The following is a 57,671-nucleotide window of genomic DNA, read 5'->3' on the forward strand; positions in this document are numbered from 1 at the left end:
GGCGGTGCCGGTCTGGGTTTGGGCTTGCTGCCGGCAGCAGGACGGGACGGGCTGCTGCTGGCAACCGTATCGCCGGCCGGAGCAATCACCCGCAGCAGCTGGCCCGCCTGGATGTCCGACGTGTCGGAGATGCGGTTCCAGCGCGCCAGGTTGGCCACGGTCTGGTTATGCACGCGGGCGATGCGATAGAGCGTGTCGCCTGGCTGCACGCGGTACTGGCCGTAACCGGCAGGAGGATAGTCGGGGGTGCTGGCGCAGGCCGCCACCAGCAACAGCGGAGCGAGCAGGACCAAACGGAACGGGATAGCCATGGCGCCCGAGTTTACCAGCCCGACCGGCAGGACGGGCAGGGCTGCGGGTACGGCCGCAGCGTTTTTGGCCGTGCCTGCCGCGCACCCGGTCAGTGGTTCATCCGGTAAGTCACCCGGCTCACCGTCCCCGTGGCCGGATCAAGCAGGCAGTCAAAGCTGAACGAATGCCAGCTGCCGCCAAGCTGGACGTGGCCTTCGCCGGTCAGGCGGGTGTTGTCGTGCAGGGCCAGCGGTCGCCCTTCTTCGCCCAGTTGCACCTCGTCCACCCACGGGTAGTGCTGCTGCAATTCACGGGCGACCACCGGCTGGCATTGCAGTACGGCAATCTGGCGTGCCGGCGGCCAGCTGGCGATGATGGCAGGATCGGTTTCAGCACCGGCTGCCGTGGCCGTCCGCAGGGCGGCAAGACGGGCTTCCTGGGCCGGGCTGAGGGGCATGGCCTGCAAGGGCAGGGCACACAGGGTCAACAGAAGGCAGGCAAGGTGGCGCATGGTCGGTCTGGAAAGCGTGGCTGACCAGACCAGCATAGCAAGCCTGCGTCAGGCAAACCGCTCCGTCAGCGCCTCAAGGCCGAATTCGGCCAGGATGGCCTGCTGGCGCTCCCGTGCGTTGCCGCGCGGCTTGCCGGTGTGACGGGCAATGATCAGCTCGTTTTTCATCGAGTGTTCCCAGCCCACCAGCTCGGTCACGGTGACCGAATAACCGTGTGCTTCCAGTTGCAGGCAGCGCAGCACATTGGTCAGCTGGCTGCCGAACTCGCGGGTATGGATCGGGTGACGGTAGATTTCTGCCAGCGGCGACTGTGCCAGCCGGCGGGCCTTGTTTTCCCGCAGCTCTGCAGCCACTTCAGCCTGGCAGCAGGGCACCAGCACGATAAAGCGCGCCTGCTTGTCGAGGGCAAATCGGATGGCGTCATCCGTGGCGGTATTGCAGGCGTGCAGGGCCGTGACGATGTCAAAGTGCTCCGGCAGTTCGGCCATCCGGCGTGATTCATCTACCGACATGTTGAGGAAATGCATGCGGGTGAAGCCGAGGCGCTCGGCCAGGGCCGCCGTGCGCTCAACCAGCTCCGGACGGGTTTCGATGCCGTAGATGTGTCCGGCCTCGCGCGCTTTCAGGAAGAGGTCGTACAGGATGAAGCCCAGATACGACTTGCCGGCGCCGTGGTCGGCCAGCGTCAGGTCATGGCCGGCGTCCAGCACTTCCTGCATCAGCGGTTCGATGAAATTGAAAAGGTGATACACCTGCTTCAGCTTGCGGCGGCTGTCCTGGTTGAGCTTGCCGTCGCGGGTGAGGATGTGCAGTTCCTTGAGAAGTTCGACCGACTGGCCGGGGCGAAGATCGGGGATGGTGCTCACGGGCGGGACTCGACGGCAAAAACAGGGCTGCGCATTCTACACCTGCGCGACTGTCCCGGCGCAGTCGCCGGCCAGCCGTTCGCGCAGGTGTTCGACCAGTACGCGCACCCGGGCCGGCAGGTGGCGGCGTGCCGGATAGACGGCGTAAACCTCGGCCTGGCGAACCGGCAACGAGTCAAACAGGAGCCGCAGGGTGCCTTGCTGCAAGTGTGTTTCCACCAGAAAACGCGGCTGGTAGATGATGCCCATGCCGGTGCAGGCTGCCTGGACCAGTACGTCACCGTTGTTGGCCGTCAGGGGGCCGCTGACCGGCACACGGCATTCGCTGCCGTCAGCCAGCCGTAAGCGCCAGTCCGTGCCTTGCGGATACAGGCTGTAGCGCAGGCAGGCATGCTGGCTGAGGTCGGCCGGCACCTGCGGCGTACCGGCCTGCTCGAGATAGGCCGGGGAAGCACACAGCAGCAGGTCGAAGCGGGCCAGTGGCCGGGCCACGATGCCGTCGGCCAGTGGCGTGGTGGTGATGCGCAGGGCGAGGTCAAAGCCCTCGTCGATCAGGTCGACCTGCCGGTCGCTGAGTTCCAGCTCCACCTCCAGCTGCGGATAGCGGGCGGCCAGACCGGCCAGCCAGCCGCCCAGCACCCGCATGCCGAACGAAATCGGTGCGCTCAGGCGCACCCGGCCGCGGATGTCCACGCTTTGCTGCATGGCAGCCGCATCAGCCTCTTCGAGCTGGGCCAGTACCAGCGCAATGCGGCGGGCGTAATCCTGTCCGGCTTCGGTCAGTGACACCCGGCGGGTCGTGCGCTGAAACAGGCGTGTTCCCAGCTGTTGCTCCAGCGCGTGTACATGCTTGCTGGCCATGGCGGCCGACAGGCCCAGACGTTCGGCGGCGGCACTGAAGCTGCCGGTTTCGCCGATGGTCTGGAACACACGCAACGATGTCAGCCGGTCCATGATTGTTTCCTGTGGGTTGATAATCCTTGTAAGGATGACGTGTTTATCTGCTGGCCGGCAAGCGCTGTAATGACGTCATGGCGACATCGGGTTCGCACTGCACTGGAGACCAACACATGACTGACAACCAAACTGACAACCGGCTGATCCCCGCAGCAGCCCTGCTGCTGCGTCTGGCACTGGGTGCCATGTTTCTGGCCCACGGCCTGACCAAACTGCTGGTCTTTACCCCGGCCGGTACGGCCGGCTATTTCGAATCACTGGGTTTGCCGGGGGCACTGGGCTACCTGACCATGGTGGCCGAAACCGCCGGTGGCGTACTGCTGCTGACCGGCGTGGCAACCCGCTGGGTGTCGCTGGCTCTGGTGCCGGTCCTGCTGGGAGCGGCGGTATTCGGGCATGGCGGCAATGGCTGGATGTTCAGCAATGCCGGTGGCGGCTGGGAGTATCCGGTGTTCCTGGCCGTGGCGGCACTGGTGCAGGCCTTGCTGGGGAACGGTGCCCTGGCCTTGCGCTGGAACCGGGCGGTCGCACACCACTAGAAAACGGATGCCGGGAATCGCCCGGCATCCGGAGGCTGGCTACGCTGGATTGCGGCCAGTGCGTGCCGGGAGCCCGAGGATCCTCGGGTTCCCGGCCCTGCCGGCAGGCTACGGCATGCCGGATCTGCCGGCCTGTCGATCATCATGCCGGGAGCTGGCACCGCTGCCGGTTGTTTTGGGACACCTGGCCCGGCGGGTCAAGGGACGGGTTGCCACCTGCCTGCAAAGGAGAATCTGATGAGTTTGCCTGCCCTGTTTATCTCGCACGGGGGGCCGGATGTGCTGATCAGCGGCTCGCCCGCCCCAGAAGCCTGGCGTACGCTGGCCCGCCAGTTGCCCTTGCCGCGCGCGATCCTGGTGATGTCGGCCCATCATCTGGCCTCCCGCCCACAGCTAGGGTCGGCCGGCCACTGGCGCACCGTGCATGATTTTGGCGGATTTCCGGCCGAACTCTACCGCTTGCAGTATCCGGCCACCTCAGGCGAGGGTCTGGCTGACGAGGTGGGGGCGGCACTGACCGCTGCGGGGATCGCTTGGCTGCCGGACCCGGAGGACGGGCTGGACCACGGCGCCTGGGTGCCGCTGCTGGCCATGTATCCGCAGGCCCGGGTGCCGGTTGTCACGCTGGCTACCTTGCCGCAGCAGGATGCCCGCACCCATTACCGGCTCGGGCAGGCGGTGGCCGGGCTGCGCGATGCCGGCTGGCTGGTGCTGGGTTCCGGCAGCCTGACCCATAACCTGTATGCACTGGGGCATCCCGGCATGCCGCCGCAGCCGTGGGCGCAGGCGTTTGCCGACTGGATGGCCGAACAGCTGGCCGCCGGGGAGGTGGAAGCCCTGCTGGACTGGCAGCATCAGGCGCCGTTTGCCCGTGAAAACCATCCGACTGACGAGCATCTGCTGCCGCTGTTCTTTGCCTTGGGAGCCGGCGGCGGGGCAGTCGGGCAGGCACTGCACCGGGGCATCGAATACGCGGCCATCGCCATGGATGCCTGGCAGTTCGGCGGAATCCGGGCATGAAAAAACCCGCCGGGACAACCGGCGGGCTGGATGCGGAAGCAAGGGGAGGGTGCTACTGCCTGATGTCGCCCGGCCCGCAACACGACGGGCGGGCAGGACATAGATAGAGAGAGCGCCTCCCTTGCCGGCCGGGATCAGCGGGTGATCGGCTTGTAACGGATGCGCTTGGGCTTGGCGCCTTCTTCGCCCAGACGCTTCTTCTTGTCGGCTTCGTATTCCTGATAGTTGCCGTCAAAGAAGGTCCACTGCGATTCGCCTTCGGCGGCGAGGATGTGCGTGGCGATCCGGTCGAGGAACCAGCGGTCGTGCGAGATCACGAACACAGTGCCGGCGTACTCCAGCAGGGCGTCTTCCAGCGCGCGCAGGGTTTCCACGTCAAGGTCGTTGGACGGTTCATCCAGCAGCAGCACGTTGCCGCCCTTGAGCAGGGTCTTGGCCAGATGCAGGCGGCCGCGTTCGCCACCGGAGAGCATGCCGACTTTCTTCTGCTGGTCGGCGCCCTTGAAGTTGAAGCGGCCCAGATAGGCGCGGCTCGACATTTCGAACTTGCCCACGGTGAGCAGGTCGGCGCCACCGGACACATCCTCGAACACGGTCTTGTCGGCTTCCAGGCTGTCGCGGTGCTGCTCGACAAAGGCCATCTGCACGGTCTGGCCGATCTTCACGGTGCCGCTGTCCGGCTGTTCCTTGCCGGCAATCATCTTGAACAGCGTGGATTTACCGGCGCCGTTCGGGCCGATGATGCCGACGATAGCGCCCGGCGGGGCCTTGAACGACAGGTTGTCGATCAGCAGACGGTCACCGAAGCCCTTGCTGACGTTTTCGAATTCGATCACTTCATTGCCCAGACGCTCGGCCACCGGAATGAAGATTTCCTGGGTTTCGTTACGCTTCTGGGTTTCGTAGCTGGACAGCTCTTCAAAGCGGGCAATACGCGCCTTGGACTTGGCCTGACGGCCCTTCGGGTTCTGGCGCACCCATTCCAGTTCCTGCTTCATCGCCTTCATGCGGGCGGCTTCGGATTTGGATTCCTGCTCCAGACGGGCTTCTTTCTGCTCCAGCCAGCTGGAGTAGTTGCCCTTCCACGGAATGCCCTCGCCACGGTCGAGTTCCAGAATCCACTCGGCGGCGTTGTCGAGGAAGTAGCGGTCGTGGGTGACGGCCACCACGGTGCCCGGGAAACGGCACAGGAACTGTTCCAGCCATTCCACCGATTCGGCATCAAGGTGGTTGGTCGGTTCGTCCAGCAGCAGCATGTCGGGCTTGGACAGCAGCAGCTTGCACAGGGCCACGCGGCGCTTTTCGCCACCGGACAGCGGGCCGATCTTGGCATCCCACGGCGGCAGGCGCAGGGCGTCGGCGGCCAGCTCCAGTTGCAGCTCGATGTTGTCGCCGGCACCGGCAGAGATGATGGCCTCGAGGCGTGCCTGCTCTTCGGCCAGTGCGTCAAAGTCGGCATCCGGCTCGGCGTAGGCGGCGTACACCTCTTCAAGGCGCTTTTGCGCGCCCATCACTTCACCCATGCCGCTTTCGACTTCTTCGCGCACGGTCTTTTCCGGATCGAGCTGCGGTTCCTGCGCCAGGTAGCCGATGTTGAGGTTCGGCTGCCACTGCACTTCGCCGTCGTATTCCTTTTCGACTCCGGCCATGATTTTCAGCACGGTGGACTTGCCCGCACCGTTGAGGCCCAGCAGGCCGATCTTGGCCCCCGGGAAGAAGGACAGGGAAATGTCCTTGATGATCTGACGCTTCGGGGGCACGACCTTGCTGACCCGCAGCATCGACATAACGTATTGCGCCATTACATTACCTACCTGTTAAATCAAAGAGTTAAAGCGGTTGTTTGTTGCTCTGTCCAGTAATTCTGTTCGCGGACCCGACGGGAATTGCACGATCACGCAGATAACGGCGGGTCATCTCCGGATCGCTATGGCCGGGCAGGGCGGCGGGGTCGAAGCCTTGCCGTTTTGCTCCGGTTCCTGCCATGGTGCGCAAAGCACGTAGCTGGGCATCGTTGATACCAGCCCGCTTGCATGCGCCAGTCCGCTGCGGCTGCAAAGTGGTGATTTTAAGTGGTTTGCCGCCTCTCTGGCTAAATAGCGTCACCATGGGTACGCCATGAGACCCGATCTTCTGCGTGCGGTCGACGATGGCGCGCAGTTCATCGCTCCACGAGACGACGGGCCTGTTGCCGGTTTTTTGCTGCTTGAACCAGATGCCCTGCCCGGTAATCTGGTAGTTGCGCATGTTCACGATGTCGCCAACCCGCTGGCCAGTCTGCCTGCATGGGTCCATGACGCGCTGAAGGCGTGGAGGGCGGGTGGAGGTGTTTCTCCGTACACGCTCACCAGCGATGCAGGTGTTGAATCTTCCTCACGTCTGCAGGGGTGTTTCCGTGCAGCGGAGCTGCTGCGGCAAGGCGCGGAAGTCTTTCCCATGCCTGCGGGAGTGTTTCCCTCATGGCCCCTGCGCGATGGCGCGCCAACATGGCTTCTCCGCCTCCGTGCTCGCGACAGGATCGAGCGTGGGCGGCAGGGTGACAACGAATTCAGGTCGCACGGTTCGCTGGACGGCGAGGTCTGCCAAAACGCCCGGCAGTTCGGGTTGCCGTGGCAGGCCGGGCGCCTACGCTCAAAGTATTTCATGCCCGTCCGGAAAGCCTGCCATGCCCTCCCGTCCGACTGTCCCTGTGCGCCTGATGCTGTGGCTGGTCGTGGCGTGGCCACTGGCGTATGTGCTGATGCAGACGCTGGCTTTTGTACAGCCGCCGCTGGCGCTGTTTGACGTGCCGCTGGGGGTGGGGTTGTCGGCCCTGCTGCTGGCGCGCGGACGGGAACGGGGCTGGGTGACGATGCTGGTCTGGCTTCTGGCGGCGGTTTTTCACGCATGGTCCGGGACCGGGGGCTGGACATCGATCTTGCTGGCGGCAGCAGAAACCGGTTTGCTGGCACTGGCTGCATGGCTGTTGACTCCGGGAGGGTGCATTTTCCGGCTGTCGACGCCGCTGGCGGCAGTGCGTTTTCTGGCGGTGCTGGTGCCGCTCGTGCTGTTGCTGGCACTGGCGCGCCTGCTAGCCGGGCCGGTGCTGTTGCCGTGGTGGCCGGAACTGCTGCTGTCCCTGGCTGACGGGATGTTGCTGGTGGTGCCGGTGTTGTTGCATGCACTGGGCAGCCGCGACTGGCTGAGTGCTGCCGATCCGCCGTTCCGGCATCTGGCCGGGATGGTTTGCCTGGGGCTGATGACGCTGGTGCTGGCTCTGGTGTTTGGCGAAGCGCGCTTTGGCGTGGCCGGCTGGGGCATGCAGCCACTGGTCTGGCTGCCGCTGGTGTTGCTGGCGCTGACAGTGATGTACTGGCCCGGCCCTGGCAGCAGTCTGGCCGTTTTCTGGCTGGCATTGCTCTCCGGCCTTGCTACCGTGGCCGGCATGGGACCGTTTGCCCGCATGGCATTGGCGATGCCGCTTTCCGTGCTGAACGTGCAGTTTTATGTGGCCGGGGCAGCGGTGCTGGTGCTGGCGCTTGGTGCGTTCGGACTGGAGTGGCGACAGCGGGTATGGCGCGGGCTGGAATGGCGCCGGCGCTGTCTCTGGGGGCTGGAGCAGCTGGGCGTGGTGGCGTTTGAGTTCGAGCCGGGACACGCACACTGGCGCTGGCAGGGTGACACGGAACGGATACTGGAAGAGGGGGCGGGAGCGCTGGCTGACCGCCGGCATGTTCTGGCGCATGTGCCGGCCGGGCAGAGGCAGGCGCTGGACGAAGCATTGACAGCGGCTTCGATGGGCGATGCCGGTCATGTGCAGGTGTGGGACTGGCATGACCGCAATGGTGCCGTCCGGCCGGTACGCTGGCGGCTGGCGGTAGAGTGGGATGACAGCGGCGAAGTGTGTCTGGTGCGCGGATTGCTGGAGCCGCTGGCAGCAGCATCCGGTGATACGGTGGTGGTGTGATGCTGAGGGAGCGGTGGGTTCGCCGGGCTGCACTGCCCGGATGGGCGAATACGGTGTGATGGCTGGAAATCCGGGCTGTCAGCCAGGTGTCCGGTGATGGCTGGCCTTCACGCTGGCCGGCATCGGGCACAGTGGACCGCTTTCAATGCGGCCCTTTTGGCGCGGAACGGGAGGCGGGCTTGCGGGTGTGCATCCGGGGTGGCAGATGCCCGGTGGCCTTGCCCGGAATGACGGTAGCGGGGATGCGGTTGCCGGTATTTAAAAAGATGTTCTTGTCGTTTGCGGACGATGAGGCATTCAGGAATGCCGGTCATCCGGTCCTGGCTGCGGGCCGCCCGGCCGGGGCCGAAGCACGCAGGCAAGGATCGGCAATGCAGCACGGACGGTCTGCGGAGGCATGGCTGCCTCCGCAGGGGGCTGTCAGCGAACGATGATTTCGGCGTCACCTGCCGTCAGGCTGCCGATTTCGCAGGCATAGTCAAAACCGGCCGCGTGGAAGCGGGCCAGCACGTCGTCGACGGCTTCCGGGGCGACGGCTGCCAGAAGGCCGCCGCTGGTTTGCGGATCGGTCAGAAGGCGCTGTTGCCAGTCCGGGATGTCGGTGGCAAACCTGATGCCGTGGCCAAAACTGGCCCGGTTGCGCTCGATGGCTCCGGGACCGATCAGCTGGCGGGCGTAAGGCTCGGCTTCGCGGATGACCGGGATGCGTGCCATGTCGACATGGGCAGTCAGGCCGGCACCCCGGCAGACTTCCAGCAGGTGGCCTGCGAGGCCGAAGCCGGTGACATCGGTCAGGGCGTGCACGCTGGCCAGCGGTGCCAGTTCGCTGCCGACCACGTTGGGTAGCGTGGTGCTGGCGATCATGGCGGCGTAGCCGGCTTCGTCGAGCAGGCCTTTTTTCATGGCCTGCGCGAGGATGCCGACACCCAGGCCTTTGCCGAGGATCAGGCGGTCACCCGGCCGGGCACCGGCATTGGTCTTGATCTGGTCCGGATGGACGACACCGATGCCGACCAGCCCGTAGATCGGTTCCGGGCTGTCGATCGAGTGTCCGCCAGCCACCGGAATGCCGGCCGCTGCACAGACGGCCTGGCCGCCTTCCAGAATCTGCCGGATGGTGTCGGGGGTCAGGACGTTGACCGGCATGCCGACGATGGCGAGTGCAAACAGCGGTTTGCCGCCCATGGCGTAGATGTCGGACAGTGCATTGGTGGCGGCGATGCGGCCAAAGTCGAACGGATCATCGACAATCGGCATGAAGAAATCAGTGGTGGCGACGATGGCCTGCTCGTCGTTGAGGCGGTAGACCGCGGCATCATCGGCGGTGTCGATGCCGACCAGCAGGTCGGGCACCGGCAGCACGGGCCGGATGCCGGCGAGGATCTTTTCCAGCACGGACGGCGCAATTTTGCAGCCGCAGCCGCCACCGTGAGACAATTGGGTCAGCTTAACTTCCGTCATCATCAAGTGCGTCCATGCGTTTTTTTCCGCCCGCGAACATAGCACAGCTCGCAGATTTCGATGAAATCGTCGATGTGCGTACACCGGCCGAGTTTGCCGAGGATCATGTCCCCGGTGCCATCAACTGCCCGGTCCTGTCTGACGAGGAGCGGGTGACCGTCGGAACGCTTTACAAGCAGGTATCGCCGTTCGAGGCCCGCCGGGTAGGGGCGGCGCTGGTGGCGCGCAACATTGCCGGGCATCTGGAAACCGGGCTGGCTGACCGGCCCAAAGGCTGGCGGCCGCTGGTGTACTGCTGGCGTGGCGGACAGCGTTCCGGCTCGATGACCCTGATCCTGCAACAGATCGGCTGGGGCGCGCGGCAGCTGGAAGGTGGCTACAAGCAGTACCGGCATCTGGTGCTGGAGGAGTTGCAGACGCTGCCCGGACGGTTTGACTATCGCGTGGTGTGCGGCCCGACCGGCTCGGGCAAGACACGGCTGCTGACCGCCCTGCGGACCCAGGGGCGGCAGGTGCTGGATCTGGAGGCGCTGGCCAACCATCGCGGTTCGGTCTTGGGGCGGGTACCCGGTGAGGGGCAGCCCACGCAAAAAGGCTTTGACAGCGCCCTGCGTGCCGCCTTGCTGGCGCTTGATCCGCAAGAGCCGGTGTTTGTCGAGGCAGAATCCAAGCGCATCGGCTTTGTTTCCCTGCCGGACGCGCTGGTGACGTCCATGCGGGCGGCCAGGTGCATTTATGTCGATGTTCCGTTTGCCGAGCGGGTGCGTTACCTCCTGGAAGACTACGACTTTTTCGTGCATTCACCCGCCATGCTGGTGCAGCAGCTGGGTTATCTGCGCGAACTGTACGGCCGCAAAAAACTGGCCGAATGGCAGGCGTGGACCGAAGCCGGTGATTTTTACCGGCTGGTGGAAGACCTGCTGGCCAATCACTACGATCCCCTGTATTTCCGTTCGATGGGCAAGCATTTCGAACACCTGGCCGAAGCGCAGAGACTGGACATAGGCAGCCTCGACTCCCAGGAGCTGGAACGGCAGGCACGGCTGCTGTAAGGCTGGCGGGTTGACCCCGGCCGGCAGGACGGGGGTTGTCCGCCGCACAGGGGACAGCCCGGGAAGCCATGCCCGGACCGACGGGCCGGCAGCCTGCCGAAGCGGAGCGTGATGCAAACTCCGGCGGAGTCCGGATTTGCAGTGCGGAGGAGTGAACGGATGTCTGCGGTACTGCAAAGGCCTTCTGTATTAGCAAAAAACTATTTACTCAATAATCAGGCACTATTACCATGTGCCCTGTCGTGCCAGCCGTAGGGCAGACAGCAGGACCCTCGGTCTCCTGTGGCTAAACCCCGCTACCGGTGCGGGCTACGGTAACCGGTCATGGCTTGTTGATGTGTTTTCCTTTTTTCAAAAAGGCATGTTCCCGTCCGCGCAGGGCGGGAATTTTTCATGTCCGCCATTCCGTTGGCAGACCGCTTCTGGCCCGGTGTACCTCAGCCCGGACCGGAAGACGCCGCAGTACGCGGCCGGATCAGCCAGGCCACCAGCCAGCCACCCGCCAGCATGACGGCAATGGTGATGAACACGCTGGGTGTCGTCTGCCAGATTTCAAGGCCAAATGCCGCCAGCACTACCAGCATCAGCAGCAACCCGGCGATGATCAGCCACAACGATCCGTTCGTCTGCCGGCGTAACCGCCAGTGGGCAATCTGCACGGCCACGTAGGTGATCAGATAGGTGGCGCTGGCAGCTTGGGCGATGGCACCCAGGTTGAAAAAAGCCGCCATGATGATGGTCGCCACGACAATGCCGCCGACCAGCATGCGGTTGTACGGGCGCTCGCCCTCTTGCAGGCTGGCCGGCAACTGGCCGCAGCGCGCCATGCGTGCCCCCATCTGTAGCTGGCTGAACAACTGGGCGTTGATGGCCGACGATGTGGACACCATCGCCGTCAGGGCCAGGATCACCACCCCGGCCGGCCCGAACAGCGGGTGTGCCACCTGTGCCATGGCCGTATCGGCATGCAGTTTCAGCTCGGCGATCGGGACCGTCCCCAGCGCCACCCACGCCAGCCCGACGTAAAACACCGCCACGATCGATACCGCCAGCAACAGTGCCAGCGGAATGGTGCGCTCGGGGCGTTCGACCGCATCGGCCGCATTGGTGATCTGGCCATAGCCCGAATACGCCAGGAAAGTCAGCCCGACCGTACCCAGCAGCGTCGTGGGAGAACTGAACCCCAGTGATTCAACCCGGCTGACTTCGGCCTGGGTCAGGCCGTAAACCAGCAGGATGGCCAGTACCGTCATCTTGATGCCGACCAGCACGATGGCCAGCCGGCCCACCAGTCTTGATCCCGCCAGGTTCACCCACATCAGCAGGATCACGATGGCGGCCGCATAGGCCGGAATCCACACGTTGCCCGGTGCCAGCGGGATGATCCGGTGCGCGTACACCCCGAACGTGCGGGCGATCATCGCCGTCGTGGTGATCAGGGTCAGCAGGAACAGCAGTGACAGCCAGCCCGTTATTACCGAATTGCCGAAAGCCAGCCGATAGAACTCGTGAATGCCGCCACCGCTCGGATACGTTGCCGACAGGCGCGCATACGAATAACCCGACAGGGCTGCCACCACGCCGCCAATCACGAAAGCCAGCGGAGCATCGGCCCGGGCGGCGACCGCAGCATGCCCGAGCAACGCAAAAATGCCGGCACCCACCATGGCACTGATGCCGAGCGAGACCGCGCCGAACAGGCCCATGCGGTGGACTGGCTTAACGGGAATGCTCATGGCGCGGCTCCGGCAAGCAGCTACGAAGTGGATGGATGCGGCGTTGTCGGACGCGTCAGCGGGGCACTGTAGGCCTCGGCCTCGGCTGGTGTGATCTCCTCCCATTCCGGGCGGCGCCAGCGGTAAAACAGGAACGGCGGCAACGCAGCCAGCACCAGCCCGCCAGCCAGCAGGCCAAAGTAGGCCAGCCCGGACAGCGGCATGGATTCCGCGCGCGGCGGCACGAAACCGATGGCAAATGCAGCCAGCGACGACAGCATGCCGATGACCGACAACGCATGCAGGCAAGGCGCCCGGTAGCCGCGTGGCAGGTCCGGTTGCAGGCGGCGCAGGCGGATCGCGGCCACGAACATCATGACGTAGAGCACCAGATAGATCTGTGCCGACAGGGTGCTGAGCATCCAGAAAGCTGCCGACACGTCCGGAATGAAAAAGTACAGCGATGCCAGCGCTGTCACCATGCCGGCCTGTGCCAGCAGTACATGCCGCGGCATGCCGGCCGGATTGGTGACCTGCCACCAGCGCGGCAAAAGCCCGGCCTTGCCGACAAACAGCATCTCCTCGGCCGGGCCGGCCGACCAGATCAGCACGCCACCCAGCGCGCCAAACACCAGCAGCAGTGCCATGACGTCGATGGCCGCGTCCCAGCCGAAAGCATGGAAAAACTGGCTGTACGCCTGCATGACCCCGGCCGTCAGGCTGGTGGCATCTGCCGGCACCACCACGGCGATGGCCAGCGTGGGCGGGATGAAGATCAGCAGGATCAGGCCGATGGCCAGCCCGATGGCCCGTGGCATGTCGCGCTGCGGGTTGGGCAGGCTCGAGGCATAGAGGGCGTTCATCTCGATGCCGGAGTAGGCGAGAAAGTTGTTGAGGATCAGCACGATGCCGGCAATGGCACCGGTAAAGAGATGCCAGACGCCAGGGTGGGTCTTGGCATGGCCGCTGAGTGTCTGGCTGCCGGAGCCGAAAATGTCCGGCAGCAGGGCCGACCAGGTCAGCGGTGCCTGTGACGGATGGCCCTGTGCCAGCCAGATGGCACCCAGCACGACCAGCACCAGCGCCGGAAACAGCGTACCGGCCAGCATGAACAGCGAGGACAGGCGCGCCAGTTGCTTGACCCCCCGCAATGCCACCAGCGTGACCAGCCAGTAGAGTCCGATGATGACAATGCCGGTATAAATCCCGTTGCCCGCCAGTGCCGGATTGATGACGAATGCCAGTGAATCGGCTGCAAACGCCAGAATGATCGGCAGCAGCGTACAGACCTGGATCCAGCCGAACCAGCTGGCAAAAATGCCGAACGGTTCACCGAATGCCTGCCGGCACCAGCCGTACACGCCACCGCTCCAGGTCGTGCCCAGTTCGGTGGTGACCAGCGCTGCCGGCAGGAAAAACAGCAGCGCCGGCAGAAGGTAAAGCATGACGGCACCCAGTCCGTAGAGTGCCATGCCCGGCAGGGCACGGATGCTGGCCACGGCTGCCACCGTCATCAGCGCGAGCAGAATCCACGACATGCTGCGAGCTTGCGCCACAACGACTCCTTGAAATTTGATGAAGCGGAAAACAACGGGTAATTCACATACCCCATTCAAAGGCTGTAGCCCCGCGATACCGGGCTGTCAACGTCGGAGGCCGCAGACGGCAACCGCAGGCAGGGCTTGCCTGCCCTGCTTGGCAGGCATGGCGGGCAGGACATATCCTTTCTGCATCAATCCTTCTTTCAGAGCCGGCCTGCGATGAATCTGTGGCGCTACCTTGCCAAACGCCTGCTGCTGATGGTGCCCACGCTGCTGGGCATCCTGCTGGTGACGTTCGTGGTGATCCAGTTCGTACCCGGCGGACCGGTGGAGCAGCTGGCGCAGGAATTGCGCCAGTCCGGCGGACAGGGAGAAACCGTTCAGGCCGCACACGGCCTGTACCGTGCCTCGGGCGGACTCAACGACGAGCGGCTGGCCGAGTTGCGTGCGCTGTACGGGTTTGACCAGCCGGCCTGGAAGCGTTTTGCCGACATGGTCCGGCGCTATGCCACTTTCGACCTGGGGCAGAGCTTCTATCACCACCAGTCGGTATGGGGGCTGGTGGTGTCCAAGCTGCCGGTTTCGATGAGCCTCGGACTCTGGACCTTTTTCCTGACCTACCTGATTTCCGTCCCTCTGGGCATCCGCAAGGCCGTGCGAGACGGTTCGGCTTTCGACGTGGCCAGCAGCACGCTGCTGCTGGTCGGCTATGCGATTCCCGGTTTCGTGCTCGGGGTGGTGTTGCTGGTGCTGTTCGGCGGCGGCAGCTTTTTCGAGCTTTTTCCGCTGCGCGGGCTGGTCAGCGACAACTGGGCCGAGCTGTCGTGGCCGGCTCGCATCCTTGACTACCTCTGGCACATGGTGCTGCCGATCACGGCCTCGGTGGTCGGCAGCCTCGCCGTCACCACCTTGCTGACCAAGAACACCTTTCTGGAACAGATCCGCGCCCAGTACGTGCTGACGGCCCGTGCCAAAGGCGTGGGCGAAACACGCATCCTGTACCGGCACGTATTCCGCAACGCGATGATCCCGCTGGTTACCGGCTTTCCGGCTGCCTTCATCGGCGCTTTCTTTGCCGGCAGCCTGCTGATCGAAACACTGTTTTCACTGGACGGGCTGGGGCTGCTGGCATTCGATGCAGTGGTCAAGCGCGACTATCCGGTGGTGATGGGCACGCTGTACCTGTTTACCCTGATCGGCCTGCTGGCCCGGCTGGCTTCCGATCTTTGCTATGTCTGGGTCGATCCGCGCCTGCGGTTTGACGCAGTTGGCCACTGAAAGCCCTGCATGAGCCTGACGCTTGACTCCCTGCTGGAACACGCCCTGCGTAACGAAAACCTGCACCGCCGCTATCAGGCGCTCGAACTGTCACTGATCGGCGCACCGGATTTCGCCGGGTTTCTGGCCGTGCTGCGCGACGAATTGCCCGCAGTGCTGGCTCCGCGCGAAACCCTGCTGGTGGTGGCCGATCCCGATGGCGACATTGCCACCATCCTGGGGCTGGACGAGACACTGCCGCCCGGACTGGTCCTGCTGCGCGATGCTGGCGCACTGGAACAGGTATTTCCTGCCGGGTGCCGCGATCCGCTCCTGGGGCGGATCGGCCATGAAGTGCAGATCGGCCTGCCGTGGCAGGGTCCGGTGCTGAGTGCTGCCGTGCTGCCGCTGGTACGCCAGAACAGTCTGCTGGGCCTGCTGGCCATCGGCTGCCACGATGCAGCCCACTATGAACCGGGGCAGGGGACGGATTTCCTCGAGCGGTTTGCCGCCATCGTGACCCTGTGCCTTGAAAACGTGTTGAACCGCGAACGGCTGAAATGGCTGGGGCTGACCGACCCGCTGACCGGTCTCTACAACCGCCGGTATTTCGAGCAGCGCTTGCAGGAAGAAGCGCAGCGTACCCGGCGTCATGGCGACCCGCTGGCCTGCCTGATGCTGGATGCCGACCACTTCAAGCGCATCAACGATACTTGGGGTCACCAGGCCGGTGACGTGGTGCTGAAGGTGCTGGCCCGACGGGTACGCCAGCAGCTGCGGGGGTGTGACGTGGCGGCACGCATCGGTGGAGAGGAATTTGCCGTGTTGCTGCCGTCCACGCCCGTGCGTCACGTGCAGCTGGTGGCTGAGCGCATCCGTCTTGCGATTGCCGGCGAGCCGGTGCATGTCTCGCCGGACTGCGTACTGCAAGTCAGCGTGTCACTGGGGGCCGCCATGCTGGCTCCCGGTGCTGCCGATATCTCGCCCGAGCGCCTGATGGCCCGGGCAGATGCGGCGCTGTACCAGGCCAAACGCAACGGGCGCAACCGCACCATGCTGGCGGCCGCCGGAGTGTCCGCATGAGCGGGGTGGCGGCCTACCAGTCGCCACGTGTGCGGGCATGGCAGCGTTTCCGGGCCCACCGGCGCGGCTGGTGGAGCCTGTGGCTGTTTGGCTGCCTGTTTGCCGTCAGCCTGTTCGCCGAAGTCCTGAGCAACGACCGCCCGCTGCTGGTGCACTATCAGGGCGACTGGTATTTCCCGCTGCTGGTGGATTATCCGGAAACCACGTTTGGCGGCGACTTTGCCACGCCGGCGGATTACCACGATCCGTTCGTGGTGGAAAAACTCACCCGGGACGGCAACTTTGCCCTGTATCCGCCCAATCCGCACCGCTTTGACAGCATCAACTATTACGCTGCCGACCCGTTTCCTGCGCCACCCGGTCACGACAACTGGCTGGGCACCGATGACCGCGGGCGCGACATTCTGGCGCGCCTCCTGTACGGCTTTCGCCTCAGCGTGCTGTTTGCCCTCGCCCTGACCGCTGTCGGCACCCTGATCGGTGTGGCCGTCGGGGCCGTACAAGGGTATTTCGGCGGGCGGACCGACCTGTTCCTGCAACGCTTTATCGAAATCTGGGGCTCGATGCCCGAGCTGTACCTGCTGATCATTTTTGCGTCGCTGTTCACGCCCAGCCTGTGGCTGCTGCTGGTGTTGCTGGCACTGTTCGGCTGGATGGGACTGGCTGATTACGTGCGGGCGGAATTCCTGAAAAACCGGCAGATGGAATACGTGCTGGCCGCGCGGGCGCTGGGACTGGGGCCGCTGGCGATCATGTGGCGGCATGTGCTGCCCAACAGCCTGACGCCGGTGATCACCTTTCTGCCGTTCCGCATTTCCGGCGCCATCCTCGCGCTGACTTCGCTGGATTTCCTCGGGCTGGGAGTGCCGCCCGACACGCCAAGCCTTGGCGAGATGCTGGCGCAGGGCAAGGACAACCTGGACGCCTGGTGGATCGGGCTTGCCACCTTTCTGGTGCTGACCGGTACGCTGACCCTGCTGATCTTCATCGGTGAAGGGCTGCGCGAGGCGCTGGACCCGCGCACGGAGGGACGGGCATGAGTGCGCTGTTGCAGATCGAGCGCCTGAGCGTGCGCTTTGGCAGCCACGAAGTCGTGCGCAACCTGAGCCTGACGCTGGCAGCCGGCGAGAAGCTGGCGCTGGTGGGGGAATCCGGCTCGGGCAAGACGCAGGCGGCCAGTGCCCTGCTGCGGCTTTATCCCGAGGCAGTGCTGGGCGGCCGGGCCGACTGGCAGGGGCGCGACCTCTTGCAGTTGCCCGAAGCCGGGCTGGCGCGTGTGCGCGGGCGCGAGATCGCCATGATTTTCCAGGAGCCGATGACGGCGCTCAATCCGCTGCACCGCATCGGCGAGCAGATTGGTGAGGCGCTGTGGCTGCACCGCAAGCTGCGCGGCGCGGCGGCCAGGGCCGAGGCGATCGCCCTGCTGGCGCGTACCGGCATTGCCGAAGCGGAAGAAAAGGTGGACCGCTATCCGTTCGAGCTGTCGGGCGGGCAGCGCCAGCGTGCCATGATTGCCATGGCGCTGGCGTGCAGTCCGAAACTGCTGATTGCCGACGAGCCGACCACGGCACTGGACGTTACCGTGCAGGCGCAGATTCTCGACCTGCTGTCGGACTTGCAGCGCGAGCACGGCATGGCCGTGCTGTTCATCACCCATGACCTCAACCTGGTGCGGCGCTTTGCCGACCGGGTGGCGGTCATGCGCGCGGGCGAGGTGGTGGAAAGCGGGCCGGTGGCCGAAGTGTTCTCCCGGCCGCAGCACGACTACACCCGTGCGCTGCTGGCCAGCCGGCCGCAACCCTTGCCGCCGGTAGCGGCAGGTGACGCGCCGCCGGTCCTGGCAGCGCACGGCCTGAGCGTGACCTTCCGCCGGCGGCAGGGCTGGTTTGGCCATCACGATACCCGGGCCGTGCGTGAAGTCAGTGCCCGGCTGCTGCCGGGACGGACGCTGGGGCTGGTGGGTGAATCCGGCTCGGGCAAGACCACGTTCGGGCTGGCGCTGCTGCGCCTGCTGGCCGGAACCGGTGAAGTGGTGTTTGGCGGGCACAATCTGCTGACCTTGCCCGAGCGGGCCATGCGGCCTTTGCGGCGCGATTTGCAGGTGGTGTTCCAGGATCCGTATTCATCGCTGTCGCCGCGCCTGACGGTGGAAGAAATCGTCGGCGAAGGGTTGCGCCTGCACCGGCCCGAACTGGACGCGGTTGCCCGGCGCGAGCGGGTGATTGCCATGCTGGCCGAGGTCGGGCTGGATTCCGGCGCCTTGCCGCGTTATCCGCATGCGTTTTCCGGCGGACAGCGGCAGCGCATCGCCATTGCCCGGGCGCTGGTGCTGGAGCCCAAAGTGTTGCTGCTGGACGAGCCGACCAGTGCGCTGGACGTGTCGATCCAGAAACAGGTGCTGGATCTGCTGTTGCGGCTACAGGCGAAGTACGGACTGGCGTATCTGTTCATCTCGCACGATCTGGCGGTGATCCGCGCCATTGCCCACGAAGTGCTGGTGCTGCGCAACGGCCGGATGGTGGAGCAGGGGCCGACCGAAGCGCTGTTTGCCAGCCCGCAGGCCGATTACACCCGCCGGCTGCTGGCTGCCGCGCTGGGGCACGAACCGGAGGTACTGACGGCCATGACCCCGGACAGCAACGGGCAATCAGCCGTGGCCTGAGTACGTGTTGCCGGCGCAATGCCGGCAAGCGTGACGAAACCGCTGGCCGGTATTGCTCCGTTGCTGTTTTCTGCTGCCACGCCGGAGTGCCCTTTGTTCATGAAGTACAACAGGCGTGCGGTCAGACCGGCAGCTCGCCCTGCTGTGGCGGACGGTCAATGCGGGCGCCGGTGTTACCCAGTGCCAGCCGCAGGGTGACGCGTTCGTTTTGTGCCAGTGCTGCCGGGTCCAGCACGGCTTGCCCCCGGGCGTTTTCGACAATGGCGTAGCCACGGGCGAGTACGGCTTGCGGGTCGAGGGCATCAAGCCGGGCAGACAGGGATGCCAGCCGGTGGTGCTGGCGTTCCAGTTGCGTGCTGATGGCACGGGCAAGCTGCTGGCGGTTGCTGGCCAGCAGGGCTTGCTGGCGCTCTTGTGAGGGGCGGGCGCGCAGCAGCCGGGTTTGCAGATGGACGACCTGCAGGCGGGCGAGCTCTTGCCGCCGGGCCCAGTGCTGGTGCAGCCGGTATTCGGCCTGAGCCAGCCGTTCGCGCTGGCGGGCAATCCGCTCGCCGGGGTGCGTCAGTCGCAGGGCCAGCCGGTCGAGTTGCTGGCTGGCGCGGTCAAGCCGGTGGTGCATGGCCCGGCCCAGCCGGAAATCCAGTTCGGCCAGCCGGGAGAGCAGGGCGTCGCGGTCCGGGCTGACCAGCTCGGCCGCCGCCGTCGGCGTCGGGGCGCGTACGTCGGCGGCAAAGTCGGCAATGGTGAAATCGGTTTCGTGCCCGACACCGCTGATGACCGGCAGGCGGCAAGCCCGGATGGCGCGGGCAACCTGTTCATCGTTGAATGCCCACAAATCTTCGATGCTGCCGCCTCCGCGGCAGACAATCAGGACATCGGCATCCTGCCGGCGGCTGGCCGCTTCGATGGCGGCCACGATCTGGGCCGGTGCCGTGTCGCCCTGTACCTGGGTGGGGTAGAGCACGACCGGAATCTGCGGAGCCCGGCGGCGCAGGGTGGTCAGTACGTCACGCAGGGCCGCGGCTTGCAGCGAGGTGACGATGCCGATGACTTTCGGGTGCGCTGGCAGCGGACGCTTGAGCTGATTGTCGAACAGTCCTTCGGCGGCCAGCCGGGTCTTGAGCGCTTCGAATGCTGCGTACAGGGCGCCGAGACCGGCCTCCTGCATCTGGCTGACATTGATCTGGTAGTCACCGCGTGCTTCGTAGAGCGATACGGTGCCGCGCACTTCGACCCGCAGGCCTTCTTTCGGGCGAAAACCCAGCTGGGACAGACGGTTGCGGAACATGACGGCACGGATCTGGGCACGCTCGTCCTTGAGGGAAAAGTAGGCATGGCCAGAGGCGGCGAGGGTCAGGTTGGAGATTTCCCCGCTGATCCAGACCGGTGGAATGGCCGTTTCCAGTAATTCACGTGCGATACGGTTGAGTTCGCTAACACTTATGATGTTGTTCTGGATGGTCATGTGGGAGCGGTTTTCCTGATGTTTGTCAAGCCATCCACAGATTTGTCTTGCTGGCGTGGAGGGGAATGTTGCGGCGTCATGACGTGACAAAAAACCGCTTGATAATTTCAAGTTGTTGATTTTTTTGAATAAAAAATATTTGCCTACAAAACAGGCAACCCAGTAAAACCCTCGTCTGTCGAGGCTTTGGCCGGAGCGGGCGACTTTTCCCCACAGGGTTATCCACAGGATTTGTGGATGACCGGAAAAAAGCCTTGCCGGATAAGCGTTTGCCGGTTTTTGTACCGGCCGGCGTTCCGGGCCTGCTTGGCTGTCCCGGAACCGCTCGCGTAAAGTGTAGCGTTTGCCCGTTGCCGGAGTCATGCCCCGTGTCGTTTTCCCTGCTGTGCCCTGCGCAATGGTCGCATCAAGAGGATTGGCAATGAGCCTGGCCCGCCTGATCGAGTCGCACTGGTATGCGCCGCGCCGCTGGCTCCTGTGCCTGCTGGCACCGCTGTCGGGGCTTTTTGTCGTCCTGTCGGCGCTGCGGCGCCTGCTGTATCGCACGGGAGTACTGCGGGCCGGTCATGTGCCGGTGCCGGTCGTGGTGGTTGGCAACATCAATGTCGGTGGTGTCGGCAAGACGCCGCTGACCCGTTATCTGGTCAGCGAGTTGCAGGTACGGGGCTGGCAGGTGGGGCTGATCAGTCGCGGTTATGGCGGCCGGCACCGCCAGCCGACGCCTGTGCTGCCGGACAGTGACCCGGCGGAGGTTGGAGACGAGCCACTGCTATTGGTCCGGGCGGGGTGCCCGCTGTGGGTGGGACGGGACCGCGTGGCGACGGCCCGGGCTTTGCTGGCGGCGCATCCGGAGGTGGATGTCATCCTGTCGGATGACGGTTTGCAGCATTACCGGCTGGGGCGCGATGTTGAAATCGCCGTACTGGACGCGGCGCGCGGACTGGGCAATGGCTGGCGCTTGCCGGCCGGACCCTTGCGGGAGGGCCCTCGCCGGCTGGCTTCGGTGAATGCGGTGGTGCTGAACGGGGAGGGCAGCCTGCCTGCCGGCTTGCCGGATCATGTGCCTGTTTTCCGGATGCGTTTGCAGCCCGGCATGTTCTGGCAGCTCAGTGCACCGGCAGAACAGCGGGCTGCGGAGGAATTCAAAGAGCTGGATTGCGTGGCGCTGGCCGGCATCGGGCATCCCGAGCGGTTTTTTGACACGGTGCGCCAGCTCGGGATTCCGTTGCGGCAAACGCTGGCTTTTCCGGATCATCATGCCTTTGTGCCGGCCGACGTGCCTGTGGCCGGGGCAGTTCTGGTGACCGAGAAGGATGCGGTGAAACTTGTCGCTTGCAACAATGTTACACTCTGGGCTTTGCCAGTGTCGGCGGGGCTTGAGCCCGATTTGGCCGACTGGCTGGTGCATACGCTCGAAGGACTTCCGCATGGACGCCAAGCTGCTTGAAATTCTGGTTTGCCCGATCTGCAAGGGGCCGCTGGTCTACAAAAAGGAGGCCGGCGAACTGGTCTGCAAGGGAGACCGGCTGGCTTTCCCGGTGCGTGACGACATTCCCGTCATGCTGGAAAGCGATGCCCGCGAACTGGCCGCTGACGAGGACGCATGATGGCTGGCGGTTTTGTCGTCGTCATCCCGGCGCGCCTCAAGTCCACGCGTCTGCCTGACAAGCCGCTGGCCGACATTGCCGGCAAGCCGATGGTGGTGCGCGTGGCCGAGCGGGCCTTGCAGTGCGGCGCATCCCGCGTGGTGGTGGCGACCGATCATGCCAGCATCGTCGATGCATGTGCCGCTCATGGTGTCGAGGCCCTGCTGACGCGCGCGGATCATCCGAGCGGCACCGACCGTCTGGCCGAAGTGGCTGACCTGCTGGCTCTGCCGGATGACCAGGTGGTCGTGAACGTGCAGGGCGACGAGCCGTTGATCGAGCCGGCCGTCATTGACCGGCTGGCAGCCACGCTGGCCGGCAGTAGTGCCCCGATGGCCACGGTGGCCCATCCGGTGCACGATGCCGACGATTTTTTTAACCCCAATGTTGTCAAGGTCGTTCTTGACCGGCATGGCGAGGCTCTTTACTTTAGCCGGGCCCCGCTGCCTTGGGCCCGCGATGCGTTCGCTGCCCGGCCGGACGTACTGCCGCCAGACATGGCGGCATTGCGTCACGTCGGATTGTACGCCTATCGCGCTGCATTCCTGCGGCAATACCGCTCGCTGGAAGCTTCCCCGCTGGAATCCTTGGAGGCGCTTGAGCAATTGCGCGTGCTCTGGCACGGATTCCGGATCGCGGTCACCGTGCTTGACGCTACACCGGCTGCTGGCGTGGATACGCCCGCAGACCTTGAGCGCGTGCGCCAGAGTTTTGCAGCACCCTGAAAACGACGACAACAATACTTATCTACATTGGAGCCACACCATGAAGTTGATCCTGTTGGGCGCACCGGGCGCCGGCAAAGGCACGCAAGCCCAGTTCATTTGCCAGAAATTCGGCATTCCGCAGATTTCCACCGGCGACATGCTGCGTGCTGCCGTAAAGGCTGGAACCCCGCTGGGGCTGGAAGCCAAAAAAGTCATGGATGCCGGTGGTCTGGTATCTGACGACATAATCATCGGGCTGGTGAAAGAGCGCATTGCCCAGGCCGACTGTGCCAACGGTTTCCTGTTCGACGGCTTTCCGCGCACCATTCCGCAAGCCGAAGCCATGAAAGCAGCCGGTGTGAATCTGGATTTCGTGGTGGAAATCGACGTGCCGGACAGCGCGATTGTCGAGCGCATGAGCGGGCGTCGTGTGCACGTCGCCTCGGGCCGGACCTATCACGTCAAGTTCAACCCGCCGAAAGTGGCAGGCAAGGACGATGAGACCGGTGAAGACCTGATCCAGCGCGCTGACGACAACGAGGAAACCGTTCTCAAGCGGCTGGCGGTTTACCATGAGCAGACCGAAGTGCTGGTGGGCTATTACTCCAACATGGCGGCATCCGGCGACAAGACGGCTCCGACCTATGTCAAGATTCCGGGGGTCGGCTCGGTTGACGGTATCCGTGATGCCATTTTCCGCGCATTGGGTGCCTGAAAACGCCCGTAACCTGATGGCAGGCGTCCTGCTGAGGTTTGTCCTGAACTGCTGACATGCGCTTGCTGCCACAACAGCCCGGCCAGGCTTTGCCTGCCGGGCTGTCTGTTTTTCTGGCATGGCCGACATGTCCTTGCGGAGCAGGCCGGAGAGTGTGCGTATAGACTGAAACATCGCCTTTCCAGTCGAGACGCATATGGATGCCACGCTTTATACGCCTCGCCCTCCGGCCAAGGCAGGAGCCTCAGTTCGTATCCTGCGCTTTGCTTACCTGCTGGGAGGGACGGAAGGAGATGACCCGTACGCAGAGCGGGAGGTTTGCGAGCTTGGGCGACTGGGACATCAGGTCTTTCCCGTGTCACTGGATGCCGCCCCGGACCCGCTGGCGACAGGGCAGGAACAGGTTCACCGGGGCAACAAGGTACATGTCCGGAGACTGGGGCTTGGCAAGTCGGGCTTTGCGGCAGTCATCCGGTTGTTGCAGCAGCATCCCCGGAATGGATGGCGTGCCTTTGGGCTGGCATGGCGTTCTGCTCGCACTGGTCAGGCATGCGGCCACCACCTGCTGGCAGCGTGCAAGGCTTTTCTCCTGGTGCAGTTCATGCGCCAGAACCAGCTTGAACACTTGCATGTGCGCATCAGTGAACAGACTGCTGACCTTGTGCCTGTACTGGCAAACCTGGGTATTGCACATTCCCTTCACATCAGCCAGTCGGGTGTAATTGCATCCTTGCCTGCCGCGTATTGGCACTCATTGCCTGAAAGCTGTCGCTTTGTCCTGGCATCTAGCCGGCATGTACGTGGCCAGATGTGGTGGCAGGCCGGGCAACAGGCTTTCGAGTGCTCTGATGTATGCCTTGCCGGCATTGACCTGCTGCGTTTTGACTGGCAGCCCCCTCCTGGACGCAAGGATGAGTTCCGTCTGGTGTCCATTGCCGGTTTGCAACCAGTGCACGGGCATGGGCTGCTGTTGCAGGCTGTTGCCGGGCTTGTCCGGGAGGGACGGCGTGTTTCCCTGACAATAGTGGGTAGCGGCCCGGATTTACCAGATCTGCAAGCGGAGGCATGCCGGCTGGGAATCAGTGAACGGGTTGTCTGGCACCCCGAAGCCACTCTGGCAGAACGCTATTACCACTTGCGCCAGGCCGATGCGTATGTCCATGGATGTCTCGGAGAACAGGTGCCTTGCACATTGCTGGAAGCCATGGCCATGGGAGTGCCCTGCATTGCAACCCGTGTTGCCAGCGTGCCGGAACTGGTACGGGAGGGCATTGACGGATTGCTGGTTACGCCAGGTGAGGTGAAGGCATTGTCCCTTTCCATTATCCGCTTGCTGGATTCTCCAGAGTTGTCTCTGGCAATTAGCTGTACGGCCAGGAGACGTATCGAGGAGCGGCATGAGCTTGGTCAGACAGTTGCCGGCCTGACTCAAATAATGGAAAAAAACATGACGTGATTTGAAACGTCATGCGAAGCATTACGGTCGTTTGAAAGCCATAACGAAAGCATTGTCATCCAGACTGGTTTGAATAATTGACGTTAAAAATGATTCATCTGAAAGCTGGGCGTGTGGCGAGCGTGTGCTATATCCCAATTGAGACCACAAAATGTTTTGCTTCAGTCAAAAAATTGAATGACAGGAGAGCACATCATGTCAGCTGATGTTTTTGAACGATTCGCTTCACGCTATGACCGTATCCGGGAAGAAGAATATTCGCTCAAGGAATATCTCGAACTTTGCCGGCAGAATCCTCTGACTTATGCCTCAGCCGCAGAGCGGATGCTGATGGCAATCGGAGAACCGGCAATCGTGGACACACGCAACGATTCACGTTTGTCCCGCATCTTCATGAACAAGATGATCAAGGTTTATCCGGCATTCCGGGAGTTTTACGGGATGGAGGAAGCAATTGAACAAGTTGTTGCCTATTTTCGTCATGCAGCTCAGGGGCTCGAGGAGAGAAAACAGATTTTGTATCTTCTGGGACCTGTTGGAGGTGGTAAATCTTCCATTGCTGAAAAACTGAAGGAACTGATGGAAAAAATACCGTTCTACTGCATCAAGGGTAGTCCGGTAAACGAGTCTCCACTTGGTTTGTTCAGCCATGATGAAGATGGCGCAATCTTGGAGGATGAATATGGTATTCCTCGGCGTTATCTCAAGACCATTCCCAGCCCATGGGCTGTCAAGCGATTGCATGAATTCAATGGTGACATCAATCAGTTCAGGGTTGTACGTCGTTACCCTTCAGTTTTGCGCCAGATTGCCATTTCAAAAACAGAACCTGGTGATGAAAACAATCAGGATATCAGCTCTTTGGTTGGTAAAGTGGATATCCGGAAACTCGAGAAATATTCACAAGATGATCCGGATGCGTACAGCTACTCTGGAGGGCTGTGTTTATCCAACCAAGGGTTGCTCGAGTTTGTAGAGATGTTCAAGGCACCGATAAAGGTGTTGCATCCGCTCTTGACCGCAACACAGGAAGGAAACTTCAAAGGCACAGAGGGATTTGGTGCCATGCCGTTTGATGGGATCATTCTGGCTCATTCTAATGAATCAGAATGGAAACAGTTTAAAAATAATAAAAATAACGAGGCATTTTTGGACCGCATATATATTGTCAAGGTTCCATATTGTGTGCGCGTATCTGAGGAAATAAAAATATATGAAAAGCTTATAAAAAATTCATCTCTTTCTGATGCTCCTTGTGCGCCAGGTACTTTGAAAATGATGGCGCAATTTGCAGTCCTTTCAAGAATGAAAGAGGTGGAAAACTCAAATCTTTATAGCAAGATGCAGGTCTATGATGGTGATAACCTGAAAGATACTGATCCCAAAGCAAAATCAATACAGGAATATCGGGATTTTGCCGGAGTGGACGAAGGCATGGCAGGGCTCTCCACCCGTTTTTCGTACAAAATACTATCCAGGGTTTTTAACTTCGACAACGTGGAGGTGGCAGCAAACCCCGTGCATTTACTGTATGTACTTGAACAGCAGATAGAAAGAGAACAGTTTCCTCAAGAACTGGAACAAAGATACATGGGTTTTGTAAAAGAATATCTGGCACCAAAATACGTTGAATTTATTGGTAAGGAAATACAGACGGCTTATCTGGAAAGCTATTCTGAATACGGTCAAAATATATTTGATCGCTATGTGACTTTTGCAGATTTCTGGATACAGGATCAAGAGTACAGGGATCCTGATACAGGTGAATCCTTTGATCGTGGGTCACTTAATAGTGAGCTTGAGAAAATAGAGAAGCCGGCTGGGATATCTAACCCAAAAGATTTCAGAAATGAAATCGTAAATTTCGTTTTACGATCAAAGGCTAATAATTCTGGTAAAAACCCACTGTGGACCAGTTATGAAAAGCTGCGCATGGTAATTGAGAAAAAAATGTTTTCCAATACCGAGGAGTTGTTGCCGGTTATTAGCTTTAATACGAAATCAAGTTTTGATGATGCTAAAAAGCATGAGGATTTTGTCAATAGAATGGTTGATAAGGGATATACGGCCAAGCAAGTGCGCTTATTGTGTGAATGGTACTTGAGGGTCAGGAAATCAAGTTGATTCTACTTATGGCTAATCATTGTGCATGCATATCATGTTTGGGTGATTTATTATGTCACGAATCATTGATAGACGATTAAATGGCAAGAATAAATCTGCTGTAAATCGTGAGAGGTTTTTGAGAAGGTTCAAGACTCAAATAAAAGAATCTGTCTCTCGTGCAATCAAGGGAAGATCTATTACTGATATAGACAATGGGGAGTTGGTTACGATTCCAGCGAAAGATTTGTCTGAACCTGCCTTCCATCATGGCAATGGTGGAGTGAGAGAAGTTGTACACCCGGGAAATGAAGAGTTTGTCAAAGGAGATAAAATTCCCAGGCCACAAAATGATGTAAAAAAAGGGACGGGTGACAAGGCTGGAAATGGGGGGGGGGGTACTGATGATTTTATATTTCAACTAAACCGTGATGAGTTTCTTAATGTTTTTTTTGAAGATTTAGCTTTGCCGAATTTGGTAAAAACTCAATTGATGGGTATTGATGAGTTCAAGACTGTAAGAGCTGGGATTACTCTGGATGGGACACCTTCAAATATTAATATTATCAGATCTTTGCGTAGCGCTTTGTCTAGAAGAGTTGCAGTTGGGTCTCCGGCTTTATCAAGATTAAGGGATTTGCAAGAACAGCTAGATCAAGCTTTGACTTGCGACATCATGAATGATGATGCAATTGAGATTTTGAGAATGGAATTACATGATTTAAGAAGAAAGGTTCACAAAATTCCATTTCTGGATCCTCTGGATTTACGATTTAATAACCGTGTCAAACTGCCTATGCCTACTAGCCAAGCGGTCATGTTCTGTGTGATGGATGTTTCAGGCTCTATGGATGAGTCAAAAAAAGATATTGCCAAAAGATTTTTTATAATTTTGTACCTTTTTTTGAGGCGCCAGTATCAAAAGATAGAATTGGTTTTTGTGCGTCATCATACTAGTGCCGTAGAAGTTAACGAACATGATTTCTTTCATTCCAGAGAATCTGGTGGCACCGTTGTAAGTTCAGCATTACAACTTGTTGGAAAGATAATTGCGAACAGGTTCCCTACTCAAAATTGGAATATCTATTGTGCCCAAGCATCAGATGGAGATAACTGGGATAGCGATTCTGCTAGTTGTGGACAAATACTTGGAGGTCAGATTTTACCATTGGTTCAATATTATGCATATATTGAGATAACAGATGGTGAGCCACAAAATCTTTGGTATGAATATCTTCGTATCAAAGATAATAGCAGTAATTTTGCAATGGAAAAAATAAGGTCCCCAACTGATATTTATCCAGTATTTCGAGAGCTTTTTAAAAAACAATCTGTGGGATTTGTTAAATAAGATTGTAAGGGACTGATCATGGACCATCCATCAAGATTGATTACTTCTTGCTCTGATTGGAATTTTTCTTTGATAGAGAAGTTCGATCTTGAGATAAAAAAAATAGCCTGCGATGAGTTTATGCTTGATGTTTACCCTGTTCAGCTTGAAATTATTACGGCTGAGCAGATGATGGATGCTTACTCTTCTGTCGGTATGCCTATTAGTTATCCGCATTGGAGTTTTGGGAAGCATTTTGTTTCAACAGAAAAAAATTACAGGCGTGGCCATATGGGGCTTGCGTATGAAATCGTTATAAACTCTAATCCATGTATTGCGTACCTGATGGAAGAGAATTCCATGCCAATGCAGGTGTTGGTTATTGCGCATGCTGCATATGGTCATAATAGTTTTTTTAAAAATAATTATCTTTTCAAGTCATGGACCGATGCAGATTCAATTATTGATTATCTCGTTTTTGCAAGAAAATATATCGTGGATTGTGAGGAGAGATATGGTGTTGATGCAGTTGAAGAACTGTTGGATTCATGTCATGCCATTATGAATTATGGTGTGGACAGGTATAAAAGACCTGCCAAATTGTCTTTGGAGAAGGAACGTATCAGGCAAAAGGAGCGTGAGAGGTATTTGCAATCACAGATAGATGATATTTGGAGGACTATTCCTAAGTATTCTCGTGACCAAGATGGTGGTGAGGCGGAAATATTCCCATCTGAGCCACAGGAAAATTTATTGTATTTTATTGAGAAATATGCTCCTTTATTAGAACCATGGCAGAGGGAAATTGTCAGAATTGTGCGGAAAATGGCTCAATATTTTTATCCGCAGAGACAGACTCAGGTAATGAATGAAGGGTGGGCTACGTTTTGGCATTATTGCATTTTTAATAGGTTACATGAAAAAGGATTAGTTAGTGATGGCTTCGTGATGGAGTTTTTGCAATCTCACACAAATGTAATTTATCAACCTTCTGTAATGAGTGGTCATTACAACGGTATCAATCCATATGCTTTGGGGTTTGCAATTTTTCAAGATATGCGTAGAGTATGCGAATCTCCTACTGACGAAGATAAAAATTGGTTTCCAGATATTGCTGGTTCTAATTGGATTGATTCTCTGGATTTTGCGATGAGAAACTTTAAAGATGAAAGCTTTATTGCTCAGTACTTGTCGCCGAAAGTAATTCGTGATTTCAGGTTTTTTTCGATAAAAGATGATGATTGTGAAGATAGTCTATATGTACCGGCGATTCATGATGATGAAGGATATCAGGCCATTAGAAGTTCTTTGAGGGATCAATATGATTTAAGTCTCAAAGAGCCTAATATTCAGATATGGTCTGTTAATGTAAGAGGGGATAGAAGCTTGACTATGAGGCACTATGAGCATAACAGAAGGCCTGTTGATGTTGAAAGTGCTCGTGAAGTATTAAAACATATGGCTAGGCTCTGGGGGTTTGAAGTTCGACTTGAAAGTGTCGATAAAAATGGTTGTGTTTGCAGAGTGATTTAATGTGATTCCAAATGGGTAATAATAAAATGCAAGCCATGCAAAAAAGCATGGCTTGCATTTATGGTAACTACATCATGTGTTGTCCACCATTAATTGCATAATCTGCTCCTGTAATAAAACCTGCGTGTTCAGAAGCCAAGTAACTTACCAAGTGTGCAATTTCTTCCGGTTTGCCTAGGCGACCAACGGGAATCTGGTCGATTATTTTTTGTCTGATGGAGTCGTCAATGGATAAAACCATATCTGTTGCTATGTAGCCTGGACTGATGGTATTGACGGTAATGCCTTTTTTTGCAACTTCCTGAGCCAAGGACATTGTGAAGCCATGCATGCCTGCTTTCGCTGCAGAGTAATTGACTTGGCCGAATTGACCTTTTTGGCCGTTTATTGAAGATATGCTGATGATGCGTCCAAATTTATGCTCAATCATACAATCGATAACTGGTTTGGTCATGTTAAACAAACTGTCCAGGTTGGTTCTGATTACACTATCCCAATCCGTCTTGTTCATTTTTTTGAAAACACTATCTTTTGTTATGCCGGCATTGTTTACCAAAATATCTATTTTGTCGAATTTTTGTATTATTTGTTTTACTACTGCGGTGCAAGATTCGTAATTTGTTACGTCGCATTGATAAGCATGGATCGTATATCCTTGCTCTTTCATGTCAGATAACCATTGTATTTCTTTTCCTGGCTTCGAATAAGTTGTTGCAATGATACATCCTGAGTCGGCAAGGGTTTTGCAGATCGCAGTGCCGATCCCTCCCATTCCACCGGTAATCAAAGCGATACGTTGCTGGATCATAATGTTTCCTCCTTTTTGCTTTTGTGACAAAAATTCTATTTGTCATTTATTGTAGTAAACAAAATGTTTATGTCAAGATCATTGTTTGCGTTCTAATTTATAGATTATTCATTTAATGTACATGTTTTTTGATAGTGCATGTCAAAAAAATTGACTATGGTCAAGTTTTCATCAATCGATGATGATGTGTGGATAAATTGAATTAATATGTATGTTGTTGTAAAAATTTATGCATTAAGGTAATAGTGTATTTGATTTGTTTATCGTTTTATGCCTTGTTGGTGGAGTGATTGCTGGGATTGAAACTAAAGAATAATTGGTTTGTAAATGTCAGGATCTGATTGACAGATTTAAAAAAGGAGATAATCTTGAATAATGAACAAGCCGGCACTGAATTGTTGCAAAAATTTTTCTCTAGTCTTACTGAAAACAATGCAAATATTTTGCAGCAGCTTGTCAATAATATGAGTCAAATTGCTTTGCCTGAAGATCCATTGAATCCGTTTGCTTCGTTGTGGAAGGGGGTCGCAGAACAGTCTGGAAATTGGCTCGCTTTTCAGCAATCTTTCTACCAACAGCAAATAAATTTATGGCTGGATTTTTTAGGACGTACACCTCAAGTTACTGTTGATCAAGCAGCAAAGGACAAGCGGTTTTTATCTCCCGAATGGGATGGTCATCCATTTTATAAGTTCATCAAGCAAAACTATTTGTTGACGTCGAAGTGGCTGACTGAAATGGTTGATGGTGCCATGGTTGATGATGAACAAAAAGAAAAAATGGTATTTTTTACCAAGCAATATATTGATGCCATGAGTCCGGCCAACTTTGCCGTTACCAATCCTGATGTTATAAAACAGGCTATTGAGACCAAAGGTGAAAGTCTGGTCGAAGGTATGCGCCACATGCTTGAAGATATGCAAAAAGGGCATATCAGCATGACTGATGAGTCCCTTTTTGAAGTCGGGAAAAATGTGGCTGTAACTCCGGGCAAGGTTGTTTTCGAGAACAAGCTGTTTCAGCTTTTACAGTATGAGCCGACAACTGAGCAGGTGCATGAACGTCCAGTGTTGGTTATTCCACCATGCATCAATAAATATTATTTGATGGATTTGCAGCCTGATAATTCCATGATGCGCCATTTTGTGAGCCGGGGTTATACAGTATTCATGGTTTCGTGGAAATCAGCGGATGAATCCATCAAAACCTACACATGGGACCATTACATAGAGGATGGTGTCTTGGTCGCTGCAGATGTGGTGCGCAAGATCAGCAAACAGGACAAGCTGAATTTCTTGGGCTTCTGCGTTGGCGGGGTTATCTTGACCACGGCTTTGTGCGTAATGAAGGCCCGCAAGCTGGACTGGGTCGAGTCCGCTACGTTCATGACCTCCCTGATTGACCACGATGAGCCTGGTGACATCAAGATGTACATTGATGAAAACCTGATCCGGGCACGCGAAGCCAAAGTGGCGAGCGGACAGGGTGGAATCGTCTCTGGCAAGGAAATCGGTCGAACCTTTTCAAGCCTGCGTGCGAATGATCTGGTCTGGAACTATGTTGTCAACAACTACCTCTTGGGCAAGACGCCACCTCCGTTCGATTTGCTGTACTGGAATAACGATGCGGCCAATTTGCCGCTTCCGATGCATACCTTTTTGCTCAAAGAGTTGTATACCAACAACAAGTTGGTCCAGCCTAATGCATTGACTTTATGCGGGGTCAAGATCGATGTAGGTACCATTGATGTACCGATTTACATCTTTGCCGCCCGCGAAGACCACATCGTATTGTGGAAATCGGCGTACTCCGGTGTGAAGTACCTGACAGGTGCATCTTCGCGGCGCTACGTGCTGGGTGCTTCCGGCCACATTGCCGGATCAATCAATCCGGTGACCAAAGACAAGCGTAATTATTGGGTCAACGAGGATTTGACCCTGAGTGCTGAGGACTGGCTGGCCGCGGCGGAGTCTCGCCCCGGGAGCTGGTGGAAAGACTGGGATGCATGGCTGGAGCCGCGCTCAGGTAAAATGGTTGCAGCTCCAAAAACAGCGGGCAATCGGGAATACAAACCGATCGAAGATGCACCAGGGCGCTATGTCCAGGAAAAAGTGCACGAGTTGATGACTGCCTGATTCCGGCCAGGAAGCCAGTCTTGGCAAGATGCTTTCAGACTGGTTTTTCACACCATTCAAACATCCAGATTCAGAGAAATCTGCAGGAGAAATTCATGCAACAAGAAGTCGTTATCGTCGCGGCCAAACGTACTGCCGTTGGCTCGTTTTGCGGATCGCTGGCCAAAATTGCTTCACCGGATCTTGGCTCTGCCGTAATCAAGGCTTTGCTGGCTGAAACTGGCGTGGCTGCCGAAGCGGTCAGTGAAGTGATTCTGGGACAGATCCTGACCGCAGGGACCGGGCAAAACCCGGCGCGGCAGGCCTTGATCAAGGCCGGTCTTCCGATCACGACTCCGGCCAGTTCGCTTAACGTATTGTGCGGTTCCGGCTTGCGTGCAACCCATCTGGCTACCCAGGCCATCGCGCTGGGTGACGCAGAAATTGTCATTGCGGGTGGCCAGGAAAACATGTCGTTGGCTCCTCATCTGCTGCCTGGCGCGCGCGATGGTTTCCGTATGGGATCGGCCCAGTTGCTCGATCACATGATCAACGATGCCTTGACAGATGCGTACAACCACTATCACATGGGCATTACGGCAGAGAACATCGCCGAAAAGTACGGCATTACCCGTGAAGAGCAAGACCAGTTTGCGGTCCTGTCGCAAAATCGTGCCGAAGCTGCCCAGAAGGCTGGCAAGTTCGAAGCTGAAATCACCCCGATCATGCTTCCGCAGCGCAAGGGCGATCCTGTTGCTTTCGCCACTGACGAATTTGTCCGTCACGGTGTCACGATGGATGTTCTGGCCAAAATGCGGCCGGCCTTCAAGAAGGACGGAACCGTCACGGCCGGCAATGCCTCGGGCATCAATGACGGTGCCGCTGCCGTCATGCTGATGTCGGCTCGCAAGGCCGCTGAACTGGGGCTCAAGCCGATGGCCGCCGTGCGCGGTTATGCCCTGACCGGATGTGCTCCGGAGATCATGGGCATGGGGCCAGTTTCGGCTACCCGCAAGGCGTTGGCCCAGGCCGGCTGGACGTTGCAGGATCTGGACCTGATCGAAGCCAACGAAGCTTTTGCCGCACAGTCGCTGGGGGTTGCCCGTGAACTGGAATGGGACATGAGCAAAGTCAACGTCAATGGCGGTGCAATTGCCATCGGCCACCCGGTCGGAGCTTCGGGAGCACGCGTGCTGGTGACCCTGCTGCATGAAATGCAGCGTCGCGAGTCGCGTAAGGGCCTGGCTACCCTGTGCATCGGCGGCGGCATGGGTGTGGCCCTGGCTGTTGAGGCGTGCTAAACAAGTCCTGAGCTCTGGCTCTTGCTTAAACGGGTTGGCGGTTGCCAGCCCGTTTTGTTTTGCCGGTTTCCGGCCATGTCACGGTTTGCTCCGGCTGGATACCTGCGCGACATTCTCGTTGCAAGGTTCGGCTTTCCGGGACTGCCGGCAGCAAGAGAGCCGGCTTTTTGGTTACAATCGATCCATTTTTCACGCTTTCGCGCCATAGAATTCACATGATGGAACTTGCCAAGAGCTTTGAACCCGGCAATATCGAAAACCGCTGGTACGACCGTTGGGAAGCTGCCGGCTATTTCAAGCCGAGCATGGATACGGACCGCCCGTCCTTCTGCATCCAGCTGCCGCCGCCGAACGTCACCGGCACCCTGCACATGGGCCACGCCTTCAATCAGACCATCATGGATGGCCTGACCCGCTACTACCGCATGAAGGGCGACAACACGCTGTGGGTGCCGGGTGCGGACCACGCCGGTATTGCCACCCAGATCGTTGTCGAGCGTCAGCTGGCCGAGCAGGGTGTCAGCCGCCACGACCTGGGGCGTGACGCATTCATCGGCAAGGTGTGGGAGTGGAAGGAGAAGTCCGGCGGTACCATCACCAGCCAGATGCGCCGCGTCGGCTGCTCGGTTGACTGGGACAAGGAATACTTCACCATGGACGACAAGATGTCGACCGCGGTGACCGAAGTCTTCGTGCGCCTGTACGAGCAGGGCCTGATCTACCGCGGCAAGCGCCTGGTGAACTGGGACCCGAAACTAGGTACTGCCGTCTCCGACCTCGAGGTGATCTCGGAAGAGGAAGACGGCAAGATGTGGCACATCCGCTACCCGGTCGTCGGTTCCGACGACGTGGTGGTGGTTGCCACTACCCGCCCGGAGACACTGCTGGGCGACGTGGCCGTTGCCGTCAACCCGGACGACGAACGCTACCGGCACCTGGTCGGCAAGCAGCTTGAACTGCCACTGACCGGTCGCACCATTCCGGTGATCGCAGACGATTACGTCGATGCTGCCTTCGGTACCGGCTTCGTGAAGATCACCCCGGCGCACGACTTCAATGACTACCAGGTCGGCAAGCGCCACAATACCGCGCTGATCAACGTGATGAGCCTCGATGCCACCATGCTGGCCAAGGCGCAGGTATTCGGCTTTGACGGCAGCGCGCAAGGCAGCATCGACTTGCCGGCGGCCTACGCCGGCCTGTCTACTGCCGACGCACGCAAGGCCATGCTGGCCGATCTGGATGCCGCCGGCCTGCTGGTGGATACCAAGCCGCACAAGCTGATGGTGCCGCGCGGCGACCGTACCGGTTCGGTTATCGAACCGTTGCTGACCGACCAGTGGTTTGTCGCCATGACCAAGGTGGGCGAAGGCGACGCCACCGGCAAGAGCATTACCCAGAAAGCGATCGACGCAGTCGAGTCGGGCGAAGTGCGCTTCGTGCCGGAGAACTGGGTCAATACCTACAACCAGTGGATGAACAACATCCAGGACTGGTGCATCAGCCGCCAGCTGTGGTGGGGCCACCAGATTCCGGCCTGGTACGACGAAGACGGCAAGGCTTACGTCGGCCGCACGCTGGAAGAAGTGCAGGCCAAGGCACCGGGCAAGACGCTGCGCCGCGACGAAGACGTGCTCGACACCTGGTTCAGCTCGGCGCTGGTACCGTTCTCCAGCCTGGGCTGGCCGAACGAGACGCCGGAACTCAAGGCTTTCGTGCCGTCGCAGGTGCTGGTGACCGGTTACGAGATCATCTTCTTCTGGGTCGCGCGCATGATCATGATGACGACCCATTTCCTCGGCAAGGTGCCGTTCAAGGACGTGTACATCCACGGCATCGTGCGCGATCACGAAGGCAAGAAGATGTCCAAGTCCGAAGGCAATGTGATCGACCCGGTCGACCTGATCGACGGCATCGCGCTGCCCGAACTGATCGCCAAGCGCACCACCGGCCTGCGTCGCCCGGAAAAGGCACCGCAGATCGTCAAGGCGACCGAAAAGCTGTTTCCCGAGGGTATTCCGGCCTACGGCACCGACGCGCTGCGCTTCACCATGGCCAGCTACGCGTCGCTCGGTCGCTCGGTCAACTTCGATTTCAAGCGTGCCGAGGGCTACCGCAACTTCTGCAACAAGCTGTGGAACGCTACCCGCTTCGTAATGATGAACGTCGAGGGCAAGGACTGCGGTCAGGACGAATCCTTGCCGCTGGAATACAGCTTTGTCGACAAATGGATCATCAGCCGCCTGCAGGAACTGGAAGCCGCGGTGACCGAGGCGCTGGATACCTACCGCTTCGACATGGCTTCGCAGCTGATCTACGAATTCGTCTGGAACGAATACTGCGACTGGTATGTGGAACTGGCCAAAGTGCAGCTGGCCAATGGCAATGAAGCCCAGCAGCGTGCTACCCGCCGCACGCTGGTGCGGGTGCTGGAGGTGGCGCTGCGGCTGACGCATCCGGTCATGCCGTTCATCACCGAAGAGCTGTGGCAGACCGTTGCTCCGCTGGCCAATGCCAAAAAGACCGACTCCATCATGGTGGCAGCATGGCCGGTGGCCGACATGTCGAAGGTGGATGCCGAAGCCTGCGGGCGCATGACGGTGTTCAAGGAGCTGGTCAATGCCATCCGTAACCTGCGTGGCGAGATGAACCTCGGTCCGTCGGTTAAGGCACCGCTGTTTGTCGAAGGGCCGGCTGCCTATGCTGACTTCCTGCCCTACGCCAGACTGTTGGGCCGGTTGTCGGATGCGGCGGTGGTGGAGAAGCTGCCTGATGCTGATGCTCCGGTCGCCATTGCCGGCGAAGCACGGCTGATGCTGAAAGTTGAAATCGACAAGGCCGCCGAAACGGCGCGTCTGACCAAGGAAATCGGGAAGGCTGAATCCGATGTCGAAAAACTGACGGCCAAGCTGGAAAAACCCGGCTATGTCGACAAGGCACCGGCACAACTGGTGGAACGTGACCGCGTCCAACTGGCTGACCTGACTGACAAGCTGGCCAAGCTCAAGGCCCAGTTGCTCAAGCTGGCCTGAGGCCGGCGTACGGAAAAACACCCCGCATATTGCGGGGTGTTTTTTCATGGTTGCTCAGGCCAGAGTGACGCGATTGCGGCCGTCGCGCTTTGACTGGTACATGGCGTGGTCCACCCGGACGAACAGGGTCTTGGCCGTATCTCCTGCGTGCCAGACGGCAATGCCGAAACTGGCGGTCTGTGGGCCGACGGAGCCGAAATTGTGTCCGGCGATGGTCCGGCGCAGTTTGTCCGCCACCTTGCGGGCTGATTCAACGGGGGTCTGCGGCAGGACGATCAGGAATTCTTCGCCACCCCAGCGGCCGGCCGTGTCGGAGTTGCGCAGGGTCTGGCGCAACAGGGCGGCGATTTCGATCAGGACCCGGTCACCGACCTGATGCCCGTGCTGGTCGTTGACCAGCTTGAAATGGTCCAGGTCCAGCAGGATCAGGGAGAACTCCTGTGCATGTCGCTGTGCCAGCGATATCTGGCGCGCAACCTCTTCATCCAGACGCAGGCGGTTGGCAAGGCCGGTCAGGCGGTCGGTGGAGGACAGCTTTTCCAGTTCGCGGTTGCTGGAGACCAGCTCGTTGATCAGGACATTGTTGAAATACACCAGCCGTTGCAGGATGCGGCTGTGCTGTCTGGAGATGGCATCGAATGTCTTGAGGGGGCCTTCGATCCGGGTGTGGCCGGTTTGCCCGTAAGGGCGTTCCCCCTCGCGCAGGCCGACAGCCACCAGGGTGGCATTGAGCAGCTGGTAATCGCCCTGCTGGCCGGCGAATTCGCCATAGGTATAAAAGCCGCTGGCCGGCGCGATGGCATGGAAGGCACTGATTTCGAGCTGCACGTCTTCCTGCATCAGCGAATGCCGGGTGGAGCAAGAGTAGAGGAACAGGCCCTCGGGGGCAAAAGCCGCCACCTGTTCAAGGGTCTTGCCGGTCTGTTCCAGAATGACCGGTATGCTGCCATAGCCGAAATGTACGGTTTCGCCGGTTTGCAGGTCGGCGATGAAGCTCAGGCTCAGGTCGTCGTTGACGGCAATGGGGATGCGCGCGAGCTGTGCGCCGTTGCGGTCAAGCAGGACGGGAAATTCGAGCGAATTCAGGAAAAAATTCTCGTCCGCCTCGATGCCAAGATAGTGGCGGTAGGCTTCAAAGGCCGGGCGGTTGTCGATGGTGCGGACATTGAATCCTTCGACATCGGTCAGGCGCATGCTGCGACCGACCGGCTGCCAGCCCAGATGGGTCCAGATGCCCACTTCGAGATCCGGTCCGCAGAGGGCCACCGCCACGGCAGCACATGAAAACGTCCGGCCGTTGCACATGACCCACGACTGGCTGAATCCGTGCAGGTCTGCCGCACCGCCGCCAAAGACCGGCAGGTCGCTCCTGACTTCGCGCAGGCCTTGCAGCAGGCAGTCGGCCCGAAGCGTGATCGGCGTGGCCAGCAGCAACAGCCCGCGCAGGAACGGCAGGGCACCGGCCTGTTCTGCCAGGTGCCGGCCGGCGGAAACTTCGCTTTCCGTGGCAACCGGCAGGACAAAGGGGTGAAGTTCCGCTGCATCGAAAAACGCGACGGACAGCATGGTGTTGCCGGTTTCGAGCTGACCGTCACAGATTTCGCCGACCGATGTCGAACCGACCACCACGGCCCCGGGCCAGACCTGCCGCAACGTGTCCGCAAGGCCGCCAAGCCACTCCGGATCACTGTGCACGGTGTAGATCTGGACCAGAATGGAGTGGGCCTGCTCCGCACGGGAGCGGAGATCTCCATCGTTCAGTAACGGGATCAGCTCGCTTTGATGGTGAATAACGAACGAAGCGTGGTTCACGAAATGTAGTCATTCAATTGAGGTTGCTGATTTTCTCCTTTTATTACTCGTAAATGCAATTTTGTTATGCGAAATAGTTCACTGGTGGTGAAAAATCCACTTTTGCGAGTGATCCCGCCAAATTCGGTTTGACGAACTGATGGATGTCTGTATCGGGATATGTCTGCTTTGCAGACGGGTTGTTTCATACAGAGGCAAAGAATGCACTTGGAGTCACGTTACAGGCATGCATCAATATGCATTTAGGGTAATTGTTTGTTATGAATTTTTATTTGCGCTGGTTGCATGAAAGGCATGCAGTATTGGGGGTGGTTGCATCAAAATGCAAAAGTCATTCGGTTGGGGAGGTTTATGGATTCCCCTGTAACATCGGGATGGGCATGCCATGCATGTTCGGCCTGCCTGCCAAGCAGGCATGGTCAATGAAGTAAAGAGTGAAAGCTTGCAATAAAAAACCAGTATCCGGTGGACGGATACTGGCAAGTCAGGTACTGACAAAGACTGTCTTTTACAGCCCGACTATATGGCTGAAGTTGATGTCTGCCTCGAAAACGCCGAGCAACCTGCCTTTTGAATCAAACAAGGGTGATGACACGGTAAAACAATATTCGCCGGTATCTACCGAACGGTACAGGTCTGATACCACAAGCTCTTTGGATTTGATTGCCTCCAGAAACCACCGGCGATTGGACCAGTTGTTTTTCCGGCCACCTTCGTCGAAGTGCCCTGGTGCGACATCCGCAGTGACTTGTATGCCTCGCGTGTCGGTAATGCAGATCATTTCAAATGCTGATTCCTGTTTGCACAATGCCACCAGCTTTCTGTCGAGGTCTGCTCCATCCAGCTTTTCCAGATTCCATCCCGAAATGACCTTGGCAATCATGTCCCGGCTTTGCTGGTGACCTTCAAAGCGGAAATTGCCAACAGCAGCCAACAGCAGGTCACTCTTGTCCCGGACCTGGTTTGCTGTCACGGCCAATTGATGAGCATCATCAAGTTGCTGGTGCGTACCTTCGGCCACTTTGCCAATCTGGCTGACAATGTCGTTGACTTTGTCGGTCTGCTCGGCACTGGTGGTCGCAATGGCATGTACATGCTCAATCAGTGTCGAAATGTCTTGTGATGCGGCCTTAATGGATTCTCCTGCCGCAGATGACAAGGCCACTCCTTTTTTCACCAGCCCATCCATTGCTTCCATTGTTGTGCTGGAGTCATCGACTTGTTGCTGAATGGTGGCCAGCAACGATTCGACGTCCTGCGTTGCCTGCATGGTCTGATCAGCCAGTTTGCGAACTTCGTCTGCCACTACCGCAAACCCCCGACCCTGTTCGCCGGCGCGGGCGGCTTCAATTGCTGCATTGAGTGACAGTAACCGGGTACGGTCCGCAATGTTCTTGATCAATTCCACTACTTCACCGATCGACAGAGAACTTTGCTTCAGCGCGTGGATCTGCTCTCCCAGTGCTTCGGTGCTTTTTCCTATGGACTGGATCTGGCGGCGGTTTTCTTCATCGTTGGCATTTGCACTGGTGACAGCTGCGGCGACCTGTCCTGAAAAACCGGATGCTTCGGCGGCACTGACTGCAATCGAATGAACAGTTTCAGACAGGATCTGGCTGGCCGCTGCAATGTCTGCTGCGCTGTGCTGCTGTTCTCTTGCGCGGTCTTCCAGTCGTTTTGACAGGTCTGCCAGACCGGGAGCCAATCTGGACATCTGGATCGCGTTGCCGACGACCTTGTAGATGGATTCACGAAAGCCCTGCAACCACATGTTGAGCAAACGGCTGCTCCACTCGAAGGTTCCCTGGCTATCTGGCAGCTTCACGGTCAGGTCAAACCCGTTACGGGTAGCCTGCTCAAGTGGCTGAAGGAATTTTTTCAGACTGCGCGCACAAATAAACATTGTTACGTCTCACGGTGAAACCAGAGAAAGGCTGATTTCAGAGGATCATCCGGTAGAAGCCGGGCTTCCTCTTGGCAGACAAGTCATGGCAAGCAGTGTTTCAGGCTTTGCTGTCATCGCGCCGGTTTTTGAATCAACCAAGTTTGCTACATTATAATAATCTAATTAAGAATGTGTATAAATAGATGTCGCAAAATCCATTCTGGAATGCGTCAGATATGGTCTTTTTTGGTGCTGATGTCGAGTAGTAAATTTGATTGCGCAAGTGACTGGTTATGCTAATGTGCTTTTTGGTTTTTCATGAATGTTATTGGCATTATTAAGTTCAAAAGAGATTGCCAGTTTCGTGCAAGATGGTTTCTGATGGATTTTTGTATTTCATAAATCAAATCCACGAAAAACTCAGTCAAATTTTTTGACATTAAATTTTTCTGTGGATCGAGTCGCCTGTTTTTTATCAGTGAATCATAGCGGTTGTTTTGTTCTTTTTTGTTGAAAAATCTGTATACATTTGTTTTTTTGAATTGTTGTGCTGTTTTTTTGTTTGTTTTTGTTTTGCTTGAATGTTCCTCTTGTTATTTTGGGAAAATATATTGACTTTATTTATTGTTTTTGGATTTTTTATATGCTTTTTGAATTATTTGATAATTATCAAAAATTGTTTATTGCCCATTGGCATGTTGTTTGTTTGTGATAAAAACATTTCGCGACTGAATGTCAAGCAGGATTGGCTGGTCGGCATAAAAACAAACAAATAGATTTGCAAAGGTGTAAAAACAATGTCTGTTGCGCAACAAGCTATTACTGAAACCAGAATCATTCATTCTGATCCGACCGCATTAGGTGTATTCGGGCTTTCGATGGTGACCTTTGTTGCTGCATCCCAAAAAATGGGATGGACAACCGGGTCTGCATACATCATTCCCTGGGCCCTGTTTCTGGGGGCCGCTGCCCAGATTTGGGCTGCTACTGTTGACTTCAAGAAAAACAATTATTTCGGTTCCATCGTCCTGGGGGTATTTGGCCTGTTCTGGGCTGCCGTCGCCATGCACTGGGCAATCAGTCAAGGCATGTTCGGAGAGGCAGTATTGCAGCATGCTGATCCACGGCAGCTGGCATTTGCCTGTTTTGGCTATATGTTTTTTTCAGTGTTCATCATGATTGCGGCTTTTGAGGCCAACAAGGTATTTGCTGTCATACTGGTGCTGATCAACGTATTGTTGCCGTCCCTCGGACTTTCCATTTTGGGAGTGAACCCGCCATTGTTTTCCAGTCTGGCAGCCTGGTCAGAACTGTTGATATCTCTTCTGGGATTCTATGCAGCGGGTGCCTTGTTTCTGAACAGCTTTTTCGGCCGGATGATCCTGCCTCTGGGCAAACCTCTGGGCTTGATCAAGAAAGCGTGATCAGCAGGCCATGAAAATCGCGCTGTACCATGAAAGGTGCAGCGCGATCTGTTTTTTGTTTCAGGACCGGAATGGGTCTTATGCAGCATTCCATTCTGCAACTGGCCATAACGGGATGCCGCCGCGCGGAGTAAAGCGTCCTTCTACACGAATCCACTTTGGGTGCAAAAGATTTACCAGGTCATTGCAAATCCGGCAAATGCATGCTTCATGAAATTCACCATGCATGCGGAATGAGCCCAGATACAGCTTGAGTGATTTTGATTCTACGCACCATTCTGCTGGTTCCATGTCAATGACGATGATGGCGAAATCAGGCTGTCCTGTAATCGGGCACAGGCTGGTAAATTCAGGGCAGGTAATGTTGAGTTTGCCAGAGACCTGGTTTGGATTGATTTCTGGCCGGTTATAAGGGTTGGGGAAGCGCTCAAGCAAGGCTGCATCGGGTTGATCGTAGCGGTATTCGGTTTTCCCGGAACCAAGGGATTTGAGTTCGTCGTGCAGGTTCATGTTCATTCTCTTTTTTAAAATTCAGCGGATGCCTGCCAGCTTGTGATTTTGCAAAGACAGGTGCCAGTCCGGATGAAGCAGGCAAAAGCCGATGGCAGCCTTGATATGCATCGTTTGTTCAGGTCCATCCATCGGCTGTAGCCAGTAACGGGAAAAACCGGTCAACTCCACCGTTTCAGGCAGTAATCCGGGTTGCGGATAGACCAGTTTGAGCTCATCGCCTTGTTTCTGTACCCACCCGGAGCCGGCTTTGGGGCTGACGCACAGCCAGTCAATTCCGGGTGGGGCAGGAATGGTGCCGTTGGTTTCCACTCCTACTTCAAATCCTCGGGCATGCATGGCTTCGATCAGTTCTTCATCGAGCTGCAACAGGGGTTCGCCGCCGGTAAAGACCACGTAGGGGGTGCCGCCTGTTCCTGCCCAGCTGTCCGCGATGCGCCCGGCCAGTTCCCGGGCGCAGGCGAATTTGCCTCCGTCCGGTCCTGTGCCGACAAAATCGGTATCACAGAACTGGCATGTCGCTTGTGCCCGGTCGGTTTCGCGGCCGCTCCACAGATTGCAGCCGGTAAAACGGCAAAACACGGCAGCACGTCCGCTATGTACGCCTTCGCCTTGCAGGGTATGAAAGATTTCCTTGACGGTGTAGGTCATGACTGTTGCCCCTTGGGTGCCGGCAGGAAAAGCACGGCACCTTCGTCAGGATTTTCAAGCAGGTCGATCCGGCACAGCTCTGGTACGGATTCGGCAAACTCACGGGCAATCCACCGGGCAATACCGGCACAGTCAGTTGCATCAATGGCGGGCAGACGATCCAGGGGATGATGATCCAGCTGTGCATACACGGGCTTGAAGCGTGCCTTGATCTCGCCGAAATCACGTACCCAGCCTGTGTGGTTACTCATGATCCCTGTTAGTACCAAGCGTACAAGGTAGCTGTGACCGGTGTAGCGCCCCGCATGATCGAATGGCACGGCAGCCTCGAAACGCTGCTCTTTCCAGATCCGGAATCCTTGCCCGTCATAGCGGCTGCCGGCCGAAGCCGTTTCGAACACTTCCACAGCCTGCAAGCCGGACAGGGATGGCTGTAGTTGCTGCCAGATCCAGCAGGCCAGCATTTCACTGGTGGGATTGGACAGACCGGCAATGTCGTTCAGCAAGCGGTGGTGCAGGGTGACATGCAGTGGCTGCCAGGCAGAGTACAGCGCAGCTGCATCATGCTGGCCTGCATCGGCGACAAGGCGTACGCCAAAACCGTGTCCGTGCAGACGGCCGCACTGGTGTCCGGCCGGGACATGGGGCAGCCAGTGAGCTGCGTCAAAGTGGCCGAAGATGCAGATGCGTCGCTGACCGTCAGGGTCCAGTTCCGATTCCAGCCCGGGGGCCGAGCGCAACGACAGGGCGGCAGGTGTAGGCAGTTGACTCGCAAACCATTTCAGCAGGGACTGGTCATCCGCATGGCTGAGGTAATGATCCAGATCGGCGTAATTCAGCGGAGCAGCGATACGGGCCAGCTGTTCGCGCAGATCCGGCAAAGGCATGTCGGCCCGGGCATGCAGGCGAAAGCTGTGGCCGTGCCGCTGGTTTGTTCCATTGGTCAGCGGCAGGCTGCGGGCGGCTTCAAAACCGCAACAGGCTTGATGCAGACAAGGCATGTCAGACTCCTGCCAGCCGGTTCAGCAAGGGGTCAGGAATGCCTGCTTCTGCAAAACCCTTGGCACGCAATACGCAGGCCGCACATTGCCCGCAGGGAGGTACGGCACCGGCGTAGCAGGTATGACTGAAAGCCAGTGCCGGCATGGCTCCGACGGTCCGGGCCAGCGTAACGGTGTCGGCTTTGGACAGGAACATCAGTGGCATGTGCAACCGCATGCGTGATTCCATGCCCAGGTTGATGGCCAGTTCCAGCGCACGCAGGGTGTTTTCGCGGCAATCGGGATAACCGGAGTAGTCGGTCTGTGCAACACCGGTGACTATGTGGCGAATACCGCGAGGCCAGGCCCAGGCTGCTGCAAATGTCAGGAAAACCAGGTTTCGGCCCGGCACAAAGGTATTGGGCAGCAAGGTCTCTGCATCAGGCCCCGTATCCGGTGACATCTGCTGGTCTGTCAGGGCATTACCCCCCAGGGCAGAGAAGGTATTGATCGGGATGATCGTGTGTCCGACCCCGGCCATTGCGGCAATGGTTCGTGCGGCATCAAGCTCGACCCGGTGTCGTTGGCCATAATCAAAGGAAATGGCGCTGACCTGTGCAAAGCGGGACAGAGCCCAATAGAGGCAGGTGGTCGAATCCTGACCTCCGGATAGCACGACAAGCGCGTGCTCGGGATCGCGTAGGGAGTCCATGTTGTGACTTTCGAGTAACAGTCGAAGCAAAAGACGCCACCGATCGGTCTCACGGGGCGCGGAAGCGGCATTCTACGCTAAATCATGAAGATCATTGCGACCGTTCGTTTTATGTGAAAAGCATTTTGACGTGACTGTGGCTTCAGCGGTTTCGTGAAAATCACGATGGCTTTATTGTGCCGTTTCGCAATGCTGAACTGAAAGCATCTTCCGGAATGGGTCTGGAAAAATAATAGCCTTGTGCAATATGGCAGCCGCTTTTTTGCATCAGCTCGACGTCATCCGCTGTTTCCACTCCTTCTACCACAATGGATAAGCCAAGGCTGTTTGCCATTTTGGCAATGCCGGTGAAGATAATGTCTCTTTTGGTGTTATCCGCCGAGCTGCTTAAAAATTCTTTGTCTATTTTTAGTATGTCAATGGGCATGTTTTTGAGCATGTTTAATGATGAATATCCGGAGCCAAAATCATCCATTGCTACCAAAAATCCATGCTCTTGCAACTGCCTTGCGAACCTGCACATGATGTCAAAGTCGCTGAACAATGCGCTTTCTGTTAGTTCTATTTCAACGAGTTTTGGTGGTATTTCATATTTGTTCAGCTTTTCTTTTATTTTCTGGAAGAAATTTTCACTGGCCAAATGCAGTTTTGAGAAATTGATGGAAACAGGGACGCACGGGATATTGTTGTCTAGGTTGTTTCTCGGAAATTTCAGTGATTTTTCGTAGATGATCATGTCCAGTTCTATGATCATGCCGGTTTGTTCGCATAATGGGATAAATTCACCTGGTGATATGAATTTCCCGTCTGGTTTTTTTCAGCGAGCCAAAGCTTCGCAGCCGGTTATTTTGTTGCTTGAAATATCAACTTTAGGCTGATGGAAAGCCACGAATTCATCGGCAGCAAAAGCTGTTTTTATGCTTGATTTCAGTTTTTCATTATGAATTGATGCGGCTTCCATCTGCTCTGTATAAAAAGCATAATGTTTGTTGATCAAACCCTTGACCTTCTTGGCTGCAATTGCAGCCTTGTCAAGCATGGTGTTTATGTTTTCCTGGGATCATTTACTTGATAGATGCCGGCAGAGAAATAGATGCTGGCGTCTTTGTGTGACGTCGGGTCAAACAGGTTTGAAAGCCTTTCCGGGGAGATGTCCTCCAGCAGTAATGCGTAGTTGTCGTCAGATATTCTTGCAATATGTTCGTGTTGCCTTAATTGATTGGCAAATTTTTGATATGTGTATTTCAGAACAGTGTTTCCGAAATCAAAGCCATGAAATTTGTTTATATACTTGAAATTGTCAATGTCGACCTTGATTATCGAGCGTGTTTTGTTGTCTGGCTCTTTTATTGAATTTTCTGCGTTTATGAGAAATTTGCTATAAGTATTTCCATCTGTAACCGGATCAACGAATGCTATTTTTTCCAGTTGCATTTGCTGCCTGTTTTTGTAAATCAAAAAATAAACCATGCTTATTGCTGATATTAATGTTACAAAAAACAATATTGCATAAAACAGGTGTATGACAATATTGGCGTTGGGAGATACGGTCAATACTGGGACACTGACAACCAAATACCAGCCGCGTGCCTTGTCAATTGGAGTATAGGAGGTAAATATCTTTACGCCGGAAACAGTAGTCTCAATGAGGCCACTTTTTTTTGCGGTGATGTCTGACCGGATTTTCTCTGCCTGCTCAGGGTTGCCGCTTGCGTGCAGGTCCCTGAAGTAATTGTCAGATTTTTTCTGGCAACTATTGTGCGATGTATGTATGACTACATATCCCTTTTCGTCAACAATGTAGATATAACCATTTGCTGAAAACAATGGTAGGGATGCCATTTGGTACATTTCACTTTTTGTCAGTATTTTTTGTACTGATCCGATAGGGGTGTTTTTTATCATTATGGGGGCTGATATGATGAATATATCTTCTCCGTCGAGTCGCGAAATTATTTGGTCTGATATGTTTGATCTGCCGGTCATGGATGTCCTGAAATATTTCCTGCTGGTGATGTATATGGGTTGCCTGTTTTTTCTGAATACAGTCCCTGCTGCATTGGCAATGAAAACATTGTTGCTGTTTGTCCTTATGTCAAATTCATTTATGGCTTCTTGGATGTCCAGATTTTTATCCAGAAGTTGTTTGTATTTTATTTCGTCTGATAACTGGCTGGCCAAAACTTCGACAGACTGGATGTTCAGGGTCAGCCTGTTTGTGATGGATTCTTTGTTCTGAGAGACAATCTCTGTCAGGTTGATTTTTGTGTCCAGCTCAAGGAGGCTTTGAACATGTCTCATTAGCAGGATGATGAAGACAACCAGTATTGATATGACGACCCCCAAGAAAATCAATGAGGTATTGAATTTTTTCTGGTTTTTCATGTCACTGTCTTTTGTTGTGTTTTTTTGTATGTATTCGCTGTTTTGGTTATCTGTTAGTGTTTTTTGTCAGTCATCTTTCATTAACATTTTTCTTTGATTTTTGTCAATTGCTGCAATTTGTCTTTGGTGTTGTTTTTTGAATGTGTTTTGAAATCCTGGGGCAGGATTATATGATGCGAGACATGGTGTTTGTTGACTTGATTTTGATTAGTATTGGCTTTGCTGTGGCGGTGTATTGCTGTATGAGCCAGAAATGGTTTCCAACACATCTTTAGTGGTCCAGAAATGAAACGCTCAAGTCTTGCTCGTGTTTTTGTTTGTTGGCTGATGTCTGTATTTTTGTGGGGATGTTCTGAAAATACTGCAAAAGAAAAAGTAGGTATTTCATTCGGCGTTGGAGAAGCTAAGCGTTGGCCGTATGAAATGGAAATGATGAAGGGCCATGCGAAAGAACTGGGGCTGGAGGTTGATGCGCGGTTAAACAAGAATGAAAAAGAAAAATCGCAAAAGAGTGATTGTGAAGATTTGGAGCTTCTGTTCTGGTTGTTGTGCCAAGAAATACTGACGATGCATCAGGTATTCTGGATCTGGCACATTCCCGGAACGTGAAAGTAATCATGTATGCCCGACCAGTCCCGATGGGAGGGTTTGATTTCTTTGTTGGTTATGATACGTACAAGATCGGAAAATCTCTGGGGGATTTTGCTGCTGAACGGATATTAAGAGGTAATGTTGCAATGTTGAAAGGGGATGAAGGAGATATTAATACCATGCCTCTTTCTAATGGAGTAAATGACTCCATCAGGCCATATGTCGAAAGTGGAAATATTAATGTTGTTGCAGATGAGTATGTTGATGGATGGTCTCCGGTTCAGGCAAAAAATTTGATGACTAAAATACTCAAGCAAAGTGACGGTAAAATTGATGGTGTGCTGGCTCATAATGATGTCTTGGCAGAAGCTGCCATAGAGGCGATCAAGGATTACGGTATCAAAAACAAAGTAATGGTTGTTGGCATGGATGCCGAGTTGCCTGCCTTGAAGAGACTGGTTCGTGGTGAGCAGGATGCAACTGTTTACATGGATTCGAAAGTTCTGGCTGCCAGCGCCATGGATGTGGCATATGTGATGGTTAAAAACAAGCCGTTTACAGTCAACGGACGTTTTGAAACCCGCTCAGGAGAGCAAATAGATGCTTATTTTATCAATGGCCAGATTGTGACAAAAGAAAACCTGCATAGACTGATCGTTGATACCGGAGTGTATAGGGAGGAAGATCTTCAGTGGTTTTTGAGTAAGTCAGGCAATGAGATTGCAGTAGTTTGTTCATTGCCCAAACAGTCCAAAAGTTGACAATAGTAGTCATATGCCGGTGACGCATATCGTCATGGTGGCTCCTTCGGTATGATCGCCCATCTCATGGTCAAGAAGTGATACCCCCTGAAAATGACGGATCCTTTGCTGCTGCTGGAAGATGAGCTGGAGCTGCAGGATGAGCTGTCATGCTTTCTGCTCGCCCGGGGCTGGAATGTACTAGCTGCATCGACCATTGCCGAAGCCATGAGCCTGATTGATCGTGTACAGATGGCTATTTGTGATGTCATGTTGCCGGACGGATCGGGTTTTGATTTTGTTTCCAGCCTGCGTGAACACTCCGCCCGGTGCGGTATCGTCATGCTGACTGCCCGTAGCGGCACGCATGATATTGTCACTGGCCTGCATGGCGGGGCGGACCATTACCTGGTCAAGCCGGTCAATCTTTTGCAGCTGGACGCCACATTACATGCACTGGCGCGCAGGGCGCTCCGTCATTGCTGGGTTCTTGAAAAGGCGGCCCTTGCATTGCGTTCGCCAGATGGCGTGATACTGGAGCTTTCAACCGGTGAATGGCAGTTGCTGTCCGTTTTGGCCGCAGCCAGGGGAAATGCGGTCAGCCGCAAAGACATTGTGCAGGCACAAGGCCATGAGTGGCTGGAGTTTGACCAGCGACGGCTCGACACCCAGGTCAGCCGGTTGCGTCAGCGCTGGAGACTCGTTGCCGGTCATGAACTACCGCTGAAAACCGCCCATCGTTCAGGTTATGTACTGACTGTTGCAGTGGAACTGGCCTGATGCTGCAAGACAGGCAGCCTGAGGGTAGCCTGGCAGCCTCCCTGCAACCGTGTTTCCATGTCGAGCGTACCGCCTTGCCAGAGAAGCATCTGGCGTGCAAGAGCCAGCCCCTGTCCTGTGCCGGCATGACCATCGGCATTTTTCCCGCGAAAGCCGTAATCAAAAACATGCGGCAGCTCGTCAGGAGGAATGCCTGGTCCGTTGTCGATGACTTCGAGTACCAGTATCTTGCCTTCCATGCGTCCGGTCAGTATCACCTCGCACCCCGGGGGGCTGTACTTGACTGCATTGTCCGCCAGGGTGCGCAAGGCAAGAGTGGTCAGGGCCGGATCACACCAGCATGTATCGGGCAGCTGGGCTCCGTCGACACGGACTAGATGATCGTCCGACACGATGCGGGCAGAGCGTGCTGCATCTTCAAGCAGTGCGCGCGGTGAACAGGCCGAAGGCTCGAACCGGCTGCGCTGGAGGTCAAAGCGGGGTTCGCTCAGCGCATCCTGAAGCAACAGGGTCAGCCGCTGGCTGGCATTCAGTATCTTTTGATAGCGGCGGCGTGTTTGTGCATCAGCAGTGCTGGTCATATCGGTGCCCAGCACCAGATTCTGGGCCGCGCTGTCAATGACCGACAGCGGGGTGCGCAATTCGTGCGATACCGTGGCCAGAAACTGCTGCTGCTGCTGCTGGGCCCGGCGTTCGAGCAGCAGGGCCGATTCGACCTGTTCCATGGCGCTTTTCAGCGTCTGGGTCCGCTCGGCCACTTCACGCTCCAGCCTGGTTTCGGCTTCCAGTGCCACCCGCAAGGCTTCGGCCTGTGCAGCTTCTTTTTCAGCCCGCAGATCGGTATAGCGCCAGGTAATGGCAGAGTTCATGACGAGATAGAACGACATCATGCCGAGATAATGGGCATTGTCGGCCAGCAGGCCAGGCTCGATCAGTCCGAGGTTGCGGGCCAGCCGCATGCTGGAGCCAGCCAGCAGTACTGTCATCATGAAGGCGAGCGTGCGTGCCAGACGGTTTCCCGCGGCCATGAGTCCCAGAGAGACCGCAAGCAGGGCAATATTGACTGCCAATGCCCAGAAGAAATACAGCGGGCGCAGCCAGGGAACATTGCTGAAAATCAGCCAGGGCGCCGAGGCGACGGCCACCAGAACGGCAAAGACGCTGGCCGATCGGGCAAGCGCAGACCAGCGACCGTCATAAAGACCGAGGTACTGGCAGGCAAATATCAGCCCCAGTGGAGTCAGCCCGAACCAGCTGAGGACATACAGCGCCTCGACCAGTATCGGATACCCGGAAAACAGGTATTGATAGGCATGGCCCTCGGCGCACATCGTACAGACAAGGTTGGTGAATACGCAGGCGCTGAACAGGGCATAAGCCCGGTTGCGGGTCCGCCACCAGAACCAGCTGCTGGTGGCCAGCAATACGAGATGGATGGCATAGAACACGCCGAACATCAGCTGTTCGCGTGCAAGTCGGGAGACAAATCCGGAAGGGGTGTGCAATACCAAAGGAAAACTCAATGTACTGGTACCGCGCAGTCTGAGGTAGACCGTAACAGGCTGCCCATCTTCCCGGCTGATCCGGAATACCGGATGTCGGTAATCCAGTGGCCGAAGCGTAAAAGGCAGCCGGTCTCCTGCCTGCTGGATTGTCCATTCGCCTCCGCGCTGGCGCTGGAACAGGGCTGCGTCATCCAGTACCGCCGAACGTAACTCCAGCCAGGCGTAATCGGGCGGACCCGCCGGGGCCGGAATATCCAGGCGCAGCCAGGTCGTACCCTGCCGGTAACCCAGGGCCGGCATGCCGTGCCCCGGACTGAAATGTCGACCGGGCAGGGTTTCGATGGTTAGCGCATTTTCGGGGTCGCTCGCAACAGCCCACGTAAAAGGTATTCCGGATGCTGATGCGTGTACTGGCTGCATCAGGCAGAAAAAGGACAGTAACGACAGCATCCATGCAAAAAACATGGACATGGGGCGTGACAGGCAAAAAAAAGGCGTCATGTAAGGTTTGGTAAGTTCTGCGGTCGATTCCGGTTGTTACGATGATGTCATTTATGGCTTTGTTTTGCACTAGAAGGCAGGTCATGAAGCAACCAAGCCATCTTCCATTCGCAAGGACACATCACATGACCAAAATCTGTCGAAAGAAATGACTGGTCCGCTGTCCTGGTTGCGTTGCATCGCCAGCGGATTTTTCTCTGTCAGACATCAACGCAGTCTTCCTTGTTTTTACATAATCCAAATTGCCATGATTGTTGTGAGGATCCAATAAACCCTGATAACGGATTTGCCTCATTGTTTTTGATGGCCCAATGGGTCGTCGTCTTTTTTACCTGATTTTTTAAAGCTTCAGCCTGAGAAATGCATGACACAAGACGTTTTTTGTCATCGGTTGGCAGGGAGATTCTTTTGTCCATGAAATTGACTGGCTGATTTTAACTGGAGTTTATTGTGCGTCGATCTTCATTGAATCACGTGTTTCGGGTTGTGTGGAATGCCACCATTGGCTGCTGGGTGGCTGTTTCCGAATTGACAAAGGCAAAGGGCAAGGCCAGTCGTTCAAAATCAGTGTTGGGTGTTTCTGCCGGATTGATGTTTTTATCAAGCGCCATGGCATATGCCACAGCTCCGGTTGCCATAGATCTGGACATGTATTTCAATGGGCAGGGAATTACGGTTCTTTCCGGAGGAGGGGGAACTGGCTGCATGATCGGAGTCGGTATTGCAGGCTGTAATGCTGCCCCGAAAACCGACAAGGTTACCTACACCGATTTCCATACACAGGGCGGAGACGGCAGTGGAGGTGGAGCTGGTTTGGGTGGTGTATTTTTTGTCAATGCTGGTGCGGCACTTAATTTGAGTAATGTGCAATTCACAGGCAATGTTGTTGAAGGCGGAAATGGAGGTGGTACTCCTGATGTCCGTCTGCAAAGTGCAAATATTGCCTTGGTTCAGCGCCAAGCCAATGTTGTTGCGTTCTCTGCATTCAATGTTGTTCCGGTTATTGGAGGCGATGGAAAATCCATCAGCACGATCGATATTGGCAGCAATACCACTCCGCTTAAAGTAGGGCAGCAGGTTTCTCTGGATGGAACAACCGGAACAGCCCGGATCAGCGCCATTAATGGCTCCATTGTTACGCTTGATTCTGCGCTGACTCTTGGCAATACATCAGTCAAGACATTGACCGGATCCATGTCAGTCAGTGCCAGCTCGTCGACTTCCGTCATTACCGGCTAGGCCCTGACCGATCTGGGGCAGGGAGGGCGGATCGAGATGGGGGCCGTGGTTCAAGGGGCGGGCATTCCATACGGAACGGTGGTCACGGATGTCCAGCGGGACAGCAGCAACAACATTACGTCGGTTGTTTTGAGCAAGGCAGTGACCGGCACCATTTCTCCTGCCAGCCTGACTTTTGTCAGTACGCCAAAACTCAATGCGTCCCAGTTTGTTGTTGGGTCCGGCAATACCATCCAGTTGTCTGCGGCTTCACTTGGCTTGTCGGTCGGCATGACCCTGACCGGGACCGGTATTGCCTCCGGTACCGTGGTAACGGCCATTAATGGTGACCAGGTCACCCTTAGCAAACCGTTGCCCCAGAATGTCTTGGGTTTTTCCAGTGTTGCCCAGATCGGTCAAGCAGGCGGCAATACCATTCTGCTGGCCTCGCCGGATGCCCGGATCCAGATTGGCAGTACGATCAGTGGCGACGGCATTCCCGCCGGTACCACCATCCAGAACTACAATCCGGCAACCGGCCTGATCACTCTGAGCAATACCCTGACTGCCGATATGCAGGACAAGGCCAGCATTGTGACGTCGGCCATACAGTCCCAGTCCGGCAGCAGCATCACGCTGGCTTCTGTCAGCGGCCTCCAGGTCGGCATGACCGTAACGGGCAGCGGCATTCCGGATGGCGCCAAAATCGTTGCGATCAATGGTAACCAGGTGACCTTCGATCAGGCCCTGACCGGTACCGTGCAGGGGTTTGTTGCCAACTCACCGCTCAACGTCGGTGGCTCGCTGAACGGGCTGAAACCAGCTGGCATACCGGGCACCAATGGCAAGAACGGCAACGATGCCAATTCGGTATTGCCCTATCTCACCGACGGCGAAGGCTTGGCGGGTTTCAGTGGCCAGGATGCCAATAACTAGGGGCACATGACCCCGGTCAACGCCGCTGGCGGGCGTGGCGGCAACGGGGGCGACGGCAGTCGTGGCGTACCGTTCAACTATCAGCTGATCAAGGATACGGCACAAGCCGGCATTGATCTGGCTGATGCGGTGACTGAAGCTTCTGCGGCATTTTCCAATGCACCGTTTCCCTCGTTTGCAAGCGGTGCCGCACTGGTTGCCAAATCGGTTGTTGCCGGCGTCGAACTGGCCACCCAGATTGCCAACTCTGCCGAATGGGTCAAAGGCCTGAATGACGGTACCCGCGCCCGGGGCGGTGGTGATGGTGGCAAGGGGGCCGAATTCTTCGGTGGCGGCAATGGCGGCGGTGGCGGCAATGGCGGTGATGGCGGCCTGTCCTTTACCGAAGGTGGTACGGGGGGCGCCGGTGGTGATGGCGGCAAAGGAGGCTTCGGCGCCGGTGGCGGATCCGGCGGAGCCGGTGGCAAAGGGGGATCGACCGGTTACGCCAAGAATGGCGATGCAGGTTCCGGTGGTGATGGTGGTTTTGGCGCCGGGGCTGGCAGCAGTGGCGACAACACCGGCGGTGGTGGCGGATCGGGCTATGGCGGCGCCATCTTCGTGCGTGCCGGCGGCAGCCTGACCATCTCCGGCAATGCCCTGTTCCGTGACAACACCGCACTGGCAGGCTCCAGTAACAACAACGGGGCGGCCGGCGATGCCTCCGGAGCCGACATTTTCGTCATGAAAGGCGGCAGCGTGACCCTGAGCCCGGGGGCTGGCAACACGATCCGCATAGAAGGCGGCATCGCCGACGATAGCGCCGCCAGTATCGGCAGCGCCTCTTATGCATCCGGAAGGGGAGCCGACGTGCAGATTGCCGGTGGCGGGCTGGTGCAGTTTGCCGGTACGAATACCTATACCGGCAAGACCATGATTTCCGGTGCCACGCTGGAAGCCACGCTGGGAGAAGGCATCCATGACGACAGCAGCATCGTCTTTAACGGCATCGGCAGCATCAGCGGCGGCATCAGCCCTCATTTCAACGCCGGTGTCCTGTTGCTGTCGGAAAACGTGACGCGGAAAGCCGGCTCCGTTGTTCCTGGGCAAATTTCTTGGAATGGTGCCGGTGGTTTTGCCGCTGGCACGACCGATGGCATCCAGCTGAACTTTGGCCGGACCTCCAACTCGCCCAACAGCGGGCAAACCCTGGTATGGGGCAGCAGCTACCTGAGTTCGAATTCCACCCTGGTATTCGGCTCCGAATACGGACTGGGTTCGGTGGAGTGGATGAACGCCATCAACCTCAACGGCCAGACCGGCAATGTGGTCGTGTTCGACAGCCAGCAGGAAGTCAACGGCCAGCCCGTCAACGACGTGGCCTACATGCGCGGCAATATCTACGGTGGCGCCTTGAATATTGGTGCTGCCGGCTACAGCGGCACCCTGTATCTGACCGGGCAGAACAGCCTGACCGGCATTACCGTCAACCAGGGCAGTGTCCTGACCGGCGACGGCAATACCACCGGCCGCCTGTTTGATCCTGCTGCTGCCGGCCCGGTCACGGTCGGCAATGGCGGCAGCCTGCTGCTGGCAGGAGCCGAAAGCCTCGGCAGTGTCAGCGTTGCCAGTGGCGGCAGTCTGGGTACGGCGGCCGGCGCAAAAATCAGCGCAGCCGATGTCAGCAACAGCGGCACCCTGCTGCTGGGGGATGATGCCAGCCTGTCCAGCCTGACCAACCAGGGTAATGCCTTGCTGGCCAACATGGGCAAGGTCAGTGTGACCGGTGCCATCGTCAATGCCCATGCCGGCAGGTGGCAGCAAGGTTTCATGACCGTTGCCGGCAACGGCATCGTTGCCAGTGACAATGCCGACATTACCGCCGCGACGGTGGAGAACGACGGTGACTGGGTTGTCGTCGGCACGCAGCAGGTGCACACCGGCCAGCTGACCGGCGCCGGTCAGTTCGAACTGACGAACCTGAATGTCAACGGGACAACCAGGCAGGCTGCGCTCACGCTTGACCAGACCGGGGATTCAACCTTTGCCGGCCGGTTCACCGGCACGGGAAGCCTGACCAAAACAGGTGCCGGCGCCCTGACGCTGACCGGTGCCAATACCGCAACCGGCGGGCTGACCGTCAACGCCGGTACGGTTGATACCACTGGTGGCGGCACGCTGGCCGATACCGGTGCCATCACCATCCAGTCCGGTGCCACCTTCATTGCCGGTACGGCCGATACCGTCGGGGTTGTCAGCAACGCCGGCAGCTATCAGGTCAATGCCGTACAGACCGTCGCTTCGCTGGACAACATGGTTACCGGCACCACCAGCCTGAATGCCGATCTGGTGGCCTCCGGCCCGGTCCGCAACAACGGCATCATCATGGTATCCGGCAGCCGCCAGATCACCACACAGGGCCTGACCGGCAGCAGTACCGGCCGGATCATGCTGACGAATGCAACCGATGCACTGACCCTGAACCAGATCAATGGCACCGGCCCGGTAACCAAGACCGGTAACGGCGTCCTGCACCTGACGGATGCCAATGGCTTTGGCGGTGGCTTGCAGGTCAATGCCGGCACCATTGACACCACAGGGGGCGGTACGCTGTCCGACAGCGGCACCATTACCATCCAGTCCGGTGCCGGTTTCATTGCCGGAACAGCCGACACCACGGGCGCAGTCACCAATAACGGCATTTATCAGGTCAATGCCGTCCAGTAGGTTGCCTCGCTGCACAACACCGCTACCGGTACCAGTACCCTACAAGATGCCCTGTTGAGTGCCGGCAGCGTGCACAACGATGCGGGAGGCACGATCAACCAACAAGCCGACATCCTTGCTGCCGGCCTGGTCGATAACGAAGGCCTCATCGAAGTGACCGGTAACCACGCCACCTCGAGCGGGGGCTATACCGGCGCCGGCACGACCGACCTGAACGCCGGCGCCCTGCTGACGGTCTGGCAGAATGCCGGTTCCGTCTACAGTGGCCGCTTTACCGGCGCCGGTGCGCTGGCCAAGGGCGGCTCCGGCACCCTGACGCTGACCGGTGCCAATACTGCAACCGGCGGGCTGACCGTCAGCGCCGGCACGGTTGATACCACTGGTGGCGGTACGCTGGCTGATACCGGCGCCATCACCATCCGCTCCGGTGCCACCTTCATTGCCGGTACGACCGATACCGTGGGGGCTGTCAGCAATGCCGGCAACTATCTGGTCAACACCGCGCAGACTGTCGCCTCCCTTGGCAACGCCGGCAGCGGCACCACCCGCCTCAATGCCGACCTGACCGCTACCGGTCCGGTGGGCAACGACGGCCGCATTGTCGTGTCCGGTGCCCGCCAGATCACCATGACCGGCCTGACCGGGGGCAGCAGCGGCCAGATCACGCTGGCCAATGCAAGTGATGCACTGGCATTGAAGCAGAGCGGCAATTCCACTTATTCCGGCCAGCTCAGCGGAGCCGGATCAGTGACCAAATCCGGTGACGGAACGCTGACCCTGAACAAGCCGGGCGGCTTTGACGTGACCAGCCTGATCATCGACCAAGGGACCGTGGCACTGGACGGTGCATACATTCTGGCCGAACGGGTTGGCGTAACCGTCAACAGCACGCAGGACCATACCGGCACCCTGAGCCTGCTCAATGGCGACCAACGCATCACCAACCTGTCCGGTGCCGGCAATGTTGCGCTGGGCAGCAACCGGCTGACGGTCCTGGGTGACAGCTCGTTTACCGGCCATGTCAGCGGCACCGGTGTGCTGGATATCCATCAGGGCTCGTTCCAGGTCAACGACTCGCTGACTTCCACGGATCCGAACAGCATTTTCAATGTCGGCTCCCAGCCGAATGCCGGCGGTCCGGCCAGCAATCCGTCGGTGACGGTCAACAGCAATTCCACCTTGGCCTTCCCGCGGGTTGACCTTCAGCCCGGCTCGACGCTGGT

General features: G+C 57.1%; 47 protein-coding genes and 1 pseudogene (2 of these 48 only partly in view). 27 read left to right on the forward strand and 21 right to left on the reverse strand.

Features of this window, described 5'->3' with window-relative positions:
• The 4 genes from G542_RS0106600 to G542_RS0106615 form a co-directional block, all read right to left on the reverse strand.
• Positions 1-311, reverse strand: the 5' end (the start) of a protein-coding gene (locus G542_RS0106600) for a peptidoglycan DD-metalloendopeptidase family protein (protein WP_012696564.1). It extends 391 nt beyond the left edge of the window; the window shows 311 of its 702 coding nt (coding positions 1-311); its start codon is at positions 309-311; its stop codon lies off the left edge, out of view.
• Positions 312-400: 89 nt separating this feature from the next.
• Positions 401-838, reverse strand: a complete 438-nt coding sequence (locus tag G542_RS0106605) for a hypothetical protein (RefSeq protein WP_027823712.1) — start codon at positions 836-838, stop codon at positions 401-403.
• 12 nt (positions 839-850) lie between these two features.
• Positions 851-1,669 (reverse strand): class I SAM-dependent methyltransferase, encoded by an 819-nt coding sequence (locus tag G542_RS0106610; RefSeq protein ID WP_012696566.1) that lies wholly within the window; start codon positions 1,667-1,669, stop codon positions 851-853.
• A gap of 36 nt (positions 1,670-1,705) precedes the next feature.
• A complete protein-coding gene (locus G542_RS0106615; RefSeq protein WP_012696567.1) occupies positions 1,706-2,623 on the reverse strand; it encodes a LysR family transcriptional regulator in 918 nt (305 codons plus the stop codon).
• Between the two features lie 116 nt (positions 2,624-2,739).
• On the opposite strand from G542_RS0106615, the gene G542_RS0106620 reads away from it, so the two are divergent.
• Positions 2,740-3,165, forward strand: a complete 426-nt coding sequence (locus G542_RS0106620; RefSeq protein WP_012696568.1) for a DoxX family protein — start codon at positions 2,740-2,742, stop codon at positions 3,163-3,165.
• Between the two features lie 237 nt (positions 3,166-3,402).
• The gene (locus tag G542_RS0106625; RefSeq protein ID WP_027823714.1) at positions 3,403-4,185 is read left to right on the forward strand and encodes a DODA-type extradiol aromatic ring-opening family dioxygenase; all 783 of its coding nucleotides are present in this window, start codon (positions 3,403-3,405) and stop codon (positions 4,183-4,185) included.
• Positions 4,186-4,319: 134 nt separating this feature from the next.
• Here G542_RS0106625 and ettA read toward each other — a convergent pair whose 3' ends face one another.
• Both ettA and G542_RS16190 read right to left on the reverse strand, forming a co-directional pair.
• Positions 4,320-5,987 carry an energy-dependent translational throttle protein EttA gene (ettA, locus tag G542_RS0106630; protein ID WP_027823715.1) on the reverse strand — a complete coding sequence of 556 codons (1,668 nt, stop codon included), beginning with the start codon at positions 5,985-5,987 and terminating at the stop codon, positions 4,320-4,322.
• A gap of 28 nt (positions 5,988-6,015) precedes the next feature.
• Positions 6,016-6,540: a tyrosine-type recombinase/integrase gene (locus G542_RS16190; RefSeq protein WP_373279778.1), complete on the reverse strand. Its 525-nt coding sequence runs from the start codon at positions 6,538-6,540 to the stop codon at positions 6,016-6,018.
• Between the two features lie 310 nt (positions 6,541-6,850).
• On the opposite strand from G542_RS16190, the gene G542_RS0106640 reads away from it, so the two are divergent.
• Positions 6,851-8,131, forward strand: a complete 1,281-nt coding sequence (locus G542_RS0106640) for a hypothetical protein (protein ID WP_012696573.1) — start codon at positions 6,851-6,853, stop codon at positions 8,129-8,131.
• Positions 8,132-8,551: 420 nt separating this feature from the next.
• Here G542_RS0106640 and selD read toward each other — a convergent pair whose 3' ends face one another.
• Complete coding sequence (selD, locus tag G542_RS0106645) at positions 8,552-9,595, reverse strand: selenide, water dikinase SelD (RefSeq protein ID WP_012696575.1); 1,044 nt, start codon at positions 9,593-9,595, stop codon at positions 8,552-8,554.
• Between the two features lie 11 nt (positions 9,596-9,606).
• Between selD and mnmH the strand changes: the two genes are divergently transcribed.
• Complete coding sequence (gene mnmH, locus G542_RS0106650) at positions 9,607-10,644, forward strand: tRNA 2-selenouridine(34) synthase MnmH (protein WP_012696576.1); 1,038 nt, start codon at positions 9,607-9,609, stop codon at positions 10,642-10,644.
• A gap of 437 nt (positions 10,645-11,081) precedes the next feature.
• Here mnmH and G542_RS0106655 read toward each other — a convergent pair whose 3' ends face one another.
• Positions 11,082-12,380: an APC family permease gene (locus tag G542_RS0106655; RefSeq protein ID WP_027823717.1), complete on the reverse strand. Its 1,299-nt coding sequence runs from the start codon at positions 12,378-12,380 to the stop codon at positions 11,082-11,084.
• A 20-nt stretch (positions 12,381-12,400) separates the two neighbouring features.
• Entirely contained in the window at positions 12,401-13,897 is a 1,497-nt protein-coding gene (locus G542_RS0106660) for an APC family permease (RefSeq protein WP_027823718.1), read from the reverse strand.
• A gap of 222 nt (positions 13,898-14,119) precedes the next feature.
• Here G542_RS0106660 and G542_RS0106665 point away from each other — a divergent pair, with 222 nt between their 5' ends.
• From G542_RS0106665 to G542_RS0106680, 4 genes are read left to right on the forward strand one after another with little or no spacing between them, the layout of a single operon-like run.
• On the forward strand, positions 14,120-15,178 hold the full coding sequence (locus G542_RS0106665) for a microcin C ABC transporter permease YejB (protein ID WP_012696579.1): 1,059 nt from the start codon (positions 14,120-14,122) through the stop codon (positions 15,176-15,178).
• 9 nt (positions 15,179-15,187) lie between these two features.
• Positions 15,188-16,240 carry a GGDEF domain-containing protein gene (locus G542_RS0106670; RefSeq protein ID WP_027823719.1) on the forward strand — a complete coding sequence of 351 codons (1,053 nt, stop codon included), beginning with the start codon at positions 15,188-15,190 and terminating at the stop codon, positions 16,238-16,240.
• Positions 16,237-17,280, forward strand: a complete 1,044-nt coding sequence (locus tag G542_RS0106675; RefSeq protein ID WP_034985183.1) for an ABC transporter permease — start codon at positions 16,237-16,239, stop codon at positions 17,278-17,280. Before G542_RS0106670 ends, G542_RS0106675 begins: the two co-directional genes overlap by 4 nt.
• Positions 17,277-18,902 (forward strand): ABC transporter ATP-binding protein, encoded by a 1,626-nt coding sequence (locus G542_RS0106680; protein WP_027823721.1) that lies wholly within the window; start codon positions 17,277-17,279, stop codon positions 18,900-18,902. The genes G542_RS0106675 and G542_RS0106680 overlap by 4 nt, the downstream gene beginning before the upstream one ends.
• 121 nt (positions 18,903-19,023) lie before the next feature.
• On the opposite strand, the gene xseA is transcribed toward G542_RS0106680, so the two are convergent.
• A complete protein-coding gene (gene xseA / locus G542_RS0106685; protein WP_034985184.1) occupies positions 19,024-20,367 on the reverse strand; it encodes an exodeoxyribonuclease VII large subunit in 1,344 nt (447 codons plus the stop codon).
• Between the two features lie 421 nt (positions 20,368-20,788).
• On the opposite strand from xseA, the gene lpxK reads away from it, so the two are divergent.
• From lpxK to G542_RS17935, 8 genes are all read left to right on the forward strand, one after another.
• Positions 20,789-21,814, forward strand: a complete 1,026-nt coding sequence (lpxK, locus tag G542_RS0106690; protein WP_012696584.1) for a tetraacyldisaccharide 4'-kinase — start codon at positions 20,789-20,791, stop codon at positions 21,812-21,814.
• Positions 21,795-21,974, forward strand: a complete 180-nt coding sequence (locus tag G542_RS0106695) for a Trm112 family protein (protein ID WP_012696585.1) — start codon at positions 21,795-21,797, stop codon at positions 21,972-21,974. The genes lpxK and G542_RS0106695 overlap by 20 nt, the downstream gene beginning before the upstream one ends.
• Entirely contained in the window at positions 21,974-22,738 is a 765-nt protein-coding gene (gene kdsB, locus G542_RS0106700) for a 3-deoxy-manno-octulosonate cytidylyltransferase (protein ID WP_012696586.1), read from the forward strand. The genes G542_RS0106695 and kdsB overlap by 1 nt, the downstream gene beginning before the upstream one ends.
• A 40-nt stretch (positions 22,739-22,778) precedes the next feature.
• Positions 22,779-23,435, forward strand: coding sequence for an adenylate kinase (gene adk, locus G542_RS0106705; RefSeq protein ID WP_012696587.1), 657 nt, complete (start codon positions 22,779-22,781; stop codon positions 23,433-23,435).
• A gap of 196 nt (positions 23,436-23,631) precedes the next feature.
• Positions 23,632-24,891 (forward strand): glycosyltransferase family 4 protein, encoded by a 1,260-nt coding sequence (locus G542_RS17925; protein ID WP_081666769.1) that lies wholly within the window; start codon positions 23,632-23,634, stop codon positions 24,889-24,891.
• A gap of 195 nt (positions 24,892-25,086) precedes the next feature.
• Positions 25,087-27,015 carry a PrkA family serine protein kinase gene (locus G542_RS0106720; protein WP_027823725.1) on the forward strand — a complete coding sequence of 643 codons (1,929 nt, stop codon included), beginning with the start codon at positions 25,087-25,089 and terminating at the stop codon, positions 27,013-27,015.
• 52 nt (positions 27,016-27,067) lie between these two features.
• Positions 27,068-28,345 (forward strand): YeaH/YhbH family protein, encoded by a 1,278-nt coding sequence (locus tag G542_RS17930; RefSeq protein WP_081666770.1) that lies wholly within the window; start codon positions 27,068-27,070, stop codon positions 28,343-28,345.
• An 18-nt stretch (positions 28,346-28,363) separates the two neighbouring features.
• A complete protein-coding gene (locus G542_RS17935; RefSeq protein ID WP_081666771.1) occupies positions 28,364-29,857 on the forward strand; it encodes a SpoVR family protein in 1,494 nt (497 codons plus the stop codon).
• 67 nt (positions 29,858-29,924) lie between these two features.
• Here the strand turns inward: G542_RS17935 and phbB are convergent, their stop codons facing one another.
• Complete coding sequence (phbB, locus tag G542_RS0106745; RefSeq protein WP_027823726.1) at positions 29,925-30,662, reverse strand: acetoacetyl-CoA reductase; 738 nt, start codon at positions 30,660-30,662, stop codon at positions 29,925-29,927.
• A 371-nt stretch (positions 30,663-31,033) separates the two neighbouring features.
• Here phbB and G542_RS0106750 point away from each other — a divergent pair, with 371 nt between their 5' ends.
• The 3 genes from G542_RS0106750 to G542_RS0106760 all read left to right on the forward strand — a co-directional run bounded on the left by G542_RS0106750 (position 31,034) and on the right by G542_RS0106760 (position 37,112).
• The gene (locus G542_RS0106750; protein WP_244878688.1) at positions 31,034-32,800 is read left to right on the forward strand and encodes a PHA/PHB synthase family protein; all 1,767 of its coding nucleotides are present in this window, start codon (positions 31,034-31,036) and stop codon (positions 32,798-32,800) included.
• Between the two features lie 95 nt (positions 32,801-32,895).
• Positions 32,896-34,080 carry an acetyl-CoA C-acetyltransferase gene (locus G542_RS0106755; protein WP_027823728.1) on the forward strand — a complete coding sequence of 395 codons (1,185 nt, stop codon included), beginning with the start codon at positions 32,896-32,898 and terminating at the stop codon, positions 34,078-34,080.
• Positions 34,081-34,298: 218 nt separating this feature from the next.
• On the forward strand, positions 34,299-37,112 hold the full coding sequence (locus G542_RS0106760; RefSeq protein ID WP_027823729.1) for a valine--tRNA ligase: 2,814 nt from the start codon (positions 34,299-34,301) through the stop codon (positions 37,110-37,112).
• A 54-nt stretch (positions 37,113-37,166) separates the two neighbouring features.
• Here G542_RS0106760 and G542_RS0106765 read toward each other — a convergent pair whose 3' ends face one another.
• Together G542_RS0106765 and G542_RS0106770 are read right to left on the reverse strand one after the other, a co-directional pair.
• Entirely contained in the window at positions 37,167-38,924 is a 1,758-nt protein-coding gene (locus tag G542_RS0106765) for a sensor domain-containing diguanylate cyclase (protein WP_027823730.1), read from the reverse strand.
• A 508-nt stretch (positions 38,925-39,432) separates the two neighbouring features.
• Positions 39,433-40,827, reverse strand: coding sequence for a methyl-accepting chemotaxis protein (locus G542_RS0106770; protein WP_081666772.1), 1,395 nt, complete (start codon positions 40,825-40,827; stop codon positions 39,433-39,435).
• Between the two features lie 779 nt (positions 40,828-41,606).
• Between G542_RS0106770 and G542_RS0106780 the strand changes: the two genes are divergently transcribed.
• Positions 41,607-42,233, forward strand: a complete 627-nt coding sequence (locus G542_RS0106780) for an acetate uptake transporter (RefSeq protein ID WP_012696602.1) — start codon at positions 41,607-41,609, stop codon at positions 42,231-42,233.
• A 78-nt stretch (positions 42,234-42,311) separates the two neighbouring features.
• Here the strand turns inward: G542_RS0106780 and queF are convergent, their stop codons facing one another.
• From queF to G542_RS17440, 7 genes and pseudogenes are all read right to left on the reverse strand, one after another.
• Positions 42,312-42,743, reverse strand: a complete 432-nt coding sequence (queF, locus tag G542_RS17940) for a preQ(1) synthase (RefSeq protein ID WP_012696604.1) — start codon at positions 42,741-42,743, stop codon at positions 42,312-42,314.
• A gap of 21 nt (positions 42,744-42,764) precedes the next feature.
• A complete protein-coding gene (gene queE / locus G542_RS0106785) occupies positions 42,765-43,394 on the reverse strand; it encodes a 7-carboxy-7-deazaguanine synthase (protein WP_012696605.1) in 630 nt (209 codons plus the stop codon).
• A complete protein-coding gene (locus tag G542_RS19620) occupies positions 43,391-44,395 on the reverse strand; it encodes a 6-pyruvoyl trahydropterin synthase family protein (protein WP_034985189.1) in 1,005 nt (334 codons plus the stop codon). The genes queE and G542_RS19620 overlap by 4 nt, the downstream gene beginning before the upstream one ends.
• Before the next feature lies 1 nt (position 44,396).
• Complete coding sequence (queC, locus tag G542_RS0106795) at positions 44,397-45,086, reverse strand: 7-cyano-7-deazaguanine synthase QueC (RefSeq protein ID WP_012696607.1); 690 nt, start codon at positions 45,084-45,086, stop codon at positions 44,397-44,399.
• 160 nt (positions 45,087-45,246) lie between these two features.
• A pseudogene (locus G542_RS17435) lies at positions 45,247-45,888 on the reverse strand (EAL domain-containing protein); the annotation flags it as partial.
• Between the two features lie 15 nt (positions 45,889-45,903).
• On the reverse strand, positions 45,904-46,125 hold the full coding sequence (locus G542_RS18475; protein WP_012696609.1) for a hypothetical protein: 222 nt from the start codon (positions 46,123-46,125) through the stop codon (positions 45,904-45,906).
• A gap of 5 nt (positions 46,126-46,130) precedes the next feature.
• Positions 46,131-47,471: a sensor domain-containing diguanylate cyclase gene (locus tag G542_RS17440; RefSeq protein ID WP_081666774.1), complete on the reverse strand. Its 1,341-nt coding sequence runs from the start codon at positions 47,469-47,471 to the stop codon at positions 46,131-46,133.
• 285 nt (positions 47,472-47,756) lie between these two features.
• Between G542_RS17440 and G542_RS18960 the strand changes: the two genes are divergently transcribed.
• The 3 genes from G542_RS18960 to G542_RS0106815 all read left to right on the forward strand — a co-directional run bounded on the left by G542_RS18960 (position 47,757) and on the right by G542_RS0106815 (position 49,582).
• Positions 47,757-48,080, forward strand: coding sequence for a hypothetical protein (locus tag G542_RS18960; protein WP_211218794.1), 324 nt, complete (start codon positions 47,757-47,759; stop codon positions 48,078-48,080).
• Positions 48,020-48,823 (forward strand): substrate-binding domain-containing protein, encoded by an 804-nt coding sequence (locus tag G542_RS17945; RefSeq protein ID WP_211218795.1) that lies wholly within the window; start codon positions 48,020-48,022, stop codon positions 48,821-48,823. Before G542_RS18960 ends, G542_RS17945 begins: the two co-directional genes overlap by 61 nt.
• Before the next feature lie 105 nt (positions 48,824-48,928).
• A complete protein-coding gene (locus tag G542_RS0106815) occupies positions 48,929-49,582 on the forward strand; it encodes a response regulator transcription factor (RefSeq protein WP_211218796.1) in 654 nt (217 codons plus the stop codon).
• On the opposite strand, the gene G542_RS16210 is transcribed toward G542_RS0106815, so the two are convergent.
• A complete protein-coding gene (locus G542_RS16210) occupies positions 49,549-51,588 on the reverse strand; it encodes a sensor histidine kinase (protein WP_081666776.1) in 2,040 nt (679 codons plus the stop codon). The two genes, G542_RS0106815 and G542_RS16210, sit on opposite strands and share 34 nt — an antisense overlap.
• Positions 51,589-52,038: 450 nt before the next feature.
• Between G542_RS16210 and G542_RS17950 the strand changes: the two genes are divergently transcribed.
• The 4 genes in view from G542_RS17950 to G542_RS0106845 are tightly spaced (at most 54 nt apart) and all read left to right on the forward strand, a layout consistent with a single transcriptional unit that may run on beyond the window.
• The gene (locus G542_RS17950; RefSeq protein WP_162142341.1) at positions 52,039-52,827 is read left to right on the forward strand and encodes an ESPR domain-containing protein; all 789 of its coding nucleotides are present in this window, start codon (positions 52,039-52,041) and stop codon (positions 52,825-52,827) included.
• A gap of 36 nt (positions 52,828-52,863) precedes the next feature.
• A complete protein-coding gene (locus G542_RS0106835; protein ID WP_155826623.1) occupies positions 52,864-53,742 on the forward strand; it encodes a hypothetical protein in 879 nt (292 codons plus the stop codon).
• A gap of 6 nt (positions 53,743-53,748) precedes the next feature.
• A complete protein-coding gene (locus G542_RS19490) occupies positions 53,749-56,448 on the forward strand; it encodes a beta strand repeat-containing protein (RefSeq protein ID WP_027823736.1) in 2,700 nt (899 codons plus the stop codon).
• A gap of 54 nt (positions 56,449-56,502) precedes the next feature.
• On the forward strand, positions 56,503-57,671 hold the beginning of the coding sequence (locus G542_RS0106845; RefSeq protein WP_027823737.1) for an autotransporter-associated beta strand repeat-containing protein. Its footprint extends 1,825 nt past the window's final position; the window shows 1,169 of its 2,994 coding nt (coding positions 1-1,169); its start codon is at positions 56,503-56,505; its stop codon lies off the right edge, out of view.

Origin of the sequence: Laribacter hongkongensis DSM 14985 (assembly GCF_000423285.1) — a bacterium.
GTDB lineage: Bacteria > Pseudomonadota > Gammaproteobacteria > Burkholderiales > Aquaspirillaceae > Laribacter > Laribacter hongkongensis.

Bases quoted from the DNA above. Each gene is read 5' to 3' on its own strand.
- G542_RS0106605 (WP_027823712.1), bottom strand. From the start codon at position 838: ATGCTGGTCTGGTCAGCCACGCTTTCCAGACCGACCATGCGCCACCTT.
- G542_RS0106615 (WP_012696567.1), bottom strand. From the start codon at position 2,623: ATGGACCGGCTGACATCGTTGCGTGTGTTCCAGACCATCGGCGAAACC.
- G542_RS0106620 (WP_012696568.1), top strand. From the start codon at position 2,740: ATGACTGACAACCAAACTGACAACCGGCTGATCCCCGCAGCAGCCCTG.
- G542_RS0106625 (WP_027823714.1), top strand. From the start codon at position 3,403: ATGAGTTTGCCTGCCCTGTTTATCTCGCACGGGGGGCCGGATGTGCTG.
- ettA (WP_027823715.1), bottom strand. From the start codon at position 5,987: ATGGCGCAATACGTTATGTCGATGCTGCGGGTCAGCAAGGTCGTGCCC.
- G542_RS0106640 (WP_012696573.1), top strand. From the start codon at position 6,851: ATGCCCTCCCGTCCGACTGTCCCTGTGCGCCTGATGCTGTGGCTGGTC.
- selD (WP_012696575.1), bottom strand. From the start codon at position 9,595: ATGATGACGGAAGTTAAGCTGACCCAATTGTCTCACGGTGGCGGCTGC.
- mnmH (WP_012696576.1), top strand. From the start codon at position 9,607: ATGCGTTTTTTTCCGCCCGCGAACATAGCACAGCTCGCAGATTTCGAT.
- G542_RS0106655 (WP_027823717.1), bottom strand. From the start codon at position 12,380: ATGAGCATTCCCGTTAAGCCAGTCCACCGCATGGGCCTGTTCGGCGCG.
- G542_RS0106660 (WP_027823718.1), bottom strand. From the start codon at position 13,897: ATGTCGTGGATTCTGCTCGCGCTGATGACGGTGGCAGCCGTGGCCAGC.
- G542_RS0106665 (WP_012696579.1), top strand. From the start codon at position 14,120: ATGAATCTGTGGCGCTACCTTGCCAAACGCCTGCTGCTGATGGTGCCC.
- G542_RS0106670 (WP_027823719.1), top strand. From the start codon at position 15,188: ATGAGCCTGACGCTTGACTCCCTGCTGGAACACGCCCTGCGTAACGAA.
- G542_RS0106675 (WP_034985183.1), top strand. From the start codon at position 16,237: ATGAGCGGGGTGGCGGCCTACCAGTCGCCACGTGTGCGGGCATGGCAG.
- G542_RS0106680 (WP_027823721.1), top strand. From the start codon at position 17,277: ATGAGTGCGCTGTTGCAGATCGAGCGCCTGAGCGTGCGCTTTGGCAGC.
- xseA (WP_034985184.1), bottom strand. From the start codon at position 20,367: ATGACCATCCAGAACAACATCATAAGTGTTAGCGAACTCAACCGTATC.
- lpxK (WP_012696584.1), top strand. From the start codon at position 20,789: ATGAGCCTGGCCCGCCTGATCGAGTCGCACTGGTATGCGCCGCGCCGC.
- G542_RS0106695 (WP_012696585.1), top strand. From the start codon at position 21,795: ATGGACGCCAAGCTGCTTGAAATTCTGGTTTGCCCGATCTGCAAGGGG.
- kdsB (WP_012696586.1), top strand. From the start codon at position 21,974: ATGGCTGGCGGTTTTGTCGTCGTCATCCCGGCGCGCCTCAAGTCCACG.
- adk (WP_012696587.1), top strand. From the start codon at position 22,779: ATGAAGTTGATCCTGTTGGGCGCACCGGGCGCCGGCAAAGGCACGCAA.
- G542_RS17925 (WP_081666769.1), top strand. From the start codon at position 23,632: ATGGATGCCACGCTTTATACGCCTCGCCCTCCGGCCAAGGCAGGAGCC.
- G542_RS0106720 (WP_027823725.1), top strand. From the start codon at position 25,087: ATGTCAGCTGATGTTTTTGAACGATTCGCTTCACGCTATGACCGTATC.
- G542_RS17930 (WP_081666770.1), top strand. From the start codon at position 27,068: ATGTCACGAATCATTGATAGACGATTAAATGGCAAGAATAAATCTGCT.
- G542_RS17935 (WP_081666771.1), top strand. From the start codon at position 28,364: ATGGACCATCCATCAAGATTGATTACTTCTTGCTCTGATTGGAATTTT.
- G542_RS0106755 (WP_027823728.1), top strand. From the start codon at position 32,896: ATGCAACAAGAAGTCGTTATCGTCGCGGCCAAACGTACTGCCGTTGGC.
- G542_RS0106760 (WP_027823729.1), top strand. From the start codon at position 34,299: ATGGAACTTGCCAAGAGCTTTGAACCCGGCAATATCGAAAACCGCTGG.
- G542_RS0106770 (WP_081666772.1), bottom strand. From the start codon at position 40,827: ATGTTTATTTGTGCGCGCAGTCTGAAAAAATTCCTTCAGCCACTTGAG.
- G542_RS0106780 (WP_012696602.1), top strand. From the start codon at position 41,607: ATGTCTGTTGCGCAACAAGCTATTACTGAAACCAGAATCATTCATTCT.
- queF (WP_012696604.1), bottom strand. From the start codon at position 42,743: ATGAACCTGCACGACGAACTCAAATCCCTTGGTTCCGGGAAAACCGAA.
- queE (WP_012696605.1), bottom strand. From the start codon at position 43,394: ATGACCTACACCGTCAAGGAAATCTTTCATACCCTGCAAGGCGAAGGC.
- G542_RS19620 (WP_034985189.1), bottom strand. From the start codon at position 44,395: ATGCCTTGTCTGCATCAAGCCTGTTGCGGTTTTGAAGCCGCCCGCAGC.
- queC (WP_012696607.1), bottom strand. From the start codon at position 45,086: ATGGACTCCCTACGCGATCCCGAGCACGCGCTTGTCGTGCTATCCGGA.
- G542_RS18475 (WP_012696609.1), bottom strand. From the start codon at position 46,125: ATGCTTGACAAGGCTGCAATTGCAGCCAAGAAGGTCAAGGGTTTGATC.
- G542_RS17440 (WP_081666774.1), bottom strand. From the start codon at position 47,471: ATGAAAAACCAGAAAAAATTCAATACCTCATTGATTTTCTTGGGGGTC.
- G542_RS18960 (WP_211218794.1), top strand. From the start codon at position 47,757: ATGAAACGCTCAAGTCTTGCTCGTGTTTTTGTTTGTTGGCTGATGTCT.
- G542_RS16210 (WP_081666776.1), bottom strand. From the start codon at position 51,588: ATGACGCCTTTTTTTTGCCTGTCACGCCCCATGTCCATGTTTTTTGCA.
- G542_RS0106835 (WP_155826623.1), top strand. From the start codon at position 52,864: ATGGGGGCCGTGGTTCAAGGGGCGGGCATTCCATACGGAACGGTGGTC.
- G542_RS19490 (WP_027823736.1), top strand. From the start codon at position 53,749: ATGACCCCGGTCAACGCCGCTGGCGGGCGTGGCGGCAACGGGGGCGAC.